We start from the raw sequence: 53540 nt of genomic DNA on the forward strand, positions 1-53540 counted from the left end.
GCTATAGCAATTTGGATAGATCAGGGCTCGTCTGCGGACTAGAAAACACCATGAATGTTAAGGTTGTAGGCTAAGGTATCCAAATGACAACAAAACAGCGCATACATCTTGGCAATCTGGCAGCTAAAAGAAAAGCTGAGGCGATGGCAAGACTACAAAATGCTCTTAGCTATGACATGAGCTTTTATAAATTTAAAAACGGCAAGCTCAATGTTTCAAAGCTAGCACGTTGTGCTGGGCTAAGTCGCGGGTTCGTGGAGCGTGAATTGTGGAGGTTAGGACTATGACTAAACGCCAAGTTCTCTTGCGTAAACAGCTACTATACCGCATACATACAAACTCGATGTATCAACAAATCAATGCAAACTATGCGTGGCAAGACTGGCTAAATTTAAGATTTGGCGTGCAAAGTTGCAGCGAGCTTAGTATCACGGAGCTTGATTTGACCCTCGACATCTTACTTGGCAATGCAAAAGACGGACTAAATTTTAAGCCCGATTTCATAGGCAGGAATTTGATAAAGAATGCAAATTTAGATAAAGCCATAAGGTCCAATAAACCTATAAAAGCAGATGCTAAAAAGAAGATTACCATAAGGCAGTTTAATAAAATGCTAGCCTTGGCAAAAGAGCTAAATTTTGATGATATGGCTTTATTTAGATTTGCATTAAGGCAAACAAGGACTATCTACATAAATACGGAAGCCTTAAAAAACATCAACCAGGAAGATGCGACCAAGATAATAACGGGACTAGAAAAAATAATCAAATTTAAGAGAGAAAAGGCAAGATGATCTGTCCAAAATGCGCAAACGAAAAAACAAAAGTAGTAACTACGATAAAAAGCACCACCAACGAAAGATGGAGAAAATGTCCTAAATGTGGCTGCACTTTTGAGACTATCGAGATCATAAAGATCGACAGCGATCTAAAAGAATACGTAAAAGAGATACTGAAGGACTATAACGATGAGCAGGTTTGAATTTTTAAATGCCCCAAGCATAGATGAGCTTTGCACTCTTGAAGATAGGCAAATTTTGATAAATGATTTTTTGCTTGAAAAGAGCATAAACATCATCTGGGGCAAAAGCGGTCTAGGTAAGACTTGGCTATGCTTTGCTATTGCTAAACATCTCTCGCGTATGGGCTTTGACATCCTCTATTTAGATGCAGACAACGGCGTAGATCTCATCAAAGATAGAAACTACGATAAGACCATAAGAGAGCTTGGTGGAGCGATGACATATATAAACGCTGATCTTATGGACGATGCGAAAAACGAGATGAATGAAATTTTTAAAACCATCGAAGAAAACGCTAGGCATGGATATAAAAATGCGCTTTTCATCCTTGATAGCTTGTCATTCTTTTTAGGTGATGATATATACGATGAAACCAAAATTCATAAACTCATAACCTTTTGCAAGAGGATACGAAGAGCTGGTGGCACACTGCTAATTATCGCTCATGCCACAAAGGCTGGTAGCAGCATAAGAGGCTCTAGCTCACTCATAAATAGCGTGGATGAAGTCTGGCAAGCAGATACCATGCCTTGCAAGAGCGGGGAGCTAAATTTTATACTTGAGCCGTATAAACAGCGTTTAAACGTTAGAAAGAGTGCGTTTAATATAGCCTGCGATGAATGCACTTTAAGCCAAGTCGATCCAAAGACGCTTGAACTTAGTCAAAAAGAACTTGACATAAGCGATCGTATAAAAGAGGCACTAGAAAACGGATCACTTAACCAAAACAAAATTTATAAAGCCCTTGAAATCTCAAAAGGCGATAGAGCCACACAAAGAGTGCTTGAACGGTTTGAGGGTATATTTTGGCAAAGCTTTGAGGGCACAAATAAAACTAAAAACTATAAGCTAATTGTAGCCTAAATCTGCATTTTTAAACATATCAATATTAGTCAGGCATAGAAATTTAATAAGGTATTGTAAATAGCAAAAGTAATTTTATATAATTTGGCTAAAAAATACAGAAAGGATTTTTATGTATAATAAAAATATATTTTTTCTAGACAAGGTAAATGATGCAAAAGACTCATTCAAAGGCATTAGCGTACTACTTAGAGGGCTAAAAAGTCTTGAAGAGAATGAGGGACTACCGGCTAATTTTAAAAAAGCTATTTCTTTGCTAGAAAATGTTTGCCTTAAAGCAGCAAATGAGATCGAGGAAGAGGAGCAAAAAATAAAAGAATTTGCGAACACCTGAAATAAAAGCCTTTATTTTAGGGCTTTGGTGGTGTTGCAGGTGTTCGCAAATATTAAAATTTAGTCTGCGAACACCTAATCCTTGAATACTTTTAAAATTTCATTTTCCAAATAACCATTTATACTTTTGGCAAGCTTTGATTCTAAATTTCCACTATTATCTATCGGCAAAAATGGACGTGCCGGGATATGGATATTTTTATGTTTGCCGGCTTTATCAGTGCCAAATTGATGCGTGAGACCATAAGCAAAGCCGTTATTTGAGCTATTGTTAGATACTGACACGCTTTTATCGTCCGCAGCTACTATCCATCTACCGGCTAACGCTCCCGAGGCGACTAGGATCCTTTTGCTCCCGCCCATGCCAAAGCGACTCAAAAAAGGCTTAGTCTGTTTTTTGCCGTTTTTATAATATGCCTTTTGTTTGCCGGTCCTTAAATTTGCTAGTCCGCCTCCGCCAAACTCACTAAATGCTGTAATCGATGAAATCGGTTTCCACTTCTTGCCAAACGGACTAGCTTCGTTTTCAAAGCTTTCTGCGATAGAGTTTTTGACCATAACGCCAACTGATCTTAATTTTACTTGCATCTGTGGTCCAGTCAGGCTATCTTGTAATGTTTGTAGCTTCTTTTGGACCTCGTCAAGTCCTTTGACCTCTATTGACATTTTTATCCTTTACGCAGTATAATAAATTAGGATTTGGTAGTTGATGATCGCAACGAAGTAGTCGATAGGTGCTTGCCAATGGCAGGATCGGACCTGTATTGCGGGTGCAACTCCCGCCGCTACCTTATCCTTACAAATTCTTTCTCTTTCATATTTGTTTTATTGACTTTTCCGACTGTTACCATGTAGTTCGTAGCTCCAAATTTCTTAAGCCTATAATTCAGATCGACGACGATCTTGTTGATTTTTTTCTTATCATTTAGATCCTCGAACCAAAATATTATATTTCGGTTTGTTTTATCTACGCTGACTGGTGTTTTGCCATTGTCTAGGACATCTACGATACGCTTTAGTTCGTCTGCACTCAGGTCTTGTCCGTATTTACCTTTGCGCTCGGCTCTTATATGTAAAATACCGCTTTTATTGCCCATGATGAAGTTGTTCTCTACATCAAATTTTAAAATTTCCTTTGCTTCTTTTGCAATAAATTCACTTAAAACACCTATCTGAAACACCTCGATCGGGCTTTTTAAATTCTTTTTGATTAATAATTCATCTATGGCTTCATCAAGACTACGTTGCCAGATGTAGAGGTTTCGTTTGTGTTCTAGCTCGTCTAAAAAGGCTTTGGCGTTTTCGTAGAATTCTTTTGACACCTCTTTATTCTTTAAATTTTTGACTTTATCGGCAAAGACATCATCTAAATGATCGCTTTTGCCGACATTGTATTTCCAATCAGGATCTGGGTCGATGTTTGGGATATTTGTTGATACCTGCCAGCCTCTGCTTTCAAGCTCTTCTTTTGTGTATGCTCTTGCGGTGCATCGGCAATTCCATGCGTTGGGCGGATAGTGTGTATCCCAAAATTTGTGATCCTTTGGCAAGATAAGCCCGTGCAGCGCCCTATGTGAAGCCCTAGTTCTTCCATCAAGCACTGCAACATATCGCAGATACTTCGCGTCTGAGTTCATGGCGTCTTTATAATTTGACACAGCTCTAGCTACGCGCATATTTGTGTTGTAGATATTTTTTAAGCGGCGAGAGCCTACATAAATTTCTTTTTCTTCGCCAGTCTTTGGGTTTTTAACCTTGATATTGCCTAGCCAGCCTTTTTTAACAAGAGTTGGCATGATACTTTCTTTCCACTCCTCAAAGCCAAGCCCCTTTTTTTGTGCATACGCTAAGCTTTCTTGAATATCACTGAGCAAATCAAGCTGCGTGATCTTTGCAACAGTGAAAGTCCTGTGGTGAGCATAGTGCATGATCTCATCATAATCAAAGTGAATTTCAGGGCGCTTTTGTCTGATGTATTCGATAATGTCGCTTGGCTCACTGAAAAAATCAAGCGTCATAGTCGCCACCTTTTAGCCCTATACTTCGTTGTGCTTTGCTGCGGACTGCGGTCATTACCAAAACGGTAACTCCCTTGTCCTTGCTCGCCTGCCTCGTCTAGATCTAAAATTTGACAACTCTTGACTTTTTGTAGCATGCTTTTCACAACATACCCTTTATCTCGGCATTTGCAATGACTCTTTCTAATGTATTCTCGATGGCTTCAAGATCGGCATTTGGGTATTTGTTAAGTAAATTTTCATACACATCTTCAAAGCTATCAGCCTTTTTAAGAATGTCTTTTATGACTTGCTCGATCGCAGCCTCTTCGTCTTTGGTATTTGCATTAAATAGCGATTTATCGATATTATCAAGAAACAAGGCTTTTTCTTTTGAGTTTTTAAATAGCTTAAAATTTGAGTTGTTGGCAGGCTCTGGCAGATCAAATTCTTTTGCCATATCTTTTGGGTCCATTTGATAGCCAAGTGAGCCAAGGATTTGCAACACCTGCGCACGGGCTAGCAAGTCGCTATCTTTTTCTATTTGGATATTAAGATTTGCATCCTTGCCAAATTTGGCATAGAAATTTTGCACCTGACGCGAGGCAAATTTAACATCACCTGCAAGGATCTCTTTTCTATTATAGTCATGCACCTTGCTCATAGCAAAGCTACCAGTGCTACTTATATTTGAGCTTAAAATAGAGCCATTGATGACCTTGGCTATCTCACCGTCGCAATATCTGACGAATTCCATAAAATCAGCCTGAGAACCTCTACCCTCTAAGACCTTGATCACATCGTTTGGACCAAGCACGGCACACGAGCCACTGCGGATATTTTTAAAGGCTTCTGCCATAAGCGATATGACTTTCTCGTCCCCACTTGAGCTATTGCCTATAAGTGGTGGTACTCCTAAAAACTCTGTAAATTTAAGATACTGACTAAGCACGAAATGCTTGGCGAAAGCTATCCAGAGAGTCTTTATGAGAGCAGGTTTCGCATAGATACTCATAAAAAACGGCTCTTTTGCCTCAAAACTCTTACCGTTATTTATCAAGAAAGGCTTATTCTCTTCGATATGTATAAATTCTCTATCTACTTTTGAAACACCAAGTGAGCCATCCTCTTTGATGTAAAGCTCGACTAGACTCATACCAAATACACGAGCCTCTACGCTTGCTTTTATGAGCTCTTCAATATTTTCGTTCTCTGCTTCGCCTAACGAATGTGTAAAAAATTTATTCGTGATAGATGATATGCGTTTCTCACATTCGGCTCCTATCGAGCTATCTTTATCCTCAATAAGGCTAAATATCGGAAAAAGCTCTTGTTGATTTTTTGTAAGCAATGCAGCTCTTATCTTGCCGCTACTTAGCTCGCTGTAGTTTTCGATGTCGGTCTTTGTATAGTTGCCCTTTGGACGAAGCATTTCTATGAGCTCTTTTAAGCCGGTTTTTCTTTGCATTTTCTTATATCCTTTTTGTTAAATTTCATATTTCACGTTTAGAGACGTTTTAAGAGCCAAAGAGCAAAAAACGTATGATTTATCGTCCAAGAAATTTAAAGCGATTCTAACCACTCTCTAAACACCTTAAAATTGATTTTTATTTATCAAGTAAGCCCCTTAAAAATTTCTCTTTATCTCTTTTACTTTTTAGTATTTCATTCACCTTTTCATAATCAAAATTTGGAGCTTTTGCGATACGCCACGCCATCTCAACACTATCAAGCCCGTCATCGTGTGCAGACTTTGGGTATGTATCAAGCTCATCTATAAATATGAGCGAGCTTTTGTCAATTAAAATTTGAGCGTTATTTATTGGCGGAGTCAGGCTATCGATACGTAGCTCCTTTGGTATATTGTTTTTTAGCTCCACAATCGGTAAGTAAATACCAAGCTCGCGGGCTCTTTTGTCTAGCATGTCTTTAAAGAATTCTTGAAATTGAATCGTCTCGATAGCGATTTTTAGCGGGCGATTGAGTGAAAGTATGCTAAGAGCTATTTGGATGATCTTTTCGATCATAGCTTCTGGCTTTGTCTTGCTCATTTTCACGCTTGCATAAAATTTGCCTTCATAAAAGCCAAGCACGCACACTGCAAAATAATCCCCCTTGCTTTTGCCAAGAGCTGGGTCTATGCCGATATAATATGCATCGCACTTTGGCATGAGATCAAAGGTCTGATAGCCACTAAAACTAGCAGATTCTTTACTAAGCGGTTCATTCTGATACTCGCTCATAAAAGCGTCTTTGTCTTGCAAGTATTCATTCCAAATACTCTTTTTATCTAAGGTATCATTGTCAAGCAAGAGCTCTTTAAAATTTAACTTGCCACTTTCAAAATTTTCAGGAAATTTCCTAACCAACGGATATGAAAACGTCTGAAAATCACTCCTTGCTTCAAGCCTAGCAAGTAAGCTATCGTGATGAAGCGTAGTGCCTACCACGATGATGTTGTGATTTGTGTCATCGCGAGCTGGCAACTTCATCACGGCTTTTACAAACCATTCATTCATATCATCGCGCTGGGCTTTTGTTTTTATGTTTTTATCGTTTTCCAAGTCATCGCAGATGATGAGCTGGGGTCTATGTCCGCGCCAGTTTTCACCACGTATCTTTTTGCCAGCTCCATATACACTTATTTTAAACGCGCTCTTGCCAGCGTAAAATACGATCTCTTCCTTTGTCCAAGTCCTACCCTTTGTTATCTCGAAGTCGTTTATTAGCAGTTCGTTACTTTCAAGCTCGTCTTTAATAAATTCAAGCGTCTTTTTTGAAAGGGCAATAGTGGCTGAAATGATGATGGTATTGTGTTTTTCATCAAGTGCGATAGATTTAAAAAGCACGAAAAACCTGCTGATGAGAGTGGTTTTTGCTGCGCCGCGGTAAGCCTTAAAGAGTAAATTTCTGTGATTTTTTGTTAGTTTGATGGCATTTTTATAAAATTCACGTCTAAAAAATGAATTCTCAGGCTCTTGAATGTGCTTTGCAAAATAAATTTTAACAAACTCATAAAAGCTGCTTTTTGCCTTTTTCAGACGTTCAAGTTTTGCTGGATCTGGCACACGTTTTAATCCTTTGAGCCTTGCTCTTAGCTCCTCAGCCCCCGTCATACTTTTAAAGCCTTTTCAAGTATGGTATCGGCATTTGTAGCCAAAAAGTCTGTCACCTGATCGTTTTTTAATCTTTCGGCTAGGTCTGCAATCTCATTGATGGCTCTTTGCACGGCTTCGAGGCATTTGGCTTTGACATCTGTTTTTAGCGGAGCTTTTAGCTTATAGTATGCCCTGCTGTAAGCGTTTAGAATTTTAAGTCTCTCTTCTGGGTCTAACTCCTTGACCTCTTCAAAAGCTCTATCAAAGCTATCTATAAGAGTAAGGATAAATTCTTCTTCGCTTCGTTTGAGATTTGAGGTATCTCTGCTTTTGGCTAGCGCCAAAGCGTCCCAGTCGATACCAGCTTGTTTATCTTTTGCTTTTTTCTTATATACGGTCTGACGAGTGACGCCATGAGTTTTTGCGATGTCTGTGACAGTGTAGCCTTTGATATACATTTCTTTCATCTCTTGCGCGTCTTTCATCTCATGCCTTTCTCGCCTCGTCTTTTGTGCCTATACTTCGTTGTCGCTTGTCGCCACTTGGTTATATACTATATGTATGCGCTCTCGTTTCTTCGTGCGCCGCCTCGTCTAGCCACAAAATACTTTGGCTCATCATTTTAAATATTTTTGCCCCTGATTTTAAGATGAAAAAAAATTAATTTCACTCTATATAGCAGATATATAGAGTGAAACCTTTTTTAAAAACCCGTAAAATGGGGGCAATTTTTTAAGGAGCAAAACATGGATGGCGTAAAGTGCAAAAGTCTATTAGCACTAAATTTTAAGGAAAACGAAGCCTTAAAGATCTCTCCGATCGGAGAGATAACTGGGCTTGATGGACGAGTATTCAACATAGACGCTAAAACCTTGCTCGAAAGCATCGCAAAAAATAATCTTCATATCCCACTTGACGAAAACCACAATTTTGGTGGAGCAGTAGGGTGGTTTGATAAAGATAGTTTTGAGGCAAGAGAAGACGGCATATATGCAAAGCTTGAACTGAACAAAAACGGCAAGGCTTTGGTCGAAGATAAAATTTACCGCTATCTAAGCCCAGTATATGACGTAAGTGGTAAAAACGTGATAGGACTTGATTCTATCGGTCTAGTCAATCGCCCAAATCTACTAAACAATACAATCAATTCCAAAGGAGAGACAATGCAAAAAGAGCTTGAGGAGCTAAAGGCTAAGAATGAAGCCTTGCAAAAAGAACTTGACGAAATCAAGGCTAAGGCAAAAGAGGCTGAAAACAAAGAGCCCGAGCCAAAAAGCGATGATCAAGGTAAAGAGGCAAACGAGAAGCAGTTAAACTCGCTAAGCAAAAGCGTAGATGAGATAAACAAGCGTCTTGATAAGCTTGACGACACGCTAGGGCTGTTTTTTGGTAAAAAAGACCTAGAAAAAAATACTAAAGGTAGCGGGCTAAGCGAAGATGAGCTAAAGATGGCAAAGATGCTGGGACTTAGCGAAGATGAATTTAAAGGAGGCAAATAATGGCACATTTTGAGGAAACAGCGATCGGCTTCAAGGCGATCTTTCAAAAGACATTCAACGAGACGACGACTAAGGCGGATACTCTTTGCATGAGAGTCACTAGCACCGATCTAAGTGAAAAATACGTTTGGCTGGGAAATTTCCCGATGATGAAAGAGTGGATCGGAGATAGAGACATAAAGAAATTTAAAGACTATGGATACGCCCTTGAAAATGTTCCGTTTGAAGCCACGGTCACAGTGCCAAACAATCATATCGAATATGACAAGGTAGGTTTGTATCGTCCGGCGATCGAACAAATGGCCTACAATGCTAAACGCTTTGGAGGGACATTGGTAGCCAAAATTTTGCTAGACGCCGAAGATGCAACGAAAGGCAAATGCTATGACGGCAAGCCATTTTTCAGCAATGCTCACGTACTTGGTAGCGATACATATTCAAATGTCGGTACGGGCGCTTTGACGTCTGATAATCTCATAGCTGCCGAGGCTCTACTTTCAAGTATCAAAGGAGACAGCGGTCAATCTCTTGGTATAGTGTCGACGCATCTTGTTTGCGGACCAAAGAGCTTAGCAAAAGCTATAAATGCGGTGCAAAAAGAAAATTTAACAGCAGGAGAGACGAACCCGACATATAAGCGGTACGAGCTTTTGGTACTCCCTGAGATCACGGATGCTAGCTGGTATCTCATGGATCTGGGAAAACCGGTCAAACCTTTCGTGCTTCAAGTAGCAAAAGATGGAATTTTTGAAAGCAGCAACGACCATAAATTCTTAAAAGATCATGCACTATTTGGCTGCAAAAGCTTCATGAACGCCGGCTTTGCTCTTTGGCAGCTAGCCTATAAGAGCTCAGGAGTCTAAGATGGCACATTACAGCATAGACGATTTTAGGGAAGACAAAGATGTGGGAGCAACTATACAACAGAGCCAGGCAGAGCCTACTAAACCAAGCGGAAGTGACACAGGAGCTTTGCAAGAAGGCAGCACAGGAAGCGCAGGAGCTGACACAAAACAAGCAGATACCAACGCCGATGCTTCTGGATCTAGCGATGTTTCGCCTCAAGCTTCATCTAAAGGTGGAAATAGAAGAGTGGGAAGCAAGTCTGGCCAAGGAAGCGCTAAAACTGGCGCAAAGCCTCAAAAGTAGTGACAACGAGCCTGGCACTTGCAGTGTCGGGATGAGAGAGTCTATTTTTGACGCACCAGATACGAAAACATGGCTAAAGTTTGGAGATGGGAAATGAATTTAAAAGCGATGTTTGAAAAGATAAAAGACGCTTTTTCAAATGCTATTTGCATAAATGCTATAGAGTCTATCAACCAAAACGGGCTATATCTCGTCTTTGATGGATGCGAAAACATATCGCCAGCAAAGGATAAGGCGAAATTCGCTCTTGTTCTTGCGGCTAATTCTCTTGAAGCGGATAACTTTGCTGCGTTAGGCGAGCTTGAAGCTATCAGAACAAAGCTTTTTAAACAAGCGGCAAACAATGGTGAGAACTGGTATAAACAAATAAAGGCAGCCAAATACGAAGGCAGTACTTTATATCTATATGCAGTCCTTTTTGAAGTCGAGATCGACATTTTTTAAAACCAAAATTTAAGAAAAGGAAAAACAATGCCACAAGAAAAATTAGCAAGACTTGCAAACGGGGAGGTTCGCTTTACGCCAATAAATAGTGACGGAAACTACGGTGATGAGATAGTTTTAGGCTATAACCAAAAAGCAAGCCTGACAAGGTCTGTTGAAACCAAAGAGCTTTTAAGCAACGACGAAAGCTTAGGTGCTACGGCCTGCGAAATAGAAACGAAAGTAACATATGAGTTTAGCACCGAGATTGGCGATCTAAACCTCTCAAATTTAGCTGTTGCATTCAAAGGACTAGTAGAGGAAAAGACCTACGCCGTAGGAGATAAATTTTGGAATGGCAGAGTCATAATCGACGGTAGCGCAAACGTAACTGGTAAGACGGGTGATGCGGTCTTAAAAGACAATAAAATTTATATCCTGACCGATAAAGCTACGAATAAGCCATTTGCCGATTTGTCCCTAGCGCAAAAGAGCTACGGTATCAAGGCAAGAGTTTTAAAACCTGAGGCAAGAGCTAATAACATCGGACGCATAAGCGTCATCGGCACGAATCTAGCAAACGGCAAGGCTCAAATCTTGATCATCCCGAAAGCAAATCTAAAATACGACGGTGAATTTGGCGTGGTGAGTGATGATTTCATCAAGCTTTCATTGAAAGGCAAAGCTCAAAAAGTAGATAACGAGCCGATATTCACGCTAATAGATGGAGAGTGATATGAGGACTAAATTTCCATTTACGCTTGAGATAGACGAGGACAATTTTGCTCTTGAATACAAAGAGCCAAACAAAAAGCAAAGCAAGGAATTGATGGATGAGTTTAGCAAGATAAAAGGCTCGGCAGATGAGTTTTTTGCACTAAAAGATGAAATTGGTGTCTTAGAAGAGAAGAAATCAGCCAAAAAGGAACTTGCGACCTGCTTAGACGGTGATGATAAATCAGCCGTGATAAAAGAAATTTTAGCCCTTATCGATGAGATAGAAGCCAAAAGCAAGCAGCTAAAAGAATATGAAAAGCAAAACATCAACCTTGATGAAGTGAGCTTAAAGAGATTTGAAATAAGCATCGGCGGAGATGACTTTGAAGCTCTTAAAAAGGCGGTCGAAGAAAAAGGCATCAGTTATTATGCTTTGATGAACGCCATAGATGAGACGATAGCTAAAGAGCGCACAAAAAAGTAGAAAGGCTAAAAGCTTTTGTGAGTTTAAAAATGAGCCCGGATGAATTCGGGCTCGATGAGTTTGAAAGGCTCATATATATGGCTTTTAGTCTTGCTTTAAATGTAAAAAGTGGATTTAACGGGGCTTGTTTTAGCTTAGAAAGCATAGTCATAAAAGAATTTTCAAAGGCTCATAAAATAGATTTTTTATGGCTTTATGGAATATGTAAAGAGCTTATGAACGAAATGATAAAGGAGCAAAAGTGATAAATAGCGAGTTAAATTTTGCTATTAAGGCTTTCGCGCTCCAAAATGCTTTTGCGCAATTTTATAAAATGGTATGTAAAGTCAATGATGGCGTATAAACCGACTGCTGTGGCAAGCGCGACAAGCGTCGGGAAATCCGAAAGAAGTATAAACAAGGAGAATATAAGGACTATGCCTAAAACTATGGCTTTGACACATGTCCAAGCGAGTCCTAATGTCACAGAGCTTAAATCTCTCATAGTAGCCTCCTTATTTTTATATGATTATACCACAAAAGGGGTAAAAATTTAATATGTCTAGCAGTAATGATATAAAAATAAAAATAACCATCGACGGAGAAACCAAAAACGTAACACTTATGCGAGAAGAGGTAAATAAGCTCGGAAATAGCATAAATAATGTCGATACCTATGCCAACGCCCTAAGAAGTACCATCGGCAAACTAGCTGCAGTAGGGTTTGTGATAACTGGTATAAGCAATGCGTTCAAAGGAAGTCTTGCTTCGATCGACGCTTTTTCAAATGCTATGGGCAGGCTAAAGCTGGCCACCAAAAGCTCCGAGGAACTAAAAGCTTTAAGCGAGCAAATTTTAAATATCTCAAATAGCTCGAGAGTAAGTTTTACCGAAACGACTGATCTATATACGAGGTTCGCAAATAATCTAAAAAATACAACCATAAGCTCAAGCAAGATGCTTGAAGTCACCAAAGCCGTGAGTCAGTCTTTAATAGTCAGTGGCGCAAGTGCAAATAGTGCAAATGCTGCCTTGGTGCAGCTCGCCCAAGGTCTAGCAGCCGATAGCCTAAGAGGACAAGAGCTAGCCTCGGTAATGGAGCAAACACCACGCCTGGCACAAGCCATAGCAGACGGTATGGGTGTTAGCATAGGAGAGCTTAGAAAGCTGGCCGAGCAAGGCAAACTGACCGCAGAAACTGTATTTAACGCACTTTATAAGCAAAAAGACGTCATCGAGAAAGAATTTTTACAAATGCCTGCGACCATATCTCAAAGCATGGTAACTCTTGGCAATAGCGTTCAAAATCTCTTAGGAAGGCTAAATGAAAGCACAGGTTTTACGAAGCTGATCGCAATGGCGACTAATGCATTATCAAGTGCGATAAACGCTATTGCCCCATATACGCAAGCATTTACGCATGTCATTAAGGTTTTATTAGTGGCGCTAAGCGGGTATAGTGCCTACATAGCCGTAGCAAAGCTAAGGACACAAATGTTTTCTAAGGTGCTACAAGTGTTTTCTGCAAATTCATTCATAGCTTCTCTTATGAGCGCGAAGACTGCGAGCGATGCATTTAAGATCGGTATAAGCGCCTCTACGGCAGCGCTTGGTGTCTTAAAGGGTGCTATGATGAGATTTTTGCCTACGGTAGGCTTCTTAATAGCGTCAGAACTCTTGATTCAGCTAGGAGAGCATTTTTTAGATGTAAAAGAAAAAACGAACGGCTTAAAAACTCACTTGCCTTAACCAATGAAGAGCTTAAAAAACTAAGCATAAATGAACTAAAACTCACGCTGGTAGATCTGCAAAGAGAGCAAGCAAAGCTTATCAAAAATTTAGAGGCCAGCGAACAGGCATTAAATAGTTTGGATGAAGAGATCAGTGATGAGAGCATAAGGGATGAAGCTTTTAGAAGTATAAATGCAGGAGCTAGTAAATTTGAGCAAAAGCTTAACGATGTAAATGAAAAAATCAAAACTACCAAAAATCTAATTGAAGAGCTAAATAACCCGTCTAGCATGGAAAATGCTTTTAGAGGAGCTAGTAAAGAGCTTGATGGGCTACTTGAAAAGTATAAAAACATCAGGGTGCAAAGCGAAATCAAGAAAGATATAGATCAGACCAAAAAAGAGATAGAAAAGCTAAATGGGGTCAGGTATCTTGATAAAGGGCTCGAGGACAAACGAGCGCTTGGTCTAGAAAAAGCACAAAAACAATATGGTAACTATCAAAGAGAACTTTCAAATTTCAACAAGAAAGAGGTCGATGGACTATCAGCATTAAATCAAGCCAATCTCGAAGTAGCAAGAGTTGGCATGAGCGAACGCTCTAGAAAACTAAGCGAGATCAACGAAAAATATAAAAAGTGGCTAAGCGATGGAGTAAATGCCAAAGAAGCAGCCAAAGCAAAAGAGATACTGATCGAGCAATACGATAAAGAAGCTACCCAAAGGACTTTAAAAGCAAAAAATGAAATTTACAAAGACTACTACGAAAAAATCAAAGATTATGCAAGTCTTTGGGCTATAAAAGAAGCCGAGCTAAGGCAAAAGCTAAAAAGCTCTGGCATTGGTAGTGGCGAGATAGAAAAGATGATAGCTCTATCCAAATCAGCCTTTGATAAAGATAGCCAGGACAAGGCTCGTCAAGCAAATATAAAGCAGATAAACGAGCATTTACAGCTAAAAGATAGAGAATTCAACCTCCAAAAACGCCAAACCGAGCTAATAGTGGATGAGACGCAAAAGAGGATGGAGCTTGTCTCTATCGAGCATGATCACGCATTAGAGCAATATGAAGCGATGTTAAAAAAAGGTGAAATTTCACAAGAATATTATGCAAAGGCGTTAGCCCTCGAGGAGCAACTATACCAAAAACAAATGTTTGATGCAAGTAGCTGGGGTCAAGTTGCAAAGAGCACTATCTCGTCGCTTGAAACCGCAATGGGAAGCTTTTTAGATTATTCAAGCGATAAATTTATGAAATTTGGCGACCTTGCACAAAACATACTTCAAAGCCTAGCTAATTCTTTGATGAAGATGCTAGTTATCCAGCCTATCGCAAACGCTCTTACAAGTGGCATCCAAAATTATTTCGGCGGAAGCGGCGGGGCTCAAAGTCTATTAAATTCAAGCGGCCCTAGAGGCGGAGCTTTAACGACCGGCGGTTCGGTTTATAGCGCACAAGGCAACGTCTTTTCAAGCCCGGATCTGCACCGATACGTAAATTCTGTCGTCTCAAGACCAACTTATTTTAAATTCGCAAAGGGTGGTATGCCTAATCTTGGCGTAATGGGTGAAAAGAATGGCGGAAGCCCCGAAGCTATCATACCACTAACAAGGACAAGCGGTGGGGATTTGGGTGTAAAAGCGCAGGTAGATAGCTCACCAAATAATATAAAAATCGAAGTGATAAATCAAACAAGAGAGGACGTAAAAGTAACGAATGTGAGTTCAAGACAAAACATGGAAGAGCAAGTCATAAGCATAGTAATAGGCGCGGTTCAGACAAATAAAATGGGTATGCGCGATGTCTTAGGAGGCGGACGATGAATAAATACCCGACCTATCCGCCAATAATAGTCGGCTCTACCCGCACCTTACAAAATCCAAGCTATCGCTCTCAAAGCGAGAGCGGATACACGTTTAGTCGCAAAAAATGGACGAAGCCAAAGAGCAAATATAGCCTTAACTATCCGGGGCTAAAACATGAGGATTTTAAAATTTTAGAGGATTTTTTTATAGCGAATCAGGGGCTTAAATTCGAGTTTAAGTATCCGCTTGAAAACGAAACTAAAATTTGCGTGTTTGCAATGGATGAGATAAAAGCAACCGATGACGTTCAAGGTTATTGCTCTACAAAAATCGAGCTAGTAGAGGTATGAGATGACGCTTAATACTATAAAAGACTTAAATGCTCTTGATAGTGAGGGAGTTTTGTTGGTCGCTCTTGAGATCGCGATACCCGATACCCCGATCGTGCGTATAGTAAGAAATTCCGAAAACATAATTTTTAAGAATAATGAATTTATTGCATTTCCATTTAATATAAGCGAGATAAAGACTGCAAAAGGCGAGGTTCCGCAGTTTCAGCTTCAAATAGACAATACTAGTCGCGCGATGCAAAATTACGTTCAAATGTATGATCGGTATTTAAGGGTTCATGGTGTGGATAATTCGGCGATAAAAGCTACCGTTTATGTTTTAAACACCAAAGATTTGAACGAGTCGATATTAGAAGAATACTTCGAACTCACGGACTTTAATAGCGATAGCCAATACGTAACCTTTAATCTAGGCTCGCAAAATCTTTTTAATATGAGTTACCCGATAAGGAAAATGTATAAGGATTATTGTCCGTTTAAATTTAAAGATGAGTGTTGCGGATATACCGGGAACGCTACTGGTTGCAATAAAAGTTTGGCTGATTGCAGGGCCAAAAATAACTCCGTAAGGTTTGGGGGCTTTTTAGGCATACAAGGAGGTTACAAAAGATGAGGGTCGCGGACTTGATAGGCACGCCATTTAGCGAGCTTGATTGCTTTGCTCTTGTCAGGAAATGTTACGAGATAGAACGCGGTATCGTCATCCCGCCTGCTCGCAGCCCGCATGATAGGGCAAAAATGGTATTTAGTGAATTTTTAGCCGAGATCTCAAGCAATTGGCACAGAGTCAATAGGCAAAAAGGCGTTTGTGTCGCCCTAAGATACGATATGGCTCATCCAAAGATAGTAACTCACTTTGGTTATATGATAGATGAAAACCATCTGATACATACCACTAGTCAAACCGGGGCGATAATGGAAAACATTAAAATTTACGAGAAACTAGTAGAGGGCTATTATGACTACAAATAAGACCGAGATAATAACCTATCATAACGTCCTAAATCCGCTTGAGCGAACTATCGTAACCGATAAGATTTATAAAAATATCGATGAAATTTTAAAAGATTTAAAATACGATAATGGGATTTACGACCTCGTGGTCTCAAGAAATAGCGTCATCGAAGAAGGGTTTTTCGAGATAAATCCCGGCGACATCATAAACATAACTATCGTTCCAAAGGGTGGCGGTGGCGGAGGTAAAAAGATAATAGGCATCGTAGCTATGATAGCCATAACGATAGTAAGTTACGGGGCAGGTGCTGCGTATGGTGCCAGCGTAGGTAGCGCACTAGGCGTCAGCACCGCTACCGGAACGGCTATAGTGTCCGCTACCGTAGCTGCGGTAGGCGGACTTCTTGTAAATGCCCTTATGCCAAAACCAAACATGAGTCTTGACTTTAACAAGCAAGATTTTAAAAACTCTCAAACATATAGCTGGGCGAGAGCAACAAATCAAGCAATGCAAAGCGCACCGATACCAAAGATTTTCGGCACGCATAAGATAACGCCGCCACTTATCGCAAGCTATATAGAAGTAATCGACAGCAAGCAGTATTTTAACGGGCTTTATGCACTAAATGACGGGTTGATAAAAAGCGTAAGCGATATAAAGATCAATAATGAATCCGTAACGAATTTTAAAAACGTAACTTATGAGATAAGAAAGGGCGAACTGACTCAAGAGCTCATACCTAGCTTTAACGATACCAGCTACGACAAGCCCGTAAGCAAAAAGCTCGATCCAAAAGGCGAATACTCATACACTTCGACCGACGGGAATTTCGTTACGGCATTCATAATAAATTTTGTGATGCCAAGAGGCATATATGCTGCTAATGACCGTGGTGGGCTAGATGAACTTGGCATACCTTTATCCATTGAATACTCTACTGACAATAAAAACTGGATCGTCGAGAGCATGGGTATAAGCGGAGCTACTACCGCAGCCGTTAGGAAAACCTTCAAAAAGACGGGTCTGGCCGCGTCAAGATACTATATAAGAGTAAAACACAGCTATCCTATCCCTGATTCAAGCAGATATGCTACCGACTGCTATATAGAATATATAACTGAAATAATTTCGGATGATTTCATCTATCCTAGGACGGCACTACTTGCCGTTAGAGCCTTAGCTACAGGTCAGCTAAGCGGTTCGGCTCCTAACGTATCTGCAGTAGTGAGCGCAAATTCCGATAATCCTGCCTATGTCGCAAAACAAATCCTAGTAGATAGTGGCATAACCGAGGATAAGATAAGTCCCGGCTTTGAAGAATGGGCTAAATTTTGCGACGAAAAGAAGCTAAGATGCAATATCGTATTTGATAGCGAGTTAAGTGTCGCAAAGGCGCTTGATACGATCGGCTTACTTGGGCGCGCCAGCGTATTGCAAGCGGGTAGCAAATTTGACGTCATCATGGATAAAGCAGGCCTCATACCGGTGCAAAGCTTTCTTTTTGGTATGGGAAATATCTTAAAAGATAGCTTCAAACAGACTTTTTTACCGATCGTAAATAGAGCGAACTTTATTGAAGTAACATATTATGACAAAAACAAAGACTATGAGCCGACGATCGTATCCGTTACGAATACTACATACGATACGGCTACGGTCATTAATAAAACAGGTGTAACTCTCGTAGGCTGCACGGATGAGGAGCAGGCAAGGTCTTACGGACGTTTTCAAATAAACTGCAACCGCTATCTGACCGAAACGATCGAGTTTGAGGCGGATAAAGATAGTTTGGTTTGCAGATACGGCGACATCATCAAGGTTAGCCACGATACCCCGCAATACGGCTTTAGTGGCAGGCTTTTAAATGATAGTGAAAACGGGGTAATTGAACTTGATAGAGATATTGAGATGCAAAAGGATAAGACCTATGCCATACAAATAAAAAACGACAAGAACGAGGTAAAAGAATTTCAAATTTTAGCTCGGCTTGAACCTAATAAAATAAAAGTGGATATGGGAGCTGATACCTTTAAAAAGTATGATAATTACGCATTTGGAGAGATAAATAAGGTAAGTAAATTATATAGGATACTCAAAATCTCGACCGGCGGAGAATTTACTCGCCATATCACAGCGATAGAGTATAACGAAGACATATATAACGATAGCGCCCAAATCAGCTCCGAAAACAAATCCTCTTTGCAAATAAGAAATTTAAGAGCGAGCGATTATATAAAGCTTGATCTTGCAAAAAATATCCGAACCTTTGTTAGTATAGCTTGGAGCGGCAACGCACTTTCATACGATCTGATTTATAAGCAAAAAGAAGAAACCGCATATAAAAGCGTAAAGCTCTACGATTCGTTTTTTGAGTTTGAAGCTATCGATGGTAAAACGTATGAGATCAGCGTAAGCGATGCTCTTGGCTCAAGAGCCAGCATAGAATACACCGTGCAAGGCAAAATAGCAAAGCCGCCAAAAGCATCAAACATCCAAGCAAAAGAGACAAAAAACGAGTGGGTCATAGAGTGGCAATATAAAGATAGACCGATCGATTTTAAAGAGTTTGAAATTTATGAAAACAATGTCTTGGTGCAGACTACGACTCTAAACAGAGCAAAGCTAGCAAAAGATAAGCTAAAAAGCGTCATAACCATCGTTGCAGTAGATACAAGCAATGTTAAAAGCGACAGCATTAGTTTAAATTTAAACGTTTCGCAATTACCAAAGGTATCAAACTTCGAGATTTCTTATAAAAGCCATCAACAAAACGTGGCTACTTGGCAAAGTTTGGGCGATGAGCTTTCATACGAGATAAGACGGGGCGAAGAGTGGCAAAGCGCACAAAGAGTATATTTGGGCTCTCAAACTACGGCGAATTTAGAATTTAACGGAAGCTATCTTCTAAAGGCGTTTTATATCAATGAATACGGACTTAGAGTAGAAAGCGCACAGCCTTGTATTTTAGTAATAGATGAAAGCAAAGCGCAATCAAATGTTACCGAGGTCATAAAATTCCCAAAATGGAGTGGCAAATTTATTGATACGCAAATTTACAATGATGCCCTATGTTTAGCGGGCGATTATGAAAATCCTGACGTCTCAAAGCGCAAGCTAACGAGCATGGAGGGATTTTTAGAGTGCGAGAAAATAGTAGCTCTAAAATCGATAAAAACTTGCGAGATAAGCTCAAGCATAGCCGTAAGCGGACTGAAATTAAATATGAACTTTGACATGATAGAAAATGTTGATGCTATAAAAAATATTGATAATCTAGCGGGAGAAGTTGATAATTTCAGTGCGCAGGTGCAAATTTGCGTTAGCTTGGATGGCGAAAATTGGAGTCCGTATGAAGTCCTAAAAGACGGGCGATACGAGGCATTGGCTTTTAAATTTAGGCTGACGCTAGCATCAAACGACATTCATATAACGCCGTTTATAAGCGCATGCAATATCGTTGTGGATATGCCGGATGTCTTTGAGAGTGGCTCTGGCATTTCAGATAGCAAAGAGATAGAGATTTCATACGAAAAAGAATTCTCGATAGCTCCAAAGGTGCAGATTATAATCATAGACGCAAACGCGGGAGATGACGCCGTGCTGATGCAGCAAAGCGCAAAGGGCTTTAAGATAAAGATACTAAACAAAAACGGCAATGCGGTAAAACGCAAATTTAACTACATCGCAAAAGGATACTAAAATGGCGCAAACAGATGATTTTTTAATAGATGCGAATTTGAGCGGGACAGCTTTTAGAGAGCAGGCCTCAAGCAAGCTGACGGCTCTGGCTACATCCAATCTTGGCGAACTCTCTCCGCAAAACCCGTTACCGGGCATGATATGGTTTGATACGAGCGAAGATTCCACTCACTATTTAAAATTTAGAAATAGCGCAAATAGCCAGTGGTGTGTGCTTTGTTCCATCGTAGCGGCAACTAACATAATAAAAATAAATTTGTCCGAGGAGCAGCTGGATGAAGCGTTAAAAACAAATTTGACGCTGTCGCAAATCAAAAAAGATATAAATTTATCCCTATCCTCGATACAAGAAAACGTATCGGCTTTAAGCGCTCAAATCGGCACTTTGCCTAAAAAATTTTACGACAAAGATCAGTGCGATAAAACGTTTTTAAGGGTGGATGCCGCAGCAAAAGATAGTGAGAAGTTAGGCGGAACTCCAAGCGAGGGATACCATAAAAAAGATAGCGCCAACGGCTCGAAAATCACCGCTGAAACAAAAAACGAGATAGATCTATCGCTGTCGGATAATTTTAACATAACGCTTAGTGAGCAAGGTATTTTAACGCTTATAAACGCCAACATCGGGCAATCAGGCGTCATCACTATTCAAAACGCAGCAAACATAACCGGATACGGCGTAAATTTAAAATGGCGAGACGTGCCTAAAAATTTAAGCCAGACCGAGACATTTGCATATTTCGTAGTTTCCGATAAAGACATAAGAATGGGGAGGGTTTAAATGAACTATATGCTTTTAGTAAGCGGAGGCAACGCTATAAAAACGATATTTCAAACGTCAAACGGATATGAATACTATAACCATGACGCTCATCGTATGTCAATTCCCATGCCGATGCTAAGTAAGGATTTTAACGGCACTTTGACCTTATGGGGTAAAGCAATATATGAGACGGAAAGAGATAGGACGGAGTTTTGCGGCATAACCGCCGTGCATGGCAAACAAGAGGCGCAAATGGAAGTCTTTAGCACATATTTTAGACCGAACAATGCCACTGCGGTAGGTAGTGATAATCTCGCAAAAACATCTTTTAAGGTAGTATTAGTAGAGCCAGCTCAACAAGATAAGCCGCTTTATCTTCAGATATATTTTCCTGAAAGCACGTTTATATTTTTTCAGCAAGCAAAGATCGCAATAGGAGATATAGGAACGTTTCCGGGTGTTTTATTTGAAAGCAACAACGCCGCCACGGATTACTTTGGTATAGGCGGTTCTACGACAGTTATCGTTCCTTTATTCGATGTTCCGGAAAAATATAACGGAGTTTTAAAAATAACTTGTAGCTACGATAGGGGCAATGTCGAAAGTAGAGGCGCTTGCTTTTTGGAGACTACGATCAATCCTAGCTTAGATGAATTTGCTATTACTACGGCGCATTTTAAGACATATAAAAACGGCGAAGCGGAACAAGAAAAAGATTTGCCGGTTTGCATATTCGTAGGAAGAAATAAAAAGATTTTAGACGGCTCGGTAACGGTGGCTGCATTAGGTATTAGAAAAAACGGCGTCCCGTATGTGCCATTTGCGCTTATTGCATGGGATAAAGTAACCATACAAGCATTATAAGGAGCAAAAGTGAAACTATATAACGTAAAAACCAAACAAATCCAGAGCAAAGATATAATAGAAACCAGCAAGGGACTACTCTACGTAAGCTTTTTAAACGATGATGAACTGGTATTATACGGATATAAGCGAGTAATAGAGGATGCTTATCCTCTAGACATAGGCGAGATGAACGAAGCCGTAAGAATAATCAAGGAGACTGATAAGACATATCATATTGGCTATGAGGTGCATCGAAAGTCCTTAGAGGACTTAGAGACTGCGTTTAAAATTTTCGTTCAAGACATTCTTGATACAAAAGCAAAAGAGCATGGGTATGACAGCATAGTATCGGCTTGCTCTTATGCTGGATATGACAATGACTTTCGTGCAGAGGGAGAAAAGTTTGGAGTATGGAGAGCGCATATATGGCAGTGGGGATATGCCTTGCTAGCTGACATTAAGGCAGGTAGAAAGCAGATACCAACTAGTCTTGAGGAGGCATTAGAGGGAATGCCTAAATTTAATGATTGAAATTTATACATAAAATAATTTGTGTATCAAAAAATCTAAATTTTAATAGACAAAGGAATATGAAATGAAAATCAGGATAGGAACGGCTTTTTGCGAAGCCAAAAGGGGCTTTAGCGGGCCGTTGGCGGATGGGCTTTGCTCGGACGACAATATCGGCATAAAAATAAGACGACCTACACTAAAACCTTTTAGCAAGGATAAATTTGAGTTAGTTGAGCCTTATAAATATAAAGATATAAAAATTCCAGTAGGTTATAAAACAAATGGAGCAAATATCCCGCGTATCTTTTGGTTTATATTTCCACCAAATAGCCCTGAATATCTTAGCGCGATAGTAGTGCATGACTGGCTTTGCGAGCAGGCGGCAAAGCTAGGCGGTGCAGACGAACAGCCCGCACGAGTGTTTGCTGCGGGTCAGTTTGAAGCTTTTAAAAAAGCCGATGAAATTTTGCGTGAGATGATGACAGGTTTAGGCTGCTCGAAATTTAAAATTTATGCGTTTTATGTTTCGTGCAGGATCTATCATATATTAAAGTATGGAGCAAAGCGATGATCTTAAATATAAAATTTTGGCTATCGATCATGGCTATTTTAGTGCTTACGTTGCTTGTTAGCGGTATCGAAATTTGGCATCTAAAAGGTGACGTCTCAAAAGCGCAGGCAGATCTGAAAGCTGCACGAACACAAATAGCTTTTAAAGATGCTAGCCTAGCGGTCAAAGAGGCCGACCTACAAGTGGCAAACTCCAAAATCGACCTACAAAATATAGCGATCAAACAACTTGAAGTTTCAAAGCCGGATATTCAAAAAATCAAAAAAGAGATTGAAACTAAATTTGAGCGGATAAAGCCACCGCAAAAAGCAAAAACCAAAGAGACAAAATGCGAAGCAGAGCTAGTATATTATCAGGATCTATTCAGGGAGCTAGGCGATGACTAAGACTATAAGAAAATTAGATATTCATGACTTTATGCAAAGAAACCTTAGAAAGATAGTTTTTATCATATTGCTTAGCTTTGCTGTGATAATGGCTGGCTGTGCTAACAAACCAGAAATCATCACAAGAACCCTGTATCAAGACGTGTATATCCCCATGAAATGTGACGTAAAGTTACCCGAAAAGCCAGAATATGACAAGAACGATCCAGATAGTGCAAAGAAACTGGCGATCTACTATAAACAAGTAGAAAAGCTCCTTAAAGGCTGTATAAGATGAACGATACGAGCTGGCTGCATAATCTTTTAAATAATATTTCTAACTATGCTTTAGCTTTGCTCGTTGGGTTTCTTGGCGGGATGCTGGGTATTGGTAGCGGAAACGTCAGACTCAAAGGGCACGGTATAACAAGAGGTATTTCTTGGCTCGTAGCAGTTGGCTCATCCATGCTCTTTTGCGTAGCTACATATGCCTTGATAGTTCATAAATTTGCCAATGCCGAGCTTGGTATAGCGCTTGGCGGAGCGGTAGCATGGCTAGGAGCCGATTGGGTAAAGAAAAAGATAGATAAATTTATAGATACTCTCATATCCATGGTAGCTAAAAAGAGTGTGGATGGTGTATCAAACAACGAAAGATACGATAATGAGGATTTAGAGGATATACCAAGACCGCCAAAGGAATACTGATTAAAGAAAGGAAAAGTAAAAAATGGCTGATTTTAATAAAGCTTATGAGAGGATGTTAAAGCTTGAGTTTAGCTCTGCTTCGGATGCATTACATAAAAATAAAAATGAGAAAGGGCTTACTTTTATGGGCATCTATGAGGGGGCTCATCCAAGCTGGCGTAGCTGGAAAACTATCAAAGATATACTTAGGGCGTGCAAAGATATGAAAGAGGCATCTAGGCTTTTATATAATGATCTAGCTACAAAGGCGGACGTGAAGGAGTTTTATCTAAAAGAATTTTGGCAACGTATGAGGCTAGATGAGATCATCGGCCAAAAGATAGCTGAGGAGATATTTGTATTTGGCGTCAATGCAAATCATAAACCTGCGGTAAAACTGGCTCAAAGGATAGTGGGTGTTAAAGATGATGGCATCATGGGCGAGCAAACTATAAGAGCGTTAAATTTATATAATGAAGTAAAATTTGACAAAGAATACGATGAAGCAGAAAAGGCTTTTTATGACAAGATCATTAAACTGCATCCTGAACTTGATGTCAATCAAAGAGGCTGGTATAGACGGGCGGAAGCAGTATAAAATTTATGTGTAGAGAGTGGTTAGAAAATAATTCTTTATATCTTTAAATCTCACTGAAATGAGAATTTGCGCTTTATGAATTTTCTCATTTTAATGAGATTATTTTTCTCATTTCATTTGGCGGTTTTACACATCCGGCCTCGATGACGCACGAGTCATATCCAAAAGAGCTTCAAGAAAAGATCGGTATCTCGCAAAACCTACTTCGTCTGGCTATCGGCATCGAAAATGCGGACGATCTGATAGATGATCTAAAACAGGCTTTGATAAAGGCCAAAAAATAAATCATTGCTACCTAAATTTAGGTAGCAATCTACTTATCGCGTAAAGCGTAAATTTACTACCTTTGCGCGGTATTTTACTTATTTTTTGTCTTGCTGCCCCAGTATCCGGCTAGAAGCGAGCCCGAGATGTTGTGCCAGATGCTAAATATCGCTCCGGGTAGGGCGCTGAGTCCTGAGAAATATTTGAGCGCTAAAGCCACGCTTAGACCGGAATTTTGCATACCGACCTCGATAGCGATCGTTCTAGCGATCTTTTCGCTAAAGCCAAAAATTTTAGCCCCGACGTAGCCAAAAAATAATCCCGCGCCATTGTGAAGTATAACGGCGATCACGACGATAAAACCGACTTCGTGTAAACGTTTATTATTCAGCGCGACTACGATAGCGATGATGAGCACGATGACAGCGATCGAAACGGCCGGTAAAAACGGCTCTATACGCTTGACGCCTTTGCCTAAAAATTTATTTAAGATCACACCGAGAATGAGCGGTAAAAGTGTGATCTGCACGAGATCTATGAGCATATTTGTTACAGGCACATCGATCTTTTGTCCGATGTATAGCCACGTGAGAAACGGCATCAGTACCACTGAAAGTAGCGTCGAAGTGAGCGTCATGCTAACAGATAGCGCCAGATCGCCCTTAGCTAGGTAGCTCATCACGTTTGACGCCGTGCCACCTGCGCTAGTGCCTACCAGCATCATGCCTATTAGCAAGTCGCCCTCCAGTCCTAAGGCCAAACAGATCAAAAATGCAGCCGCCGGCATGATTAGAAACTGCAACACGACGCCTAAAATCAGCGCGAATTTCTGCCTCGCCACTTGACGAAAGTCCTCGAGACTAAGCGTGATGCCCATACTGAGCATTATGAGCATCAAAAGCGGCGTTATAGCGGGCTTAAAGCCTACAAACATATCGGGCCAAAAATAGGCGACTACGGCGAAAATAAATGCTAAAAATGGAAATATTAAAGTTTTCATGGCGGCGATTATAGCATATTAAGCTTCAAGCGGCTTTGGCTTGTCGAAATAAAATCCCTGAGACGCGTCTATGCCGATGGCATTGACCGTGTTTAAAATGGTGTTTGAGTGCACGAATTCGGCGATGGTTTTTATGCCAAATCTCTTAGTGAATTCCACCATCAGCTCGACCACTTTGCGTGATTCCTCGTTTTCATCGATATTTTGTATCATGGAGCCATCTATCTTGATGTAGTCGGCTTTGATCTTCATTAGGTATTCAAAATTCGAATACCCCGTTCCAAAGTCGTCTATCGCGATCTTGCAGCCAAATTTACGCACTTCGTTTATGAAGTGATTGACCTTGTCGAAATTTTCGATGCCCTCGTCTTCGACTACCTCGATAGTGAGACGTCGCCCGATATTTTCGTATTTTTGTAGCTTTGCTTTGAAAAATTCCAAAAATTTAGGTGACAGGATGTCCTCGATGGCTAAATTTATACTAAATTCGTCGCTGTTTTGTGAAAAATGCTTGAAGGACTTTTCTATCACGATATCAGTAAGCTTTTGATATAGGTTGGAATTTTTGGCTATGCCTAGGAAGTCTATCGGCAAGATCACGTTCCTGTCCTCGTCTATCATGCGTATGAGGCACTCGTATTTTATGACCTGATTGCTCGTGTTATCGACGATGGCTTGTTTGTAAAGCACGATACGATCTTCTTCTATGGCTCTTTTTAAATTTTGAGTCAAATTCACGTTGCTTATGAGTTTGTCTTTTTTCTCCTCGAAAACTACGATCGGCGTTTTAGTCTCTTTGGCGTAGTCTTTTGCCATTTCAGCGGTGATGAGGTGCATGTCGGAGGATATGCCAAACGCCAGGTCGATGTAAAATTTATTGTTTTTGATGCCTAAAGCCTCGTTCTTGAAGTATTCGATGACCTGCTCGCAAAATTTAAAAAAACTCTCTTTATTAAAATCCGGCTCTCGTCCCAGGAGTGCGAAGTTATCGTTTGTCAGCCTATAAAGCTCTAAATTTTTATTTTCCATCAGCCTTCGCACGGCGTTGCTTAGCTTTATGAGGATGAGATCGCCCGTCTCAAAGCCGTAGTATTCGTTGATCTGTTTAAATTTCAAGATATCAAAATTTGCGACGAATACACCGCCCTCGCCCTCGTTTAGCTTATCTATCAGGGCTTGGCGGTTTGGCAGCTTGGTGAGCGGATCTTGCAGGTGATTTTGCAGCTTTTCTTGCTGTGCTATTAGTAGCGTGATGTCCTGGCAGATGCAGACGAACTCCAAAATTTCATCATCGCCGCTTAGTATCGGTGTGATGCTCGTTTTCAGCGAACATACGCTACCGTCTTTTTTGTAGGTTTTTATGACGCCTTGCCACTCGTGCTTAGCCCAGATTTTTTGCGAAATTTGCTTTAAAATTTCGTAGTTTAGCCCTTTGTTCAGCAAAATTTCATTTGGCTTGCCGATCAGCTGCTTTTTACTGACGTCTAGCAGCTCGCAAAATGCGCCGTTTACAAAGGTTATCATATCTCTGGTGTCAAACCTTAGCACAACAGCGGAGCTATCAATCGAGTTTTTGTATTGAGCTAGGAGTATGGCGCTTTGCTTTTTCTCGAAATTTAGCCGCTCTTTTTCACGGATGATCTCGTTTATATTTTGCGCGATCGTCTGAAGCTCTGTAAATTCTATCTCGTCGCTTGCGATATATCCGCCCGTATTTTCACGCTCGCCAAAATATTCGCTAAATTTGGCTATCGATCGATCGAACATATTTTTTATATATTTTGCGCTCATTAGTATCAGCAAAACGACGATACAAAAATAAAACAGATAAATGACGATCTTATAGACAAAGTCATTAAACAGCTCTTGTCTTTGCGCGGTCGCGAGCTTGTCGGTCTCGTCCAGGAAAGTCCCCGTGCCAAGCACGAGCCCCAGCACACCTATGTCTTTTACGAAGCTTAGTTTCTCGGCCCTGGTCCCGTCGTTTTTGCTCCACTCGTATGTCAAAAAGCCCTCTTTGGTATCAAATCTCGCGAGGCTGGTCAGCTGATTTAAAATTTCGTTTCGTTTTTGATTGAATATCGCGTATCGGTTATTCTCGAGCTCGGCGGAATTTGAAAGTAGTATCTTGTCGGAGTTTTTATCGAGCAAAAATAGATATTTATTTTGATCCAACGCGAGATTTTTTATGAAAATTTTAGTCTCGTCTATGAATTTAGCGTTAAATTTATCGATGTCTTTTGAGTATATGACGGCGATGTTTAGCGGCTCGTAAGCCGTGGCGAAGCTAAGGATGTTTTGGCTGCCCACGCTGCTTTGCATGATCGCGGCTTGCTTGTCCAAAGCGTTGTTCGCTAGGGCTAGGACGTGAGCGCCGCTATCTTTGCCAAAGAGCAAATTTCGCGATTTGTAGTCGTAGACCAGATAGTTCTCATCGCCTAAATTTTCAAATTCTATTTTTAGCTTTTTTAGGGTCTGCTCCCTGTTTTGACCCCCTTGCATGTCGCGTGCCAGCTTCGTTCCATCAAGCGCTTTTTGTCTTATGCCGTCGGTGAAATTTTTATACTGGGATAGGTAGTTTTGCTTGATCTGATAGGCGACGCTGTAAATTTCGCCTCTTAAGTTCTCTTGTTCTTTGATTATGAGGTTTTTTTTGATATCCTGAAGCTCGTTTTGATAGCTTGAATAACCGTATCCTACGCCCAAAATTTCAAGCATAGTAACGGCTATCAAAGAGAGGATCGTTACCGATAAAAATACGAATTTCCCCATCGATGAGGTCGTTCGTTTCTCTTTTTTGCTTGGCAAAATCAACCTTTTTATTTGGCTTTGTTATAACAAATCATTGACGCTCGCTTCGCTTCTAAAAATCGCGTTTGGCTTTATGGCTTCATTAATTTTACTTCGTTGCACTCGCAACTGGGGATAAGCTTTTTACAGGGATGCCATTCTCCTGCTTTGAAAGTCAAATCAATACTTCTTTGTAACAGAGCCTTTTGTTTTATTTAGCAGATGTTATTAAAATTTTGTTTAGAGTTTGATTAAAAAGTATGTTTAATTTACGCAATATTTACAAAATATAGCAAAAATGCTTCTAAACGACACAAATCGTAGCTTTTCATGCTAAATTTTATTTACTATATATTTAAAATAGCTCCAAACTCGGTTGAAAATTTTTGATCACGAAGCTTTTTCGCGAAATTTCATTTTGTCCATATTTCGCGATCGCCTCTAAATGGGCTTTCGTGCCGTAGCCTTTGTGCGATTTGTAGCCAAAATTCGGGTAAATTTTATCCCACGCGCACATGAGCTCGTCGCGGCTGACCTTTGCCAGGATGCTCGCAGCCCCGACCTGTGCGACCTTCGCGTCGGCTTTTACCATCGTTTGCACGCCCGTACCATAGTTTTGGTTGCCGTCATATAGTAGCTCGCAGTCCGCAAAATGCAGCTTGAATAAATTTAACGCCCGCCTCAGGCACTCGCTAAGCCCCAGCTCGTCGATCTGCTCGTTTGAAAAATAAACGATGAGATAACGTGAGTTTTGTGTGATGAGGTGAAACAGCTCCTTGCGGCGTTTTGGGGTGAGCTTTTTGGAGTCGTTTAGGCCTGAAATTTCGGCATTTAGCACGCATGCCGCCACCGCCATAGGACCAGCCAGCGCACCGCGTCCCGCCTCATCGATACCGCAAACTTGCATTTAGCTTAATATCTCATCTACTAAGGCGTCGATGTGTATCTGTGCGGTATCGAGCGTCCCGACACCCAAATTTACGCCGTTAAAGATGAACGGAAGCTCGGTGCAGCCAAGCACGACGGACTCGATGCCGTAAATTTTACGCATATTTTCGATTATAGTTAAAAATTTGTTTTGAGTTTGTTTATTTACTATATTAAGTTCGAGTTCGGTCGCGATCTTTTCGCCGATAAATTTCATCTCATCCTCATTTGGGGTGAAAATTTCGATACCGTTTTTCAAAAATGGCGTTTTAAAAAAGCTCTCTTTCATCGTCGTGTAAGTACCCAGAAGTCCTATTTTAGATAGTTTTTCGCGCTGGGATTGTTTTAGCGTCGCCTCCACGATACTGATGAGCGGGATAGGTGAGCGCGCGGCGAGCTCGTCAAAAACGATGTGCGGAGTGTTTGCGCTGATAGCCCCAAACTGCGCTCCTGCGGCGTGGAGGCTGTCGATGCCGTTTAGGAGATATTTAACAAGCTCATCAAATTTACGCTCGCTGCACATTTTTAGCACTTCAAACACACTCAGGCTCTCGACCGTGAAATTTGGAAAGAAATTTTCACCAGTTTTTCGCTGCACACCATACGCGATACCCTCGTAATAAAGCAGCGTGGATGCGGGTCCTGTGCCGCCGATGAGACCTAGTTTTTTCATCGTTTTTCCTTGATCTAAAATTTTATTATGGTAGCATTTTTTGCAAATTTAGGGCTTAAAATCGTGTTAACAAGGGCTAAATTTAGCTTTTTTCTGGGTTTAGGCGTGAGCGGAGATATTGTTTTTATGACACCATGTGATCAAAAGCGGGCAGGACAACGCTAACCATTCTGTATTTTCCTATTTGTATAGAGTGCGCACGAGCGCCATCAAACGCCGCCGACACGCTTCAAACTTCAAATTTTGGCTCAAAATTTATCACAAAATATTTTAGCCGATATTTTAAAATGAGCTGAATCTACCCGTCACTAAGCGTCTTTTGATACTCCTTGCCCCACTCGCAGAGCTCTTTTAGCACCTTTTCCAGTTGCGCTCCGACGGGGCTTAGCGAGTATTCGACCTTTGGCGGCACTTGCGCATACACCGCTCTTTGCACGACGCCCTGCGCCTCGAGCTCTCTTAGCTGATCGGTAAGAGTTTTTGTGGTGATGCGCCCTAAATTTCGCTTTAACTCGTTAAATCGCACGACTTTTTTAGCGTGGATGAGTGATAAAATTTGCAGCTTCCATTTGCCGCTAAGCACGTTTATGCCGAGGCTCATAGGGCAGGTATCGCTAGATTTTTGGGCTTTTGCCATTTTCTCTCTTTGGTATCAAAAAGGATACAAAATATTAAATTTTAACGTATTGAAGGGCTTTTAAAAATACGCTAGGATTGCATTATATCAAATTTAAAAGGAGAAATTTATGATAATAGACGCTCACGAGCACGTTATGACGCCCATTTCCTTGCAGCTACAAAAGCTCCAAACCGCTGGCATCGATAGGGCGATATTGTTTGGCACGACGCCTCATCCCGAGCGATCGCGAAATTTTAGCGAGTTAAAAGATGAGATGAAAGTTTTGTTTAAGATCCTCTCCGGCAGCGTTTCAAAGGAGGCAAATATGACTAGATACGAGCGAAATAACCTCGAATTAGCCGCGCTTGTAAGGGATTATCCTGATAAATTTTACGCATTTGGTAGCGTGCCGACTGGCTTGACGCAAGGTGAAAACGGGATTTGGATAGAAAAGCTCGCTCAAAGCGGCTTTAAAGGCGTGGGAGAATTTACTTTAAGCGACGAGCAAATTTGCGAGATTGAGCCGATTTTCCAGGCACTTTGCGATTTTAGCGGGCTTTGCGTCTGGGTGCATACGTTTTTCCCGCTTGGCAGAAGCGGACTTGAAATTTTGATGAATTTGACTAAAAAATACCCCAAAATCTCCGTGATTTTCGGGCATATGGGCGGGTATCATTGGATGGATGTGATTGACTTTGCCAGCGTCACCAAAAACGCCTATATCGACCTATCCGCCGCCTTTTCGACGCTCGCGCTTAAAATGGCGATCTCGCAGCTGCCCGAAAAGTGCATTTTTAGCTCCGATGCGCCATACTCCGAGCCGCTGCTTTGCAAGGACGCCGTGAGCTTTGTAAGCGGCAACGAGCAGGTGCGTGAAATGGTGCTTGGAGGCAATATTTTACGGCTTATAGGCGGCTAGAAAAGCCCGAAATTTTCGCTCAAAAACGGCTTAATTGCGTCAAGCGGTACGCTCTTTTTGCCCTCGTCGTAAAATGTGAGACCAATCGGTGAAAGGGTGAAAATTATGTCCGTTTTTATGTCAAATTTAGCAAAAATTTGCTTCAAATTTTCGTCATTCAGGTCTTTAAAAATTTGATTTAGCTTTATCTTTTTTTGCGTTTTTTGCGAGACGAGATCGCAAATTTTCAAGGTTTTATTTTTCGTTAGGCATAGATTTTTGATCTTGTCATTTTGATAAAAAAGCTCTAAATTTTGACTCACGCTAGCGGAGTCTGCGTCCTTTGCGAGCCACGTTTGTTTGAGTGCGTCAAGCTCGGATTTAAGCTCATTTTTATATTTTTTGCTAAATTTTGGCGAGAAAAAGTCGCTCACTATGGCGTCAAATCTTTTGCCATTTTGCACGAGCTGCACGCCAAGAGCCAAAATCTCGTAGTTTGCGGCCTGTTTTAGCGTGGCTTTGTAGGCTTTGTTTTTGATGATGATCTTGCCTGCTAGCTCCTCGCCCTGGGCTTTGACATCTAAATTTAGCCACTCAGACTGCACGGAGAGGGCTGAGATTTTCGTACCGTTTTGCTCCATTTTTCCTTTATCAAAGTCAAATTTAGCCCCGTTAAAAAAGGCGTGTCCGCTGATTTTTGGCGGGATTTGAAAATTTTCACCTGGCTTAAAATTTTCAAATTCATTTTCAAAATAGCTTAGATAAATCTCAAATTTCGCTCCGTCCGCGACACCGTCAAATTTATAAAATTTGCCTGGATTTTCGTGGTCTATCTCATATCCAAAAAGCCCGAACGCCAAAAATAAAATCATAAAAATCGCTCGCATTTTCATCCTTTGAATTTTGAAAGACTCTGTTATAATAAATCATTGACACTTACTTCGCAAACCCTGTTTGCTCCGCAAAACGCCGAACATATAGCACGATTTACGCGGTCAGCTACCGCTTCCCTGTAAATCGGCGGCGATAGCGTCGCTTCACAAGGTTTGACTTCGCTTTAAGAGCTGAAAATAAATGAAATATTGTAACAAAGCCTTTTGAAATTATAACGCAAAAATTAAATTTAAATCCCCAAAGCCCACCTGGTGAAGGGTAAAATTTCACATTTTATGCCCTCGATGCTTAGCTCGCCCGAGTTTGCCACGCTGATGACTTGCAGTCGCGAGACGTTTAAATTTTTAAGCAGTGGGTGAAGTTTTTTAAATTTTAAAAATATGATCTCGCTTGCGCTAAAAGGTATGCAAAGCACGGCAAGTTTCCTTTTTATAAGGAAAAAATCAAGCTCTTTGGTATAAAAAATTTCATCCTTAAATTTAAGTAGCTCGCAAAGGATCACATTCGCAAAAGTCGCGGTGAAGTCCTTCTTCGCGCTCAAAGCGTTTCGTAGAGCGAAATTTCTAAAATATAATTTTTTCGTCGCGTTTGGCTCGTTAAATTTTGGCAAAGTAATTATAAAACCGCTGTTTTCTAGTTCATTAAGCCCGGCATAAACGCTATCTTTTGAAATTTTGACGCTTTGCTTTAAAATTTTATAAATTTCAAAGGCGCTGATGGTGTCGTGACATTTTGATGCGCACTCTTTTATGATGTTTAAATTTACAGGGGTTAGCTCCTTTTTTAGGTCATTTTGTAGGCTCTCGCTCACCTCGCTAGCATCTAAAAACGCACATTTTATCGCCCCTCCGTGAGCTAAAAAATGGCTGAATAAAAAATTTGCGTCTAAATTTTTCTTAAAAAATAGAATAAACTCCTCGTAGTCAAGGTAGCCAAGCTCGAGAACGCTGAAATTTTCAAATCTAAATGACCTTTGATCGGTCGCGATAATGATCGTCTCAAGCGCGCCAGTATCTATCTTTTTTAAAATTTCAGCTTCGTTTTGGCTACTTAGATTGTCCACGCCAAGTGCTTTTAAGCTAGGATGCGCGGCTAAAAATTCGCTCAAATCGGTAAGTAAATTTAAAGGATCCGCCCGCAGATCTTTTAAATTTATATATAGCCTCTCTTCGGCTTTGTATTGCGCCAGATATTCACACATCAGGCTTGTTTTGCCGCTTTGAGGAGAGCCTATTATGAGCGTTTTTTGATTTGAGACGAACTGCTTTCGGTTTATGAATTTTATAGTTTTTAAAGGTGTCTCATAAAAAAAATCTAAATTTTGCAAAATTTCTCCTTTTACGCTATTCTAACATTTCCTTTTTAAAAGGAAATAAAATGGCTAAATTTAATCTCAAAATCGCTAAATTCCTTGACAATATAATGCCTTTTTTGTAAAATCACAACCTCTTTACGCAAGACGTATGTCTGCTCGTATGATCGCTTGATCCTATGCGAGGCTTGTTTATGTGAAGAGGTCGCGAGTTTGCGACAAGTTCTTTTTAAAGGAAAAACAATGGAAAGAATCAGGTTAAAGCTCAAAGCTTATGACCATAGAGTTCTAGACCGCACAGTTGCAGCAATCGTAGAAGCTGTCAAAAGAACTGGTGCTGACGTTCGTGGTCCAGTGCCAATGCCTACAAAAATCAAACGCTACACCGTCTTGAAATCTCCACACATCAACAAAGACTCACGCGAGCAGTTTGAGATGAGGATACACGCTCGTATGCTTGACATCGTAGCGGCTACTCCGGAGACCGTAGATAGTCTGACCAAACTCGACCTTGCTCCAGAAGTGAATGTCGAAGTTCGTGCGATGAAATAAGCGAGCAAAGGATAGAGTATGGAATATATCGTAGAAAAAATAGGCATGAGTAGAACGATTTCTACACAAAGTACCCCGGTTACGTTGCTAAAGCTCGTAGAGGCTAAAGTTTGTGAGATAGACGAAAACAAACGCGCTATCGTGGCTTACGCTCATACGAAAGCAAATAACAAAACTATTGCAGGTCAGCAAAAAAAATACAATCTAACTGCCGAATTCAATAAATTTGCAACTCTTGAAGTGGCAAATAGCGAAGTCGGAAATCTTGATTTCACACCGCTTAGCGAGGCTAAAATTTTAAAAGTTAGCTTCAACTCAAAGGGTAGAGGTTATCAAGGTGTCGTAAAAAGGCACGGATTTAGCGGCGGACCAAAAAGCCACGGCTCACGTTTTCACAGACGCCACGGCTCTATAGGTAACTGCGAATGGCCGGGTCGCGTTCAGCCTGGTATGAAGATGGCCGGACACATGGGTAATGAAAAAGTTACCGTTAAAAACGAGCTAGTCAGCTTCGACGCTGAAAACGGCATCGTCGTTGTCAAGGGTTGTGTTCCGGGACACAATGGCGCAATGGGCAGAATAAGGATCGTAAAATGAGTAAAATTTTAGTATTGAACGATAAATTTGAAAATTCTGGTGAGCTTGAGCTTCCTGCGAGCTACGCGGAGGTAAATCCGCACAACCTTTATCTTTATGTTAAATCTTACCTAGCAGGCATGAGAGCAAATACGGCTCACACTAAAAGTCGTGCTTATGTAAGCGGCGGCGGTAAGAAGCCTTGGAGACAAAAGGGACGTGGCGGAGCGCGTGCGGGCTCTACTAGAACTAACGTATGGGTTGGCGGTGCGGTAGCATTTGGCCCGACAAACGAGAAAAACTACTTTCAAAAAGTGAACAAAAAACAAAAAAGGCTTGCTCTTGAGTGCGCTTTAGCTCAAAAAGCCGAGGCGGGAAAGCTTTTTGCGGTAGATAGTTTGGCGGTAGAGTCAGGTAAGACCAAAGATGCGGCCAAGATCATCGAAGCGCTAAATTTAAGAGATGCGCTTATCGTTAAAGATTTGCTTGATGATAAAACGCTTCTTGCTTTTAGAAATATGGCAAACTGCTATGTAGTTGATGCAAGCGAAGTCAATGCTTACCTTGTTTCAGTCTTTAGCTCAGTGATCGTCGAAAAAGCAGCACTACAAACCATAACAAAAGAGGGCTAAAATGGCAGATATAACTGATATCAAAACGATTATTTATACAGAAAAAACTCTTGGCCTTCAAGAACAAGGTGTCGTAGTCATACAAACTTCACCAAAAGTCACGAAAAACGGGCTAAAAGAAGTTTTAAAAGAGTATTTTGGTGTAACGCCGCTTCGCATAAATTCTCTCAGGATCACAGGCAAAGTCAAGCGTTTCAGAGGAAAAGTAGGTCAGCGCGATGAGATAAAGAAATTTTATGTCAAGCTACCAGAGGGCGTTAGCCTAGAAAATACGGAGGCATAAAATGGCGATAAAATCATATAAACCATATACTCCAAGCCGTAGATATATGACGGGGCTAAGTAGTGAAGACATCACCGCTAAGCCAAGCGTCAGAAGCTTGCTTGTAAAAATTCCGGCAAGCGGCGGTAGAAACAACAACGGACGCATAACTTCAAGACATAAAGAAGCCGGTGCAAAGAAGCTTTATCGTATCATCGACTTTAAGCGTAAGAAATTTGGTATCGAGGGCAGAGTAGAAGCGATCGAATACGATCCAAATAGAAACTGCCGTATAGCCTTGATCTCATATAAAGACGGTGAAAAACGCTATATCATCAGACCAAATGGCCTAAACGTAGGTGATGTCATAGCTTCTATCGACGAGGGCGCGCTCGATATAAAACCGGGCAATGCCATGAAGCTTAAATTTATCCCTGTCGGAACGATCGTTCATAACATCGAGCTAAAACCGGGTAAAGGCGCTCAGATAGCTCGCTCGGCCGGTGGATACGCTCAGCTCATGGGTAAAGAGGAAAAATATGTCATCGTCAGGATGCCAAGTGGCGAGATGAGGCAAATTCTAGCCGAGTGTATGGCAAGTATCGGTGTCGTCGGCAACGAAGATTGGGCTAACATCACGATCGGTAAAGCAGGGCGTAACCGCTATAGAGGCATCCGCCCACAAACTCGCGGCTCGGCGATGAACCCGGTAGATCACCCACACGGCGGTGGTGAAGGTAAGAAAAATTCAGGTCGCCATCCGGTAACTCCGTGGGGCAAACCGACAAAAGGTGCTAAGACTCGCCGTAAAAAAGCAAGCGATAAGCTTATAATTTCAAGAAGGAAAGGAAAATAGAGATGGCAAGATCACTCAAAAAAGGTCCTTTCGTAGATGATCACGTAATGAAAAAAGTTGTCGCTGCTAAGGCTAGCAATGACAATAAACCGATCAAAACTTGGTCAAGACGCAGTACGATTGTGCCTGAAATGATTGGACTAACTTTTAACGTTCATAACGGTAAGAGCTTTATTCCTGTGTATGTAACAGAAAACCACATCGGCTACAAGCTTGGCGAATTTGCTCCGACACGCACATTTAAGGGCCACAAAGGCTCCGTGCAAAAGAAAATCGGTAAGTAGGGGTTAGACGATGAGTAAAGCAATTATAAAATTTGTAAGACTTTCTCCTACGAAAGCTAGACTAATAGCAAGAGAGGTTCAAGGAATGAACGCTGAGCTTGCCCTTGCAAGTTTGCAGTTCATGCCAAACCGCGGAGCTAAATTTATAGCCAACGCTATCAGCTCGGCTGTTGCAAACGGCGGGTTTGAGCCTGAAGAGGTTGTGGTGAGCAGTTGCCGTGTAGATGCCGGTCCTGTATTAAAAAGATTTAGGCCAAGAGCAAGAGGAACTGCGAGTAAAATTCGCAAACCGACTTCTCACGTAATGGTCGAAGTATCTAAAGCTCAAAAGAAGGAAGCGTAATATGGGACAAAAAGTAAATCCAATAGGTCTTAGACTAGGCATCAACCGTAACTGGGAGTCACGCTGGTTCCCTACTAAAGCTAGCCTTCCTGAAAATATCGGCGAAGACTATAAAATTCGCGCATTTTTAAAGAAAAAACTTTACTATGCGGGGATCAGTCAAATCTTGATCGAAAGAACGGCCAAAAAGCTTCGTGTGACCGTCGTAGCGGCTCGTCCCGGTATCATCATCGGCAAAAAAGGCCAAGATGTCGAAAACCTAAAAAATGACGTCAGCAAGCTGATCGGCAAAGAGGTCAATGTAAATATAAAAGAAGAAAGAAAAGCTCAAGCCTCCGCTCAACTAGCGGCCGAAAACGTCGCTATGCAGCTTGAAAAACGTGTGGCTTTCCGCCGCGCAATGAAAAAGGTCATCCAAGGCGCTCAAAAATCAGGTGCCAAGGGTATCAAAATTTCAGTTGCAGGACGTCTAGGTGGTGCCGAAATGGCCAGGACAGAGTGGTATCTAGAAGGCCGCGTGCCGCTTCATACGTTAAGAGCGAAGATCGATTACGGCGTTGCGGAAGCACATACGACTTATGGAAACATAGGTATAAAAGTGTGGATCTTTAAAGGTGAAGTCCTTCAAAAAGGTGTCCAACCTGAAAAAACCGAGGACGATGCACCAAAGAAAACACGCAGACCAAGAAGAGGTAAATAATCATGTTGATGCCTAAAAGAACGAAATTTCGTAAGCAAATGAAAGGTCGCAATCGCGGCTATGCAACTCGCGGTGCATCTTTATCGACAGGCGAATTCGCACTAAAAGCCGTTGAAGCCGGGCGTGTAAATTCACGTCAGATCGAGGCAGCTCGTCAGGCTCTTACTCGCCACGTAAAAAGACAGGCTAAAATTTGGATCAGAGTTTTCCCTGATAAGCCGCTTACCAAAAAGCCTCTACAAACTCGTATGGGTAAAGGTAAGGCCGGAGTTGAAGAGTGGGTAATGAATATCAAGCCCGGTCGTATATTATTTGAAATGGCTGGTGTCAGCGAGGAGCTTGCACGCGAAGCTCTTACTCTAGCTATGCACAAACTGTCTTTCAAGTCAAAATTCGTAACGCGAGAGAGTGAAAATGAAATATACTGAGATCAAAGAAAAAAGCGTTGCAGAATTAAACGCGTTGTTAAAAGAGAAAAAGGTGCTTTTATTTACACTAAAACAAAAGTTAAAAACTATGCAGTTAAGCAACCCTAATGAGATTAGAGCTCTCAAAAAAGAGATCGCTCAAATCAATACTGCAATCAGCGCTTCAAAGTAAGGGGTGAGAAATGGCATTAAAAAGAGAAATTCAAGGCGTAGTTTTACAAAAAGCGGGTGATAAGACGGCTACTATTTTAGTAGAAAGACGCGTTATGCACCCAAGATATCATAAATTTGTAAAACGTTTTAAAAAGTATTTGGTTCATGATGAAAAAAATGAGACAAATGCAGGAGATACTGTCGTAGCCGTTGAGTGCAGACCGCTTTCGGCTCGCAAATCTTTCCGCTTGAAAGCTATTGTTGCAAAGGGAGTTGAGTAATGATCCAAAGTTTTACAAGACTTGCAGTTGCTGATAATAGCGGCGCAAAAGAGTTGATGTGTATAAAAGTTCTTGGTGGCAGTAAAAGACGTTACGCTACTTTGGGCGATGTTATCATTTGTTCTGTCAAAAAAGCTCTTCCAAACGGCAAGATCAAAAAAGGTCAAGTAGTAAAGGCCGTCGTCGTCAGAACTAAAAAAGAGGTTCAAAGAGGCAACGGTTCGCTCATAAGATTCGACGAGAATGCAGCCGTCATCCTAGATAACAAAAGAGAGCCAATCGGAACTCGTATCTTCGGACCCGTAGGTCGTGAGGTTAGATATGCTAACTTTATGAAGATCGTTTCGCTTGCACCGGAGGTTTTATAATGGCGAATGTAAAATTTCAAGTCAAAAAAGGTGATCTTGTAAAGATCATCGCCGGCGACGATAAAGGCAAAACGGGTAAAATTTTATCAGTCCTTGCTAAAAAAAGTCAGGTCATCGTTGAGGGCTGCAAAGTGGCTAAAAAGGCTATCAAGCCAAGTGAAAAGATACCAAATGGCGGTCATATAAACAAAGAGATGCCGATACACATCTCAAATGTAGCGAAAGTCGAGGAATAAGAGCCATGGGTAGATTAAAAGATAAATTTAACGAGAGCATAAAACCTGCTCTTGTAAAAGAATTCGATATCAAAAACCCGATGCTCGTTCCTGCGCTAGAAAAGATAGTTATCAGCGTTGGAGCAGGTGATTTTGCAAAGGATCAAAAGGTGCTTCAAAACATGGCTGATACGATCTCGCTTATCGCCGGACAAAAAGCTGTCATCACGAATGCTAAAAAGTCAGTCGCTGGCTTTAAGGTGCGCGAGGGCTTTCCTGTGGGCATCAAAGTGACTCTTAGAAAAGAGCAGATGTATGCGTTTTTAGATAAGCTCATCTCTATCGCTCTTCCAAGGGTTAAAGACTTCCGTGGCTTGCCTAAAAATGGCTTTGACGGACGAGGCAACTATAACTTCGGTCTTAGCGAACAGCTTATGTTCCCAGAGGTCGAGTATGATAAAATTTTGCGTACTCACGGTATGAATATCACTATCGCTACGACAGCTAAAAATGATAAAGAGGCATTCAAATTGCTAGAGCTATTTGGTTTGCCGTTTGCAAAAGGAAAGTAAAATGGCAAAAAAATCAATGATAGCAAAAGCCGCTCGTGCTCCTAAATTTAAAGTGCGCGGCTATACAAGATGCCAAATTTGCGGACGTCCGCACTCTGTTTATAAAGATTTTGGAATTTGCCGTGTTTGCCTAAGAAAAATGGCTAACGAGGGGTTGATCCCTGGTCTTAAAAAAGCAAGCTGGTAAGGAAAAGATATGTTAAATGATTTAATATCAGACGGACTAACCCGTATTAGAAATGCAAGTATGAGAAAGCTTGAAACGGCTAAATTGCTTCACTCAAAAGTCGTCGAGGCTACACTTTCCATCCTTGCAGCAAAGGGCTACGTAGAAAGCTATAATGTCGTAGAAGAGAACAACAAGAAATTCATCAATGTAGTTTTAAAATACGACGATCATGGCAGAAGCGTCATAAATGAACTAAAAAGAGTTTCAAAGCCGGGACGTAGAGTATATCAAGGAAAAGATGATATCAAACGCTTTAAAAATGGCTATGGAACGGTCATAGTCAGCACCAGTAAAGGCGTTATGAGCGGTATAGAAGCGAGTAAAGTAGGTGTTGGCGGCGAGGTTCTTTGTACGGTTTGGTAAAAATGGTTTTTGCTTTGCTAAATTCTATTCTAAGCAAAGCAAATATTTTACGGTATTGTGGTATTGATTCGAAAATGTAGCAATACCCTAGACAAGTAAAAGGAAAAAAATGTCACGTATAGGAAAACAACCTATCGCTATCCCAAGCGGGGTGGATGTTAGCGTTGCAAATAGCGTCCTAAAATTTAAAAAGGGCAACAATACAAAAGAGCTCGACACAAAAGGGCATGTCGATGTCAAGGTAGAAAACGGTCATATAGTATTTTCGCCAAAGGGCGATGACCGCCAAAGCAGGGCCTACTGGGGAACATATAGGGCACTAGCGAACAATATAGTCACAGGTCTTACAAGTGGCTTCACCCGCCAGCTTGAGATCAATGGCGTCGGCTACAAAGCGGCTGCAAAAGGTAAAATTTTAGAGCTTACTCTAGGTTTTTCGCATCTTATAAATTATGAGCTTCCAAGTGGCGTCGAGGCTAGCGTAGATAAAAACATCATAACTATAAAAGGCGATGATAAGCAAGTAGTCGGTCAAGTCGCAGCTCAAGTAAGGGGCTTTAGACCGCCAGAGCCGTATAAAGGCAAGGGTGTTAAATATGTCGAAGAGCGCATAATCCGCAAAGCGGGCAAGACATCTAAGAAGTAAGGGGCGGTAAATGACAGCAAAAGTATTAAAAAGAAAACTCGCTCTTAGGATTAAGAGAAAAAGAAGGATCAGAGGTAAAATTTCAGGTGTTGCCACGACCCCTAGAGTCTCTATTTTCAAATCAAATAGAACTATTTATGTCCAAGCTATCGACGATGTCACGGCTACGACTATCGCTGCGGCAGACGGTAGAAAGCTAGGCATAAAGGCAAACAAACAGGGTGCAGCTATCCTTGCTAAAGAATTTGCAAGTGCGTTGAAAGCTAAAAAGATAGATACGGCTGTTTTTGATAGGAACGGCTACTTGTATCACGGCGTCATCGCGGCATTTGCTGATGCTTTAAGAGAAAACGGCATAAAACTATAACCCAAAGGAAAATCGATGGAAAAATATAATAGAGAAGAATTTGAAGAAGTAATCGTCGATATCGGTCGGGTTACGAAAGTCGTCAAAGGCGGTCGTAGATTTAGATTTACGGCTTTGGTCGTCGTAGGCAACAGAAACGGGCTAGTCGGCTTTGGCTACGGTAAAGCAAAGGAAGTACCTGACGCGATGAGAAAAGCTATCGATGATGCGTTTAAAAACATCATCCATGTCAAGCTCAAAGGCTCTACTATACCTCACGATGTAGAAGTCAAATATAATGCAAGTAGAATTTTACTTCGTCCGGCTAGCGAAGGTACCGGTGTCATCGCTGGTGGTGGTGCACGCCCTATTATCGAGCTTGCAGGTATCAAAGATATCCTTACGAAATCACTTGGCTCAAATAACTCGGCAAACGTTGTCCGCGCAACTATAAAAGCGCTTAGTTTGCTAAAAAGCTAAGAGAAAGGAACTAATATGGCATTACAAAATTTAACTCCGGCTCCCGGCTCGACTCATGCTACAAAGAGGCTTGGTCGCGGTCAAGGTAGCGGAAATGGTAAAACTGCCGGCAAAGGCAACAAAGGTCAAAGGGCAAGAAAAGGCTACAATGAAAAAAGAGGCTTCGAGGGTGGCCAACAACCGCTTCAAAGACGCCTTCCGAAAGTTGGCTTTACGTCTAAATTCGAAAAACCTTATGTCATCAATGTAGAGAAAATCACCGCTATAAAAGAGCTTAGCGAGATCACTGTCGCGACGATCGCAAGCGTGCATAAAATTTCAAAAAGCGTAACAAAAATTAAACTTATCGGAGTAAGCGCAAAAGAGCTAGCTTCAAAAGTAAAAGACGAGAACGTTAGCGTTAGCGGATCGAAATAATGAATAAAACATTGACCAACAAGATATTAATCACGTTGGCATTTTTGTTCGCGTACAGGATACTGGCATATGTGCCAGTTCCTGGCGTTAATGTCGATGTGATTAAAGAATTCTTTAACTCGAATAATAGCAACGCTTTAGGACTATTTAATATGTTCAGCGGTAAGGCCGCCGAGCGTCTTAGTATCATATCTCTTGGCATCATGCCATACATCACCTCGTCGATCATCATGGAGCTTTTAGCGGCAACTTTCCCAAATTTAGGAAAGATGAAAAAAGAGCGTGACGGCATGCAAAAATATATGCAAATCATCCGCTACGCTACCATAGTCATCACTCTCATCCAGTCTATCGGCGTTTCTATCGGCCTTCAAAGCATAACAGGACGTAGCGGCGAGCAAGCTATAATGATAGATATGAACGTTTTCATCGCTATTTCTGCAGTATCTATGCTGACAGGAACTATGCTACTTATGTGGATAGGCGAGCAGATAACTCAGCGCGGTATAGGAAACGGCATAAGCCTTATCATTTTTGCAGGTATCGTTTCTGGAATTCCAAATGCGATCGGTGGAACGGTAAACCTAATAAATACAAGCGAGATGAATTTCTTGGTTGCGATCGGAATTTTCATCATTATTTTGGTGACTATCGGCATTATCATCTTTGTGGAGATGGGTGAGAGACGCATCCCTATCTCGTATTCACGCAAAGTCGTCATGCAAAATCAAAATAAGCGCATAATGAACTATATCCCGATAAAGGTAAATTTAAGCGGCGTCATCCCGCCTATCTTTGCCAGTGCGATACTTATGTTCCCTAGTACCATTTTGCAAGCAAGCACGAACAAATACGCTCAAGCCATAAACGACTTTTTGAATCCACAAGGATATATGTTCAACTTCTTGACGTTCCTCTTTGTCATCTTTTTTGCATTTTTCTACGCTTCTATCGTCTTTAATACAAAAGACATCAGCGAAAATTTAAAGAGACAAGGCGGGTTCATCCCCGGAGTCAGACCCGGCGAAAATACCGCGAGTTATCTAAACGATGTCGCAGGTAGGCTTACGCTAAGCGGTGCGATTTATCTAGGTCTCATCTCGACCTTACCTTGGGTTTTGGTCAAAACTATGGGTGTGCCATTTTATTTTGGCGGTACGTCAGTGCTCATCGTCGTTTCGGTCGCACTTGATACGATGAGGCGCATAGAGGCTCAAATTTATATGAACAAATACCAAACTCTAAGTGCGGTAGGTCTATAAAATGGCGATCTCGCTAAAAAGACCCGCTGAGATCGAAAAAATGCGAGCGGCGAATAAGATCGTCGCTCAAACGCTAGATCACGTTTCTACCATAATAAAACCCGGAATTTCACTCCTTGAAATAGATAAAATTTGCGAAGATATGATAAGAGCTGCCGGTGCCAAACCCGCTTTTAAAGGGCTTTACGGCTTTCCAAACGCAGCTTGCATAAGCGTGAACGAGGTCGTCATACACGGTATCCCAAACCAATACGTTTTAAAAGAAGGCGATATCGTGAGCGTCGATATAGGCTCAAATTTAGACGGATATTTCGGCGATAGCGCCAGGACGTTTGGAGTCGGTAAAATTTCAAAGGAAGATGAAGAGCTCATCGCGTGCAGTAAGGACGCGCTTTATTTCGCGGTGGATTTCATAAGAGCTGGCATGCATTTTAAAGAGATTTGCTACGAGCTTGAAAAATTTATAATCGCTCGCGGGTTCGTGCCGCTTCGCGGATACTGCGGACACGGCATAGGCAGACGCCCCCATGAAGAGCCTGAAATTCCAAATTATCTGGAAGGAAACAACCCAAAGGCCGGTCCGAAGATTAAAAACGGAATGGTTTTTTGCATAGAGCCGATGATCTGCCACACTGACGGCACCCCGATAGTCGGTGAGGATAAATGGAAAGTCACTGCAAAAGACGGCCTAAGAACGAGCCATTACGAGCATTGTATGGCTATTATAGATAATAAAGCCGAAATTTTATCGATAGCTTGAAATTTTAAATTTAAGAAAGGAGGATAGATGGCAAAAGATGACGTCATAGAGATTGACGGCAACGTAGTCGAGGCATTGCCAAACGCAACATTCAAAGTCGAGCTTGACAATAAGCATGTGATTTTGTGTCATATAGCAGGCAAGATGAGAATGCACTATATAAAGATAATGCCAGGAGACCGTGTCAAGGTAGAGCTTACGCCTTATAGCCTTGATAAAGGTCGCATAACTTATAGATATAAGTAAAATTTCAGTATCGTCAGATCCGTTATCGGCGACATACTAAGTAAATTTAAAGCTGGATTTGGATAAAATCCAACCTTTGCAACAAGCTGTATGAAGAATTGTTTTCAAAGTTCCCACTTATTTTGAAAATAGTTGGTTTAAAATTTTTCTTTAAACCTGATGCAGCCCCTAAAAAAGTGGAATAAATTTTTAGGAGACTAAGATGAAAGTTCGTCCTTCTGTAAAGAAGATGTGTGACAAATGCAAAATTGTCAAACGTAGCGGTATCATTCGTGTTATCTGCGAAAATCCAAAACATAAACAAAGACAAGGATAAGGCATGGCACGTATTGCAGGTGTAGATTTACCAAACAAAAAGAGAATAGAGTATGGTTTGACATATATCTATGGCATAGGTCTTTACAAGTCACGTCAAATTCTTGACGCTGCGGGTATCTCTTACGACAAGAGAGTTTTTGAGCTGAGTGAAGATGAGGCCGCAGCCATCCGTAAAGAGATCCAGGAGCATCATATAGTCGAAGGTGACCTTAGGAAACAAGTCGCTATGGATATAAAGGCACTTATGGATCTTGGAAGTTATAGAGGTCTTCGCCATAGAAAAGGCCTTCCTGTTCGCGGACAAAAGACAAAAACTAACGCAAGAACTAGAAAAGGCAGACGTAAAACCGTCGGCGCGGCTACTAAGTAAGGCAAGGGTTAAAGGATAGTAAATGGCAAAAAGAAAAATCGTAAAGAAAAAAGTTGTTAGAAAAAGTATAGCCAAAGGTATCGTTTATATCAGTGCGACATTTAATAATACGATGGTGACCGTTACCGATGAGATGGGGAATGCTATCGCATGGAGCAGTGCCGGTGGTCTTGGATTTAAAGGAAGCAAAAAATCGACTCCTTACGCAGCTCAACAAGCTGTTGAAGATGCACTAAATAAAGCAAAAGAGCATGGTATAAAAGAAGTCGGTATAAAAGTACAAGGTCCGGGCAGCGGACGCGAAACGGCAGTTAAGAGCGTAGGAGCGGTCGAAGGCATCAAAGTGACTTTTCTTAAAGATATCACCCCGCTTGCACACAATGGTTGCAGACCACCAAAACGCCGCCGTGTCTAAGAATAGAAATTAGGAGAAATTATTATGGCTAGATATACAGGACCTGTTGAAAAACTAGAAAGACGTCTTGGTGTTTCTCTTGCACTAAAAGGCGAGAGAAGGCTTGCAGGTAAAAGTGCGCTTGATAAAAGACCGTATGCACCGGGACAACACGGACAAAGAAGAGCGAAAATAAGCGAATATGGCTTACAGCTTCGCGAGAAGCAAAAAGCTAAATTCATGTATGGAATTTCAGAAAAGCAATTTAGAAGATTGTTCCAAGAAGCAGCACGTCGCGAGGGAAATACCGGTGCGCTTTTAGTCCAGCTTTTAGAGCAAAGGCTAGATAACGTAGTTTATAGGATGGGCTTTGCGACAACTCGTCGTTTCGCACGTCAGCTCGTAACTCACGGACATATCCTTGTAAACGGTAAGAGAGTGGACATCCCTTCTTACAGAGTGGAGCCGGGATCTAAAGTAGAAGTTATCGAAAAATCTAAAAATAATCCGCAAATTGTTCGCGCGATTGATCTTACCGCTCAGACCGGTATCGTCGGCTGGGTTGATGTTGAAAAAGATAAGAAATTTGGAATTTTCACCAGAAATCCAGAAAGAGAAGAGGTTATCATTCCGATAGAGGAAAGATTCATAGTCGAGCTTTACTCAAAATAATAGAAGGTATAAAGATGAGAAAGATTACTACATCAGCTTATATGCCAACTGAGATCGAAGTTCAAAGCATCAGCGAGAACGTAGCAAAGATAACTGCATATCCTTTTGAGACCGGTTATGCAGTCACATTGGCTCACCCGCTTCGTCGTCTTCTTTACACAAGCACGGTCGGTTTTGCGCCTATTGGCGTAAAGATCAAAGGTGTCAGCCACGAATTTGACAGTATGCGCGGCATGCTTGAGGACGTTGCGTTTTTCATTATAAATTTAAAGAAAATTCGCTTCAAACTCAAAAACGATAGCGAACGTGAGGTCGTAGAGTATAGCTTTAAAGGTCCAAAAGAGATAACGGGAGCCGATCTTAACAACGATGTCGTAGAGATCGTGAACCCCGATGCTTATCTTGCTACGATCAATGAAGACGCAGAGCTAAATTTCAGCGTTATCATTCAAAAGGGTATCGGATATGTGCCTAGCGAGGAGATCCGCGAGGAGATCGAGGACGATTATATCGCACTTGATGCTTTCTTCACTCCTGTCAAAAAAGCTGTATATGAGCTTGAAAACGTTCTTGTAGAAGACGATCCGGACTATGAAAAGATTGTATTTACCATCACGACAGATGGTCAAGTAGGCCCGATAGAGGCATTTAAACACTGCCTAGAGGCCATGTATCAACAAATGTCAGTATTTAAAGGCGTTTTAGATATCGATGTGAACGCTCCGATGATGAGCAGTAGTGTCGGCGGGGAGCATGCAAAGCTACTTTCAAGCGTCGAAGAGCTAAATTTAAGCGCTAGAAGCTTCAACTGCCTTGATAAGGCTGAGATCAGATATATAGGTGAGCTTGCATTGATGGATGAAAACGAGCTTAAAGATCTTAAAAATTTAGGCAAAAAATCTCTTGAGGAGATAAAAGCCGTCATGGAAGAGATCGGCTATCCTGTGGGTAGTGATGTGCTAAAAGATAGTAAAGAGCAGCTGCGAAAAAAGATCGCCGAGCTAAAATCACAAATGAGTGCAAAAGAATAAAAGGACAATAAATGAGACATAAACACGGATATCGAAAACTTGGTAGAACGTCATCTCATAGATCCGCGTTGCTTAAAAATTTAGCTATCGCGATCATCAAAAACGAAAAAATAGAGACGACACTGCCAAAAGCTAAAGAGCTTAGAAGCTATGTCGAAAAGCTCATCACAAGAGCCAGAAAAGGTGACTCTAACGCTCATAGAGCGGTTTTTGCCGCTTTGCAAGACAAAGAGAGTACAAATAGGCTAGTCACTGAAGTCGCCCCTAAATTTAAAGAGCGCAACGGCGGCTACACAAGGATAATCAAAACCCGCATCCGCCGTGGCGATGCTGCAGAGATGGCATATATCGAACTGGTAAGCGAATAACTAAATTCAAATGGAGGGCTAAATTTTGCCCTCTGCTTCCCCTTATTTTTATACCTTTTGTTATTAGTAACGTCTTATAATCGTCTCCAAATTTTAAAATTTAGGAGATAAAATGAAGACTCTCATAGTCTTGGCGCACCCATCCATAAAGGATTCGAAAGTAAATAAACGCTGGATACAAGAAGCAATAAAGTATCCGGATAAATTTACTATCCACGATATATACGGCGAGTATCCACAAGAGATCATAGACGTAAAGAGAGAACAGATGCTGATCGAGGTACATGGCAGCATCGTTTTGCAGTTTCCGATATATTGGTTCAACTGCCCGCCGCTAATGAAAAAATGGCTTGATGATGTATTCACGGACGGTTGGGCTTACGGTAAGGGCGACGAAGCACTCAAAGGTCGCAACATGGCCTTGGCTGTGATTGCTGGTATAGGCGAGAAAAACTATACCAGAACAGGCAAATATCACTACTCTTTAAAGGAAATTCTAGTACCGTTTGAGATGACTTTTGGCTACTGCGGAGCAAATTATAAAAATTTCGTAGCATTTTACGACGCGGAATTTAAAGCCACGCCAGAGCGTATAGAGGCGAGCGTGCCTGCATATATCGATTTTATCGCTTCGGTTTAGATGCGCTTTTATCTGTTGCGTGCTAAATTTCGCCTGGATTTGAGCACCTTATGAATCGCCTTTAAGAGCTACGAAACAATAAGCTAGGCCATTATTTGAATACAGATCGTATTTCCTGCTCTCATAAGTAGCGGAGCCACTCCCACGCAGGTGCTGTTTTGCTCGAATAGTGTTTGCATTCCCCGCGCTAGAGGTCGTCCCCCGCGCGGAGGGTGGATGAGTAAAATTTGTAAAGCTGACGGTAAATTTCAATAAAGCTTTACTAAACGCGACTACAAGTGGGTCGTTCGTTTTCTTAATTTTTATAAAAATAATCACGGCAAAATAAGCACTTTAAATTTTCTTTTGCCAAAAAGTGTATAATAACCCAAAAATTTCAAGAGGTAAAACATGATACCATTTAGCGACGAAGAGCTTTTAAAGCCTGTCACGGCGAGCCTACAAAAGGTGTTACCGATGCTTGAGAACGACGGTGGAGGCATGGAGCTTTTAGGCATAAAAAACGGCAAAATTTATCTGCGCCTTACCGGGCATTGCCACGGCTGCGCGGCGAGCACGACGACCCTAAAATACGGCATCGAACGCCAGCTTCGCATAGATATCCACCCTGAGCTTGAGGTCGTAAATATCCCCCTTGGAGAAGAGGTCAAATTTGATTAATTATAAAAAACTTGGCATAAAAAATTTCAAAAAAGCTAAATTTCGCGAGGCGATGACATATTTCTCGCTCGCTTATGAAGCCAGCAAAGATAAAAACGTGCTATTTTTCATCCAGCTTTGCTCGCTCGCGCAAGAAAGCCCTGAAGAGGCAAGGATGCTCTTTGAGTATTTCATAAACAAGGATAGGCGCGGCGATACCAAAGGAAATTTCGACGAAATTTTGGAGGTCTTGGAGTCTAGGATCGTTTCTGAGGATGACTTTGAGGAGCAAGACGCGATCAGCTATGAGGACTTTAAAGAGGCCGTCTGGCGCGAGGGGAATTTCAAAAAAGTCTTTGAAAACATCATGTTTTCGACCAAGGTCATGATCTCGAACAAGGACGATTTTTTAGAATTTTTAGAAAATCTCATAAAAAATAATTTCCTTGAAATGGGTATGAACTACCTTGAGAGCGCGGCCGTGATGTTTAGCGGAGACGAGCGCATAGGCGTACTTTTAAAAGAGATACAAAAAAGACAGGGCGATGAAAATATCCATTGATAAAAATTTCGTGACGGACAACTCGAACGAGTGCGAGCGCGGCTGCTTTTTCGTGCAAACGCATGCAAATTCTAAATTTTCCCAAGACGCCGTGAAAAAAGGCGCAAAGCTCATCAGTCTCGAAGAGTGCAAGAAAATTTTAAATATCGACGAAAATATCAAGATCGTCGGCATCACCGGCACAAACGGCAAGACTACGACCGCTGCAGCGATCTACGAGACATTAAGAGAGCTTGGGCATAAGTGCGCTCTTAGCGGCACGCGCGGCGCGTTCATAGAGGGCGAGCGCATAGACGAAAAGGCGCTGACTACTAGCGCGATCTTGCAGACGCTTGGGTATCTAAAAGCTGCAAGCCAGCGCGGCTGCAAATATTTCATAATGGAGGTCAGCTCTCACGCGATAGATCAAAAACGTATCGAGAGCCTGAAATTCGCACTTAAAATTTTTACGAATTTGACCCAGGACCACCTCGACTATCACAAGAGCATGCAAGAGTATGCGCGCGTAAAATCGAGCTTTTTTGAGGACGATAGCCTAAAGCTCATAAATATCGATGACGGCGGGATAAAATTTAACCCTAAAAACGCTTATACTTATTCGCTTAAAAAGCCCGCTTCCTTTGCTCCGGTCGCTTACGGTCTAAAGGGCGGCATCGATGCTGTCATAAAAACGCCAAACGGCGATGTGCAGATAGATTCGCCGCTTCAGGGGGAATTTAATCTTTACAACCTTATCGCCGCACTTGGAGCGGTGTATTTGCTCGCAAAGCCTGAAAATTCCAAGCTTTCAAAGGCGATTAGTAAATTTAGTGGAGTGGATGGACGCGTCGAGGTCGTGAGTAGTGAACCTTTGGTGATCGTGGACTTCGCTCATACGCCTGACGGGATAGAAAAAGTGCTAAATGCGTTGCGTCATCTAAACCTAATCGTGATCTTTGGTGCGGGCGGTGACAGGGACAATACCAAACGCCCGAAAATGGGTGCTATAGCGCAAAGATACGCTCAGATCTGTATCGTCACCAGCGATAACCCAAGAAGCGAAGAGCCAGAAGCAATAATAGATGAAATTTGCGCCGGTATGCGTATGGACGAGAGCGTATCGCGTATCAGTGACCGCAAAAAGGCGATCGAGCTGGGGCTTGGTAGGCTAAAAGAGCTGGGCGCTGGTTGGGCGCTCGTGATACTTGGCAAGGGCGATGAAGAGTATCAAGAGATCAAGGGTGTAAAACATCCATTTAGCGACAAAGAGGTCGTTTTAAAGGCTTTGGCTTTAAAGAGTTGAATTTTCACGTCCCAGCTTGCTAGACGAGATGCAAATCGCCTATTTTTGGCATCGATGCTTTCTTAAAATAGACTCTATTATAAAAAAAGTATTTTCTAAAGCAAAGTCAAACCTTGCGAAACGACGCTATCGCCGCCGAAAATCAGTGAAGCTATAAAGCTGAACGCGATTTTCGTGCTATATGTTCGGCGCTTTGCGGAGTGAGCTGGGTTTGCGAAGCGAATGTAAATGATTTATTATAACAGAGCCTTAAAACAAAACCGAAGGAAAATCATGAGAGTAGAAATTTTATCCAGTAAAATTCACCGCGCTACCGTCACGGACGCAAATTTAAACTACGTAGGCTCGATCACGATAGACGAGGAGCTCATGCGTGCGGCAAATTTACTAGAAAATCAAAAGGTCGAAATTTTAGACGTGAATAACGGCGAGCGCTTCGCCACCTACGTCATCAAGGGCAAAAAAGGCGAGATCTGCCTAAACGGCGCAGCTGCACGCAAGGTCTGCATAGGCGACATCGTCATCATCGTGGCGTATGCTAGCATGAAATTTAAAAAAGCCAAGAAATTCAGCCCGACCATCGTGCACGTAAATGCGAAAAACGAGATGATCAAAAAATAAAATCGCAAATTTTGACGAGCGCAAAAGGGCTTGGGCCTAAAACCTAAGCAAGCTTGTGTTATAATCTGTCAAAATTTCAAAGGTGTTTTTATGTTTGAGGGATTTGACTTTTCTAAGATGGGCGAAGTGCTTGAAAAAGCCAAAGAGCAGGCAGCAGCGCTGGAGGCCGAGAGTCTGAATAAAGAATTCGGCGCAAAAAGCGGCGGCGGACTAGTCAGTGTCAAAGCAAACGGCAAGGGCGAAATTTTGGATATCACGATCGATGATAGCTTGCTCGAAGACAAAGAGAGCCTGCAAATTTTACTCATAAGCGCGATAAACGACGTTTTAAAAATGGCCGAGGACGACAAAAAGGCGATAGCCGGTAGGATGCTGGGCGGTCTTGGCGACTTTGGCTTTAAAGGATAAACGTGAAAAAACTCCTTTTACTCATCTGCTTTGGTGTTTGGCTTTTTGCCGATCCGCGCCCGACTCAAGACGATTTCCACGCTTGCTACGAAAAAAACAAAAATTCTATCGTGGCTGTGAATAACCATTTTGGCGTCGTACTCACCAAGGATCTCATCGCCGTGCCTAAAAACGGCGAAGCCCCGATAAACGACTACGTGAAATTCGATCCTTATTTGCAGCTTTATCTCGTGCGCTCAAACAGCGATCTAAGCCCCGCCGCGATGGCTGACGAGACGAACGAGGAGCGTATAAAAAAGAGCACTTGGGTCGGGATCTTAAGCGATAACAATAACACGAAAATGGGCCACATAAAAGCACTCGGACAAAATTTAGGCGAATTTGATACGCTTAGCTTCGAGTATAACGCGACCGGCGAGATAAATACCCCTTGTTGCAAGATGATAGGCATAAGCGTGGGCGGCGATAAATTTATCCCGAACCGCTATTTAAAGCATTTTGCGGCGTATGATGATGTGTATTACGGCGATATAGGCGTGAAATTTTTACCAAAAGACGGCAAATTTTTCGTGGCGTCGGTCGATCCTTTGGGCCGAGGCAAGATGCTGATGGTAAATGACGAGCTTATCAGCATAAACTCCAAATCGCCAAAGAGCCTAAGAGAGCTAAACGAGGCGATACTCTTTGCGCCAAAAGGCAGCAAGCTAGACATCATCGTAAAGCGCGACAGAGCCGAGCTTTTATATCAGGTGCCGGTATCTGGGGATCTAAAATTTACCCAAAGCCTTGATGCGTTGATGCCAGATAGCATGAGTATGCCAAATTTAAACGTGATGCCCGGTGAAATTTCCTCGCAGATGGACGATAAAATTTTAAGAGACTACGGCATAAGCGTAGGTAAAAATCTAGTCGTGACAAAGGTCGAACCGCGCTCTAACGCCGATAAATTCGGTATAAAGGTGAGCGATAGGATATTACAGGTAAATCAAGAAGAGGTCGTAGATCGCGCTGATTTGCTAGCAAAGATAGCCGACCAGCAAAGCTTTTTGTTGCTATTTACAAGGCATGATTTTCAATTTTTTGCGAGAGTTCCTAAGTGACCTTGCTCGATGAATTCATAAAATTTCTAAACGTAAATTTGCCCAAAGCGCCGAGCTTCCATCCGTATTACGAGGAGGCGCTTGGCGTCATGTTGAAAGCTGGCGGCAAGCATTTTCGCGCTCAGTTGCTGCTTGGCGTCGTAGATGCTTTGCGTCCGCAGCTTACGCAAGATGCGATGCGAGTGGCACTCGGGCTTGAGATGATGCATACTTATTCGCTCATCCACGACGATCTGCCCGCTATGGACGATGCGCCGCTTCGTCGCGGAGTGCCTACGCTTCACACGAGATACGATGAGGTCACGGCTATACTCGTAGGAGATGCGCTAAATACGCAGGC

General features: G+C 41.6%; 77 protein-coding genes (1 of these 77 cut by a window edge). 65 read left to right on the plus strand and 12 right to left on the minus strand.

From position 1 onward, the window contains the following. Positions 1-83: 83 nt before the first annotated feature. The 5 genes from HMPREF1139_RS02485 (at position 84) to HMPREF1139_RS02505 (ending at position 2219) form a co-directional block, all read left to right on the plus strand. Complete coding sequence (locus tag HMPREF1139_RS02485) at positions 84-287, plus strand: hypothetical protein (RefSeq protein WP_009649890.1); 204 nt, start codon at positions 84-86, stop codon at positions 285-287. A 17-nt stretch (positions 288-304) separates the two neighbouring features. Then, positions 305-793: a regulatory protein GemA gene (locus tag HMPREF1139_RS02490; RefSeq protein WP_232209590.1), complete on the plus strand. Its 489-nt coding sequence runs from the start codon at positions 305-307 to the stop codon at positions 791-793. Then, positions 790-981 (plus strand): NrdR family transcriptional regulator, encoded by a 192-nt coding sequence (locus HMPREF1139_RS02495; protein ID WP_009649640.1) that lies wholly within the window; start codon positions 790-792, stop codon positions 979-981. Before HMPREF1139_RS02490 ends, HMPREF1139_RS02495 begins: the two co-directional genes overlap by 4 nt. Then, positions 968-1885, plus strand: coding sequence for an AAA family ATPase (locus HMPREF1139_RS02500; RefSeq protein WP_009649812.1), 918 nt, complete (start codon positions 968-970; stop codon positions 1883-1885). The genes HMPREF1139_RS02495 and HMPREF1139_RS02500 overlap by 14 nt, the downstream gene beginning before the upstream one ends. Positions 1886-1997: 112 nt before the next feature. Then, positions 1998-2219: a hypothetical protein gene (locus tag HMPREF1139_RS02505; protein ID WP_009649451.1), complete on the plus strand. Its 222-nt coding sequence runs from the start codon at positions 1998-2000 to the stop codon at positions 2217-2219. Positions 2220-2293: 74 nt separating this feature from the next. Here HMPREF1139_RS02505 and HMPREF1139_RS02510 read toward each other — a convergent pair whose 3' ends face one another. The 5 genes from HMPREF1139_RS02510 to HMPREF1139_RS02530 form a co-directional block, all read right to left on the minus strand. Continuing rightward, on the minus strand, positions 2294-2884 hold the full coding sequence (locus HMPREF1139_RS02510) for a phage virion morphogenesis protein (protein WP_009649866.1): 591 nt from the start codon (positions 2882-2884) through the stop codon (positions 2294-2296). A gap of 119 nt (positions 2885-3003) precedes the next feature. Then, a complete protein-coding gene (locus HMPREF1139_RS02515; RefSeq protein ID WP_009649842.1) occupies positions 3004-4236 on the minus strand; it encodes a phage head morphogenesis protein in 1233 nt (410 codons plus the stop codon). 142 nt (positions 4237-4378) lie between these two features. Continuing rightward, the gene (locus HMPREF1139_RS02520; RefSeq protein ID WP_009649862.1) at positions 4379-5683 is read right to left on the minus strand and encodes a phage portal protein family protein; all 1305 of its coding nucleotides are present in this window, start codon (positions 5681-5683) and stop codon (positions 4379-4381) included. Between the two features lie 139 nt (positions 5684-5822). After that, complete coding sequence (gene terL, locus HMPREF1139_RS02525; protein ID WP_009649598.1) at positions 5823-7331, minus strand: phage terminase large subunit; 1509 nt, start codon at positions 7329-7331, stop codon at positions 5823-5825. Next, complete coding sequence (locus HMPREF1139_RS02530) at positions 7328-7798, minus strand: DUF1804 family protein (protein ID WP_009649605.1); 471 nt, start codon at positions 7796-7798, stop codon at positions 7328-7330. Before HMPREF1139_RS02530 ends, terL begins: the two co-directional genes overlap by 4 nt. A 261-nt stretch (positions 7799-8059) precedes the next feature. Here HMPREF1139_RS02530 and HMPREF1139_RS02535 point away from each other — a divergent pair, with 261 nt between their 5' ends. From HMPREF1139_RS02535 to HMPREF1139_RS11210, 22 genes are all read left to right on the plus strand, one after another. Then, positions 8060-8812 (plus strand): phage protease, encoded by a 753-nt coding sequence (locus HMPREF1139_RS02535; protein ID WP_009649488.1) that lies wholly within the window; start codon positions 8060-8062, stop codon positions 8810-8812. Further along, a complete protein-coding gene (locus HMPREF1139_RS02540) occupies positions 8812-9675 on the plus strand; it encodes a Mu-like prophage major head subunit gpT family protein (protein ID WP_009649775.1) in 864 nt (287 codons plus the stop codon). Before HMPREF1139_RS02535 ends, HMPREF1139_RS02540 begins: the two co-directional genes overlap by 1 nt. Before the next feature lie 41 nt (positions 9676-9716). Further along, a complete protein-coding gene (locus HMPREF1139_RS02545) occupies positions 9717-10058 on the plus strand; it encodes a hypothetical protein (RefSeq protein WP_009649834.1) in 342 nt (113 codons plus the stop codon). Continuing rightward, entirely contained in the window at positions 10055-10405 is a 351-nt protein-coding gene (locus HMPREF1139_RS02550) for a hypothetical protein (RefSeq protein ID WP_009649441.1), read from the plus strand. Before HMPREF1139_RS02545 ends, HMPREF1139_RS02550 begins: the two co-directional genes overlap by 4 nt. A 27-nt stretch (positions 10406-10432) precedes the next feature. After that, positions 10433-11119, plus strand: a complete 687-nt coding sequence (locus HMPREF1139_RS02555; protein WP_009649569.1) for a hypothetical protein — start codon at positions 10433-10435, stop codon at positions 11117-11119. Position 11120: 1 nt separating this feature from the next. Continuing rightward, positions 11121-11585 carry a hypothetical protein gene (locus HMPREF1139_RS02560; protein ID WP_009649700.1) on the plus strand — a complete coding sequence of 155 codons (465 nt, stop codon included), beginning with the start codon at positions 11121-11123 and terminating at the stop codon, positions 11583-11585. Positions 11586-11602: 17 nt separating this feature from the next. After that, positions 11603-11830: a hypothetical protein gene (locus HMPREF1139_RS02565; protein ID WP_009649579.1), complete on the plus strand. Its 228-nt coding sequence runs from the start codon at positions 11603-11605 to the stop codon at positions 11828-11830. 292 nt (positions 11831-12122) lie between these two features. Further along, entirely contained in the window at positions 12123-13313 is a 1191-nt protein-coding gene (locus HMPREF1139_RS02575; RefSeq protein ID WP_009649809.1) for a tape measure protein, read from the plus strand. Between the two features lie 119 nt (positions 13314-13432). Further along, a complete protein-coding gene (locus tag HMPREF1139_RS02580; protein ID WP_009649549.1) occupies positions 13433-15118 on the plus strand; it encodes a phage tail tape measure C-terminal domain-containing protein in 1686 nt (561 codons plus the stop codon). Continuing rightward, positions 15115-15450: a hypothetical protein gene (locus HMPREF1139_RS02585; RefSeq protein WP_009649531.1), complete on the plus strand. Its 336-nt coding sequence runs from the start codon at positions 15115-15117 to the stop codon at positions 15448-15450. Before HMPREF1139_RS02580 ends, HMPREF1139_RS02585 begins: the two co-directional genes overlap by 4 nt. A gap of 1 nt (position 15451) precedes the next feature. Next, on the plus strand, positions 15452-16063 hold the full coding sequence (locus HMPREF1139_RS02590) for a DUF1833 family protein (RefSeq protein ID WP_009649803.1): 612 nt from the start codon (positions 15452-15454) through the stop codon (positions 16061-16063). Then, entirely contained in the window at positions 16060-16422 is a 363-nt protein-coding gene (locus HMPREF1139_RS02595; RefSeq protein ID WP_009649687.1) for a hypothetical protein, read from the plus strand. The genes HMPREF1139_RS02590 and HMPREF1139_RS02595 overlap by 4 nt, the downstream gene beginning before the upstream one ends. Then, positions 16409-20104: a TipJ family phage tail tip protein gene (gene gpJ, locus HMPREF1139_RS02600; RefSeq protein ID WP_009649572.1), complete on the plus strand. Its 3696-nt coding sequence runs from the start codon at positions 16409-16411 to the stop codon at positions 20102-20104. The genes HMPREF1139_RS02595 and gpJ overlap by 14 nt, the downstream gene beginning before the upstream one ends. 1 nt (position 20105) lies before the next feature. Then, complete coding sequence (locus tag HMPREF1139_RS02605) at positions 20106-20885, plus strand: hypothetical protein (protein ID WP_009649456.1); 780 nt, start codon at positions 20106-20108, stop codon at positions 20883-20885. Beyond that, the gene (locus HMPREF1139_RS02610) at positions 20886-21731 is read left to right on the plus strand and encodes a hypothetical protein (RefSeq protein ID WP_009649566.1); all 846 of its coding nucleotides are present in this window, start codon (positions 20886-20888) and stop codon (positions 21729-21731) included. A 9-nt stretch (positions 21732-21740) separates the two neighbouring features. Further along, positions 21741-22244 carry a hypothetical protein gene (locus tag HMPREF1139_RS11070; RefSeq protein WP_009649578.1) on the plus strand — a complete coding sequence of 168 codons (504 nt, stop codon included), beginning with the start codon at positions 21741-21743 and terminating at the stop codon, positions 22242-22244. A gap of 64 nt (positions 22245-22308) precedes the next feature. After that, positions 22309-22797 (plus strand): DUF1353 domain-containing protein, encoded by a 489-nt coding sequence (locus HMPREF1139_RS02620; protein ID WP_009649501.1) that lies wholly within the window; start codon positions 22309-22311, stop codon positions 22795-22797. After that, positions 22794-23183, plus strand: coding sequence for a hypothetical protein (locus tag HMPREF1139_RS02625; protein ID WP_009649880.1), 390 nt, complete (start codon positions 22794-22796; stop codon positions 23181-23183). Before HMPREF1139_RS02620 ends, HMPREF1139_RS02625 begins: the two co-directional genes overlap by 4 nt. Next, on the plus strand, positions 23176-23460 hold the full coding sequence (locus HMPREF1139_RS02630; RefSeq protein ID WP_232209591.1) for a hypothetical protein: 285 nt from the start codon (positions 23176-23178) through the stop codon (positions 23458-23460). Before HMPREF1139_RS02625 ends, HMPREF1139_RS02630 begins: the two co-directional genes overlap by 8 nt. Beyond that, complete coding sequence (locus tag HMPREF1139_RS02635; RefSeq protein WP_009649552.1) at positions 23457-23870, plus strand: hypothetical protein; 414 nt, start codon at positions 23457-23459, stop codon at positions 23868-23870. The genes HMPREF1139_RS02630 and HMPREF1139_RS02635 overlap by 4 nt, the downstream gene beginning before the upstream one ends. A 22-nt stretch (positions 23871-23892) precedes the next feature. Then, positions 23893-24447 carry a glycosyl hydrolase 108 family protein gene (locus tag HMPREF1139_RS02640; protein WP_009649526.1) on the plus strand — a complete coding sequence of 185 codons (555 nt, stop codon included), beginning with the start codon at positions 23893-23895 and terminating at the stop codon, positions 24445-24447. A gap of 110 nt (positions 24448-24557) precedes the next feature. Then, complete coding sequence (locus HMPREF1139_RS11210) at positions 24558-24731, plus strand: PLP-dependent transferase (RefSeq protein WP_269479231.1); 174 nt, start codon at positions 24558-24560, stop codon at positions 24729-24731. 74 nt (positions 24732-24805) lie between these two features. Here HMPREF1139_RS11210 and HMPREF1139_RS02645 read toward each other — a convergent pair whose 3' ends face one another. The 5 genes from HMPREF1139_RS02645 to HMPREF1139_RS02665 form a co-directional block, all read right to left on the minus strand. Then, on the minus strand, positions 24806-25711 hold the full coding sequence (locus HMPREF1139_RS02645) for a bile acid:sodium symporter family protein (RefSeq protein WP_009649471.1): 906 nt from the start codon (positions 25709-25711) through the stop codon (positions 24806-24808). An 18-nt stretch (positions 25712-25729) separates the two neighbouring features. Next, positions 25730-28519 (minus strand): EAL domain-containing protein, encoded by a 2790-nt coding sequence (locus tag HMPREF1139_RS02650; protein WP_156795009.1) that lies wholly within the window; start codon positions 28517-28519, stop codon positions 25730-25732. A 337-nt stretch (positions 28520-28856) separates the two neighbouring features. Next, positions 28857-29408, minus strand: coding sequence for a ribonuclease HII (locus tag HMPREF1139_RS02655; RefSeq protein ID WP_009649705.1), 552 nt, complete (start codon positions 29406-29408; stop codon positions 28857-28859). Continuing rightward, complete coding sequence (locus HMPREF1139_RS02660) at positions 29409-30101, minus strand: aspartate/glutamate racemase family protein (protein WP_009649800.1); 693 nt, start codon at positions 30099-30101, stop codon at positions 29409-29411. Positions 30102-30399: 298 nt separating this feature from the next. Then, positions 30400-30738 (minus strand): winged helix-turn-helix transcriptional regulator, encoded by a 339-nt coding sequence (locus HMPREF1139_RS02665; RefSeq protein WP_009649607.1) that lies wholly within the window; start codon positions 30736-30738, stop codon positions 30400-30402. Positions 30739-30847: 109 nt separating this feature from the next. Here HMPREF1139_RS02665 and HMPREF1139_RS02670 point away from each other — a divergent pair, with 109 nt between their 5' ends. Continuing rightward, a complete protein-coding gene (locus HMPREF1139_RS02670; protein WP_009649751.1) occupies positions 30848-31639 on the plus strand; it encodes an amidohydrolase family protein in 792 nt (263 codons plus the stop codon). On the opposite strand, the gene HMPREF1139_RS02675 is transcribed toward HMPREF1139_RS02670, so the two are convergent. Beyond that, positions 31636-32505 (minus strand): S-adenosylmethionine tRNA ribosyltransferase, encoded by an 870-nt coding sequence (locus HMPREF1139_RS02675; protein ID WP_009649878.1) that lies wholly within the window; start codon positions 32503-32505, stop codon positions 31636-31638. The two genes, HMPREF1139_RS02670 and HMPREF1139_RS02675, sit on opposite strands and share 4 nt — an antisense overlap. Positions 32506-32741: 236 nt before the next feature. Beyond that, positions 32742-33839 (minus strand): ATP-binding protein, encoded by a 1098-nt coding sequence (locus HMPREF1139_RS02680; RefSeq protein ID WP_009649614.1) that lies wholly within the window; start codon positions 33837-33839, stop codon positions 32742-32744. Between the two features lie 228 nt (positions 33840-34067). On the opposite strand from HMPREF1139_RS02680, the gene rpsJ reads away from it, so the two are divergent. The 37 genes from rpsJ to HMPREF1139_RS02860 form a co-directional block, all read left to right on the plus strand. Continuing rightward, entirely contained in the window at positions 34068-34376 is a 309-nt protein-coding gene (rpsJ, locus tag HMPREF1139_RS02685; protein WP_009295257.1) for a 30S ribosomal protein S10, read from the plus strand. Between the two features lie 18 nt (positions 34377-34394). Beyond that, positions 34395-34973, plus strand: coding sequence for a 50S ribosomal protein L3 (rplC, locus tag HMPREF1139_RS02690; RefSeq protein WP_009649777.1), 579 nt, complete (start codon positions 34395-34397; stop codon positions 34971-34973). After that, entirely contained in the window at positions 34970-35584 is a 615-nt protein-coding gene (gene rplD, locus HMPREF1139_RS02695) for a 50S ribosomal protein L4 (RefSeq protein ID WP_009649562.1), read from the plus strand. Before rplC ends, rplD begins: the two co-directional genes overlap by 4 nt. A 1-nt stretch (position 35585) precedes the next feature. Beyond that, positions 35586-35867 (plus strand): 50S ribosomal protein L23, encoded by a 282-nt coding sequence (locus tag HMPREF1139_RS02700; RefSeq protein WP_009649499.1) that lies wholly within the window; start codon positions 35586-35588, stop codon positions 35865-35867. A 1-nt stretch (position 35868) separates the two neighbouring features. Then, on the plus strand, positions 35869-36702 hold the full coding sequence (gene rplB / locus HMPREF1139_RS02705) for a 50S ribosomal protein L2 (RefSeq protein ID WP_009649696.1): 834 nt from the start codon (positions 35869-35871) through the stop codon (positions 36700-36702). A gap of 2 nt (positions 36703-36704) precedes the next feature. Continuing rightward, positions 36705-36986, plus strand: coding sequence for a 30S ribosomal protein S19 (rpsS, locus tag HMPREF1139_RS02710; protein WP_009649595.1), 282 nt, complete (start codon positions 36705-36707; stop codon positions 36984-36986). 10 nt (positions 36987-36996) lie between these two features. Beyond that, complete coding sequence (gene rplV / locus HMPREF1139_RS02715) at positions 36997-37329, plus strand: 50S ribosomal protein L22 (RefSeq protein WP_011992852.1); 333 nt, start codon at positions 36997-36999, stop codon at positions 37327-37329. Between the two features lies 1 nt (position 37330). Continuing rightward, a complete protein-coding gene (gene rpsC / locus HMPREF1139_RS02720; RefSeq protein ID WP_009649492.1) occupies positions 37331-38029 on the plus strand; it encodes a 30S ribosomal protein S3 in 699 nt (232 codons plus the stop codon). A 2-nt stretch (positions 38030-38031) separates the two neighbouring features. Then, positions 38032-38457: a 50S ribosomal protein L16 gene (gene rplP, locus HMPREF1139_RS02725; RefSeq protein WP_009649480.1), complete on the plus strand. Its 426-nt coding sequence runs from the start codon at positions 38032-38034 to the stop codon at positions 38455-38457. Then, positions 38444-38629 carry a 50S ribosomal protein L29 gene (gene rpmC / locus HMPREF1139_RS02730; RefSeq protein ID WP_009649515.1) on the plus strand — a complete coding sequence of 62 codons (186 nt, stop codon included), beginning with the start codon at positions 38444-38446 and terminating at the stop codon, positions 38627-38629. The genes rplP and rpmC overlap by 14 nt, the downstream gene beginning before the upstream one ends. Positions 38630-38639: 10 nt before the next feature. Beyond that, positions 38640-38891, plus strand: coding sequence for a 30S ribosomal protein S17 (rpsQ, locus tag HMPREF1139_RS02735; RefSeq protein WP_009649669.1), 252 nt, complete (start codon positions 38640-38642; stop codon positions 38889-38891). Further along, positions 38891-39259, plus strand: coding sequence for a 50S ribosomal protein L14 (gene rplN / locus HMPREF1139_RS02740; protein ID WP_009649740.1), 369 nt, complete (start codon positions 38891-38893; stop codon positions 39257-39259). Before rpsQ ends, rplN begins: the two co-directional genes overlap by 1 nt. Then, positions 39259-39495 carry a 50S ribosomal protein L24 gene (gene rplX, locus HMPREF1139_RS02745; protein ID WP_009649611.1) on the plus strand — a complete coding sequence of 79 codons (237 nt, stop codon included), beginning with the start codon at positions 39259-39261 and terminating at the stop codon, positions 39493-39495. Before rplN ends, rplX begins: the two co-directional genes overlap by 1 nt. 5 nt (positions 39496-39500) lie before the next feature. Continuing rightward, entirely contained in the window at positions 39501-40046 is a 546-nt protein-coding gene (rplE, locus tag HMPREF1139_RS02750) for a 50S ribosomal protein L5 (RefSeq protein WP_009649613.1), read from the plus strand. Between the two features lies 1 nt (position 40047). Beyond that, complete coding sequence (locus HMPREF1139_RS02755; protein ID WP_009649734.1) at positions 40048-40233, plus strand: type Z 30S ribosomal protein S14; 186 nt, start codon at positions 40048-40050, stop codon at positions 40231-40233. A gap of 9 nt (positions 40234-40242) precedes the next feature. Next, the gene (rpsH, locus tag HMPREF1139_RS02760; protein WP_009649667.1) at positions 40243-40638 is read left to right on the plus strand and encodes a 30S ribosomal protein S8; all 396 of its coding nucleotides are present in this window, start codon (positions 40243-40245) and stop codon (positions 40636-40638) included. 109 nt (positions 40639-40747) lie between these two features. Continuing rightward, entirely contained in the window at positions 40748-41284 is a 537-nt protein-coding gene (rplF, locus tag HMPREF1139_RS02765) for a 50S ribosomal protein L6 (RefSeq protein ID WP_009649839.1), read from the plus strand. Positions 41285-41294: 10 nt separating this feature from the next. After that, entirely contained in the window at positions 41295-41651 is a 357-nt protein-coding gene (rplR, locus tag HMPREF1139_RS02770; protein ID WP_009649864.1) for a 50S ribosomal protein L18, read from the plus strand. A 15-nt stretch (positions 41652-41666) separates the two neighbouring features. Beyond that, on the plus strand, positions 41667-42110 hold the full coding sequence (gene rpsE, locus HMPREF1139_RS02775; protein ID WP_009649732.1) for a 30S ribosomal protein S5: 444 nt from the start codon (positions 41667-41669) through the stop codon (positions 42108-42110). Positions 42111-42125: 15 nt separating this feature from the next. Further along, complete coding sequence (gene rplO / locus HMPREF1139_RS02780) at positions 42126-42527, plus strand: 50S ribosomal protein L15 (RefSeq protein ID WP_009649704.1); 402 nt, start codon at positions 42126-42128, stop codon at positions 42525-42527. Then, on the plus strand, positions 42527-43789 hold the full coding sequence (gene secY / locus HMPREF1139_RS02785; RefSeq protein WP_011992908.1) for a preprotein translocase subunit SecY: 1263 nt from the start codon (positions 42527-42529) through the stop codon (positions 43787-43789). The genes rplO and secY overlap by 1 nt, the downstream gene beginning before the upstream one ends. 1 nt (position 43790) lies before the next feature. After that, the gene (gene map, locus HMPREF1139_RS02790; RefSeq protein WP_009649617.1) at positions 43791-44549 is read left to right on the plus strand and encodes a type I methionyl aminopeptidase; all 759 of its coding nucleotides are present in this window, start codon (positions 43791-43793) and stop codon (positions 44547-44549) included. 27 nt (positions 44550-44576) lie between these two features. Further along, on the plus strand, positions 44577-44795 hold the full coding sequence (infA, locus tag HMPREF1139_RS02795; RefSeq protein ID WP_009649712.1) for a translation initiation factor IF-1: 219 nt from the start codon (positions 44577-44579) through the stop codon (positions 44793-44795). 202 nt (positions 44796-44997) lie between these two features. Next, a complete protein-coding gene (gene rpmJ / locus HMPREF1139_RS11215; protein WP_002941545.1) occupies positions 44998-45111 on the plus strand; it encodes a 50S ribosomal protein L36 in 114 nt (37 codons plus the stop codon). Between the two features lie 3 nt (positions 45112-45114). Continuing rightward, the gene (gene rpsM / locus HMPREF1139_RS02800) at positions 45115-45483 is read left to right on the plus strand and encodes a 30S ribosomal protein S13 (protein WP_009649750.1); all 369 of its coding nucleotides are present in this window, start codon (positions 45115-45117) and stop codon (positions 45481-45483) included. 22 nt (positions 45484-45505) lie between these two features. Then, positions 45506-45898, plus strand: coding sequence for a 30S ribosomal protein S11 (gene rpsK, locus HMPREF1139_RS02805; RefSeq protein ID WP_009649639.1), 393 nt, complete (start codon positions 45506-45508; stop codon positions 45896-45898). Positions 45899-45922: 24 nt separating this feature from the next. After that, positions 45923-46549, plus strand: a complete 627-nt coding sequence (rpsD, locus tag HMPREF1139_RS02810) for a 30S ribosomal protein S4 (protein WP_009649525.1) — start codon at positions 45923-45925, stop codon at positions 46547-46549. A gap of 14 nt (positions 46550-46563) precedes the next feature. Next, complete coding sequence (locus HMPREF1139_RS02815) at positions 46564-47580, plus strand: DNA-directed RNA polymerase subunit alpha (protein ID WP_009649689.1); 1017 nt, start codon at positions 46564-46566, stop codon at positions 47578-47580. Positions 47581-47591: 11 nt separating this feature from the next. After that, on the plus strand, positions 47592-47948 hold the full coding sequence (rplQ, locus tag HMPREF1139_RS02820) for a 50S ribosomal protein L17 (RefSeq protein WP_018137097.1): 357 nt from the start codon (positions 47592-47594) through the stop codon (positions 47946-47948). Between the two features lie 112 nt (positions 47949-48060). Next, positions 48061-48588 (plus strand): NAD(P)H-dependent oxidoreductase, encoded by a 528-nt coding sequence (locus tag HMPREF1139_RS02825; protein ID WP_009649833.1) that lies wholly within the window; start codon positions 48061-48063, stop codon positions 48586-48588. Positions 48589-48978: 390 nt separating this feature from the next. Then, positions 48979-49248, plus strand: a complete 270-nt coding sequence (locus HMPREF1139_RS02830) for a NifU family protein (protein ID WP_009649487.1) — start codon at positions 48979-48981, stop codon at positions 49246-49248. Next, a complete protein-coding gene (locus HMPREF1139_RS02835; RefSeq protein WP_009649473.1) occupies positions 49241-49789 on the plus strand; it encodes a hypothetical protein in 549 nt (182 codons plus the stop codon). The genes HMPREF1139_RS02830 and HMPREF1139_RS02835 overlap by 8 nt, the downstream gene beginning before the upstream one ends. Further along, the gene (locus HMPREF1139_RS02840; RefSeq protein ID WP_009649460.1) at positions 49773-51071 is read left to right on the plus strand and encodes a UDP-N-acetylmuramoyl-L-alanyl-D-glutamate--2,6-diaminopimelate ligase; all 1299 of its coding nucleotides are present in this window, start codon (positions 49773-49775) and stop codon (positions 51069-51071) included. Before HMPREF1139_RS02835 ends, HMPREF1139_RS02840 begins: the two co-directional genes overlap by 17 nt. Before the next feature lie 273 nt (positions 51072-51344). Further along, complete coding sequence (gene panD, locus HMPREF1139_RS02845) at positions 51345-51692, plus strand: aspartate 1-decarboxylase (RefSeq protein WP_009649873.1); 348 nt, start codon at positions 51345-51347, stop codon at positions 51690-51692. Positions 51693-51782: 90 nt separating this feature from the next. Continuing rightward, positions 51783-52100: a YbaB/EbfC family nucleoid-associated protein gene (locus HMPREF1139_RS02850; RefSeq protein ID WP_009649747.1), complete on the plus strand. Its 318-nt coding sequence runs from the start codon at positions 51783-51785 to the stop codon at positions 52098-52100. A gap of 2 nt (positions 52101-52102) precedes the next feature. Next, the gene (locus HMPREF1139_RS02855; RefSeq protein WP_009649846.1) at positions 52103-53200 is read left to right on the plus strand and encodes a DUF7488 domain-containing protein; all 1098 of its coding nucleotides are present in this window, start codon (positions 52103-52105) and stop codon (positions 53198-53200) included. After that, positions 53197-53540: the start of a polyprenyl synthetase family protein gene (locus tag HMPREF1139_RS02860; protein ID WP_009649490.1), read on the plus strand. 559 nt of this gene lie beyond the right edge of the window; only the first 344 of its 903 coding nucleotides appear in the window; its start codon is at positions 53197-53199; its stop codon lies beyond the right edge, outside the window. Before HMPREF1139_RS02855 ends, HMPREF1139_RS02860 begins: the two co-directional genes overlap by 4 nt.

Origin of the sequence: Campylobacter sp. FOBRC14, assembly GCF_000287855.1 — a bacterium.
Classification (GTDB): domain Bacteria; phylum Campylobacterota; class Campylobacteria; order Campylobacterales; family Campylobacteraceae; genus Campylobacter_A; species Campylobacter_A curvus.

Coding starts and splice junctions, on each gene's coding strand:
- HMPREF1139_RS02840 (WP_009649460.1), top strand. CDS start 49,773: ATGAAAATATCCATTGATAAAAATTTCGTGACGGACAACTCGAACGAG.
- map (WP_009649617.1), top strand. CDS start 43,791: ATGGCGATCTCGCTAAAAAGACCCGCTGAGATCGAAAAAATGCGAGCG.
- rplQ (WP_018137097.1), top strand. CDS start 47,592: ATGAGACATAAACACGGATATCGAAAACTTGGTAGAACGTCATCTCAT.
- HMPREF1139_RS02590 (WP_009649803.1), top strand. CDS start 15,452: ATGACGCTTAATACTATAAAAGACTTAAATGCTCTTGATAGTGAGGGA.
- HMPREF1139_RS02635 (WP_009649552.1), top strand. CDS start 23,457: ATGAACGATACGAGCTGGCTGCATAATCTTTTAAATAATATTTCTAAC.
- HMPREF1139_RS02595 (WP_009649687.1), top strand. CDS start 16,060: ATGAGGGTCGCGGACTTGATAGGCACGCCATTTAGCGAGCTTGATTGC.
- HMPREF1139_RS02495 (WP_009649640.1), top strand. CDS start 790: ATGATCTGTCCAAAATGCGCAAACGAAAAAACAAAAGTAGTAACTACG.
- HMPREF1139_RS02645 (WP_009649471.1), bottom strand. CDS start 25,711: ATGAAAACTTTAATATTTCCATTTTTAGCATTTATTTTCGCCGTAGTC.
- gpJ (WP_009649572.1), top strand. CDS start 16,409: ATGACTACAAATAAGACCGAGATAATAACCTATCATAACGTCCTAAAT.
- HMPREF1139_RS02575 (WP_009649809.1), top strand. CDS start 12,123: ATGTCTAGCAGTAATGATATAAAAATAAAAATAACCATCGACGGAGAA.
- rplE (WP_009649613.1), top strand. CDS start 39,501: ATGGGTAGATTAAAAGATAAATTTAACGAGAGCATAAAACCTGCTCTT.
- HMPREF1139_RS02850 (WP_009649747.1), top strand. CDS start 51,783: ATGTTTGAGGGATTTGACTTTTCTAAGATGGGCGAAGTGCTTGAAAAA.
- rplF (WP_009649839.1), top strand. CDS start 40,748: ATGTCACGTATAGGAAAACAACCTATCGCTATCCCAAGCGGGGTGGAT.
- rpsQ (WP_009649669.1), top strand. CDS start 38,640: ATGGCATTAAAAAGAGAAATTCAAGGCGTAGTTTTACAAAAAGCGGGT.
- rplN (WP_009649740.1), top strand. CDS start 38,891: ATGATCCAAAGTTTTACAAGACTTGCAGTTGCTGATAATAGCGGCGCA.
- rplB (WP_009649696.1), top strand. CDS start 35,869: ATGGCGATAAAATCATATAAACCATATACTCCAAGCCGTAGATATATG.
- rpsE (WP_009649732.1), top strand. CDS start 41,667: ATGGAAAAATATAATAGAGAAGAATTTGAAGAAGTAATCGTCGATATC.
- rplP (WP_009649480.1), top strand. CDS start 38,032: ATGTTGATGCCTAAAAGAACGAAATTTCGTAAGCAAATGAAAGGTCGC.
- HMPREF1139_RS02555 (WP_009649569.1), top strand. CDS start 10,433: ATGCCACAAGAAAAATTAGCAAGACTTGCAAACGGGGAGGTTCGCTTT.
- HMPREF1139_RS02510 (WP_009649866.1), bottom strand. CDS start 2,884: ATGTCAATAGAGGTCAAAGGACTTGACGAGGTCCAAAAGAAGCTACAA.
- rpmC (WP_009649515.1), top strand. CDS start 38,444: ATGAAATATACTGAGATCAAAGAAAAAAGCGTTGCAGAATTAAACGCG.
- HMPREF1139_RS02500 (WP_009649812.1), top strand. CDS start 968: ATGAGCAGGTTTGAATTTTTAAATGCCCCAAGCATAGATGAGCTTTGC.
- rplR (WP_009649864.1), top strand. CDS start 41,295: ATGACAGCAAAAGTATTAAAAAGAAAACTCGCTCTTAGGATTAAGAGA.
- HMPREF1139_RS02520 (WP_009649862.1), bottom strand. CDS start 5,683: ATGCAAAGAAAAACCGGCTTAAAAGAGCTCATAGAAATGCTTCGTCCA.
- HMPREF1139_RS02830 (WP_009649487.1), top strand. CDS start 48,979: ATGATACCATTTAGCGACGAAGAGCTTTTAAAGCCTGTCACGGCGAGC.
- HMPREF1139_RS02630 (WP_232209591.1), top strand. CDS start 23,176: ATGACTAAGACTATAAGAAAATTAGATATTCATGACTTTATGCAAAGA.
- HMPREF1139_RS02530 (WP_009649605.1), bottom strand. CDS start 7,798: ATGAAAGACGCGCAAGAGATGAAAGAAATGTATATCAAAGGCTACACT.
- HMPREF1139_RS02815 (WP_009649689.1), top strand. CDS start 46,564: ATGAGAAAGATTACTACATCAGCTTATATGCCAACTGAGATCGAAGTT.
- HMPREF1139_RS02620 (WP_009649501.1), top strand. CDS start 22,309: ATGAAAATCAGGATAGGAACGGCTTTTTGCGAAGCCAAAAGGGGCTTT.
- HMPREF1139_RS02665 (WP_009649607.1), bottom strand. CDS start 30,738: ATGGCAAAAGCCCAAAAATCTAGCGATACCTGCCCTATGAGCCTCGGC.
- rpsM (WP_009649750.1), top strand. CDS start 45,115: ATGGCACGTATTGCAGGTGTAGATTTACCAAACAAAAAGAGAATAGAG.
- secY (WP_011992908.1), top strand. CDS start 42,527: ATGAATAAAACATTGACCAACAAGATATTAATCACGTTGGCATTTTTG.
- HMPREF1139_RS02485 (WP_009649890.1), top strand. CDS start 84: ATGACAACAAAACAGCGCATACATCTTGGCAATCTGGCAGCTAAAAGA.
- HMPREF1139_RS02700 (WP_009649499.1), top strand. CDS start 35,586: ATGGCAGATATAACTGATATCAAAACGATTATTTATACAGAAAAAACT.
- HMPREF1139_RS02545 (WP_009649834.1), top strand. CDS start 9,717: ATGTGGGAGCAACTATACAACAGAGCCAGGCAGAGCCTACTAAACCAA.
- rplD (WP_009649562.1), top strand. CDS start 34,970: ATGAGTAAAATTTTAGTATTGAACGATAAATTTGAAAATTCTGGTGAG.
- HMPREF1139_RS02660 (WP_009649800.1), bottom strand. CDS start 30,101: ATGAAAAAACTAGGTCTCATCGGCGGCACAGGACCCGCATCCACGCTG.
- HMPREF1139_RS02825 (WP_009649833.1), top strand. CDS start 48,061: ATGAAGACTCTCATAGTCTTGGCGCACCCATCCATAAAGGATTCGAAA.
- rplV (WP_011992852.1), top strand. CDS start 36,997: ATGAGTAAAGCAATTATAAAATTTGTAAGACTTTCTCCTACGAAAGCT.
- HMPREF1139_RS02625 (WP_009649880.1), top strand. CDS start 22,794: ATGATCTTAAATATAAAATTTTGGCTATCGATCATGGCTATTTTAGTG.
- HMPREF1139_RS02675 (WP_009649878.1), bottom strand. CDS start 32,505: ATGCGAGCGATTTTTATGATTTTATTTTTGGCGTTCGGGCTTTTTGGA.
- HMPREF1139_RS02585 (WP_009649531.1), top strand. CDS start 15,115: ATGAATAAATACCCGACCTATCCGCCAATAATAGTCGGCTCTACCCGC.
- rpsS (WP_009649595.1), top strand. CDS start 36,705: ATGGCAAGATCACTCAAAAAAGGTCCTTTCGTAGATGATCACGTAATG.
- HMPREF1139_RS02655 (WP_009649705.1), bottom strand. CDS start 29,408: ATGCAAGTTTGCGGTATCGATGAGGCGGGACGCGGTGCGCTGGCTGGT.
- HMPREF1139_RS02560 (WP_009649700.1), top strand. CDS start 11,121: ATGAGGACTAAATTTCCATTTACGCTTGAGATAGACGAGGACAATTTT.
- terL (WP_009649598.1), bottom strand. CDS start 7,331: ATGACGGGGGCTGAGGAGCTAAGAGCAAGGCTCAAAGGATTAAAACGT.
- HMPREF1139_RS02610 (WP_009649566.1), top strand. CDS start 20,886: ATGAACTATATGCTTTTAGTAAGCGGAGGCAACGCTATAAAAACGATA.
- rplX (WP_009649611.1), top strand. CDS start 39,259: ATGGCGAATGTAAAATTTCAAGTCAAAAAAGGTGATCTTGTAAAGATC.
- rpsJ (WP_009295257.1), top strand. CDS start 34,068: ATGGAAAGAATCAGGTTAAAGCTCAAAGCTTATGACCATAGAGTTCTA.
- rplO (WP_009649704.1), top strand. CDS start 42,126: ATGGCATTACAAAATTTAACTCCGGCTCCCGGCTCGACTCATGCTACA.
- HMPREF1139_RS02540 (WP_009649775.1), top strand. CDS start 8,812: ATGGCACATTTTGAGGAAACAGCGATCGGCTTCAAGGCGATCTTTCAA.
- rpmJ (WP_002941545.1), top strand. CDS start 44,998: ATGAAAGTTCGTCCTTCTGTAAAGAAGATGTGTGACAAATGCAAAATT.
- rpsD (WP_009649525.1), top strand. CDS start 45,923: ATGGCTAGATATACAGGACCTGTTGAAAAACTAGAAAGACGTCTTGGT.
- panD (WP_009649873.1), top strand. CDS start 51,345: ATGAGAGTAGAAATTTTATCCAGTAAAATTCACCGCGCTACCGTCACG.
- rpsH (WP_009649667.1), top strand. CDS start 40,243: ATGTTAAATGATTTAATATCAGACGGACTAACCCGTATTAGAAATGCA.
- HMPREF1139_RS02550 (WP_009649441.1), top strand. CDS start 10,055: ATGAATTTAAAAGCGATGTTTGAAAAGATAAAAGACGCTTTTTCAAAT.
- rplC (WP_009649777.1), top strand. CDS start 34,395: ATGGAATATATCGTAGAAAAAATAGGCATGAGTAGAACGATTTCTACA.
- HMPREF1139_RS02670 (WP_009649751.1), top strand. CDS start 30,848: ATGATAATAGACGCTCACGAGCACGTTATGACGCCCATTTCCTTGCAG.
- HMPREF1139_RS02535 (WP_009649488.1), top strand. CDS start 8,060: ATGGATGGCGTAAAGTGCAAAAGTCTATTAGCACTAAATTTTAAGGAA.
- HMPREF1139_RS02755 (WP_009649734.1), top strand. CDS start 40,048: ATGGCAAAAAAATCAATGATAGCAAAAGCCGCTCGTGCTCCTAAATTT.
- rpsC (WP_009649492.1), top strand. CDS start 37,331: ATGGGACAAAAAGTAAATCCAATAGGTCTTAGACTAGGCATCAACCGT.
- HMPREF1139_RS02605 (WP_009649456.1), top strand. CDS start 20,106: ATGGCGCAAACAGATGATTTTTTAATAGATGCGAATTTGAGCGGGACA.
- rpsK (WP_009649639.1), top strand. CDS start 45,506: ATGGCAAAAAGAAAAATCGTAAAGAAAAAAGTTGTTAGAAAAAGTATA.
- infA (WP_009649712.1), top strand. CDS start 44,577: ATGGCAAAAGATGACGTCATAGAGATTGACGGCAACGTAGTCGAGGCA.
- HMPREF1139_RS02505 (WP_009649451.1), top strand. CDS start 1,998: ATGTATAATAAAAATATATTTTTTCTAGACAAGGTAAATGATGCAAAA.
- HMPREF1139_RS02640 (WP_009649526.1), top strand. CDS start 23,893: ATGGCTGATTTTAATAAAGCTTATGAGAGGATGTTAAAGCTTGAGTTT.
- HMPREF1139_RS02515 (WP_009649842.1), bottom strand. CDS start 4,236: ATGACGCTTGATTTTTTCAGTGAGCCAAGCGACATTATCGAATACATC.